Here is a 53,433-nt window from a genome sequence, read left to right on the forward strand (position 1 = left end):
GAGCCTGCCTGTCCTGGTAGAAGAGGGGTGATTTTAGTCCATTCCTGCTCGGTGATCTCATAGCGTCTCATGCCACAAAGATCGTAGGATTGGGTAAGTTTATCCTAATTGTCCACACACTCTAAAACCACCCAAAGCCAATAGGACCTATTTTCGTACTCATGCCGCGTATTGGCTTCCCCTAACCCCTTTGCCTGTGCATCGTATCTGGTCTATAGCGCTCTGGCTTCTGTTACAGCTCACCGCTGAGAGTCGAGCCCAAAACAGTCTGCGTTTTGAGCACCTGAACGTCAATCAGGGGCTGTCGAACCACATCATCTACGCGATGATTCAGGACAGCAAGGGGTATCTGTGGTTTGCTACCGACAACGGCCTGAATAAGTACGACGGCTATACGCTGACCACCTACCACAAAAACCCCAACGACACCACCTCGCTGGTGGGCAATGCCGTGGTACGGCTGATGGAAGACCGGGAGGGTACAATCTGGATCGGAATGATGGGCCAGGGCATTTGCCGGTTCGATCGGCGGACGGAACGATTCACCAACTACCCTCCGAACTCCAAAACCCTCCAACAAGGCACCATTCACACGATGGGCGAAGACCAGTACGGGTACCTGTGGGTGTCGAACGGGCGGGCCGAGTTACGCCGATTTGACAAAAAAACGGGCCAGTACTCGCGGTTCAACTACGCGACCCTGCTGGTCAACAAAACACCAACCGGCCCGGCCGTCACGCCCGTTGTGCATTCCGTTTACTGCGACCGCCGGGGCACTGTGTGGGCCTGCACCGATAATGGCCTGCACCGGCTGCAACCGAGCGCAACCGAAGGGCAGGCGCAACTGACCCACTACCGACACACCCCCACCAACCCGCGTAGCCTGAGCCATAATCGAGTTTGGGAAATTTACGAAGACCCAGGCGGTACTTTGTGGGTCAGCACCGACAACGGCCTCAACCGACTCGACCCCAACACCCAAACCTTTACCCAGTACACGTACACCCAAAAAACCGAAGCTGCGGCCAATACGGTAATCAATCAGGGCTTTCGATACCTTACAAGCGACAGGCAAGGTTACCTCTGGATGGGCACGGGCAACGACGGCCTGTTTCGGTTCGACCCGCGCGGAGGGCAGTTTACCCAATTCGTGCACGATCCGGTTGACCCAACGGGGCTTAGTAGCGATCATATCCGGGCGTTGCTCGTCGACCGGTCGGGGCTACTTTGGGTAGGCACCTACGGCGAAGGCATCGACAAAGCCAACCCCGCCCAGCTGCCGTTTCGGCACTACCGCCCCCTGCCCTATCGGCCCGAAACGCTCAGCTACAAGTTTGTGAGTGCTATTCTGGAAGACCGAACCGGCACCGTTTGGGTAGGAACCGGCCAGGGCCTCAACCGGCTCAACAAACGCACCGGCACCTTTACGCACTACTGGCACGACCCCGCCAACCCCCGCAGCCTGCCCAACCGAAACGTGGAGAGCCTCTTTGAAGACCGACAGGGACGCTTGTGGGTCGCCAGCCGGGGGGTACTGGCACTGCTCGACTCGAAAACAGGCTTGTTTACCAACCTCACCCAAGATACCCTCGGCTACCCCGGTCTGGGTGGGCAGTCGCGCATTTTCACCATTTACCAGGATCGACAAGGCAGCCTTTGGCTGGGCACCGATATGGGGGCTAAACGCTTCGACCCGGCTACCCGACAGGTGATTCACTACCCCTACGACCCGCAACGCACTGATGGCCTGAGCGACGGCTGGGTGCTGTCGATCCGGGAAGACCGGCAGGGTTATATCTGGATGGGAACCGGCAGTGTAGCCCTGAACCGACTCGACCCGAAAACAGGCGGCTTCAAACACTACCGACCCGACCGACAACGGCCCGGCAGCATCACGGCCGACGCCATTTCGGCCATTCTGGAAGATTCGCGGGGAGTGCTCTGGTTTGGCACTTCGGGCGGGGGGCTGTGCCGCTTCGATCCTAAAACCGAAACCTTCCGGGCGTTTACGCAACGCGACGGCTTGGCCGACAATTCAATTCTTGCCATTGAAGAGACCCCACAGGGTGATTTCTGGCTTGGTACCTCCAGGGGGCTCTCCCGGTTTTCGCCAACCCGCCTGACGTTTACCAACTACGACGCCAACGACGGCTTGCAACGCTACGGTTTTCGGGCAGCCCACTGCCGGGGTCGCGACGGAACCCTGTATTTCGGCGGAGACGACGGATTCACAGCCTTCGATCCGGGTGGGCTGTCCATCAACCTATACACTCCCCCGGTAGTAGTCACGCAGATTAAATTATTCGACAAAGCCATTGCGGGACAAGGCGGCACCCAAACACTCGACCTGAACTACGACGAGAATTTTCTTTCGTTCGATTTCGCGGCTCTCGATTTTCACAACCCGTCGAAAAACCGGTATGCCTATCAGCTGGTCGGGCTCGAACCCAACTGGGTGTACAGTGGTACCCGGCGGTACGTTAATTACACCAATCTAGCTCCCGGCACCTACACATTTCGGGTCAAAGGGTCGAATAACGATGGGGTCTGGAACGAAAGCGGTACGTCGATCCAGATTGTGATTCGGCCTCCCTGGTGGCAAACAACCCTTTTTCGACTGTTGGCGGGGGGCAGCCTCATCGCGTTGCTGGTCTTCGGCATCAGGCTCTACACCAAAGCCCGGCTGCGTCGGCAACAGCAAGACATCACCCGCATAATTCGCACGCAGGAAACCGAGCGTCGGCGGCTGGCGGCTGACCTCCACGACGACCTTGGCGGGACACTGGCTACCGTCCGTCGGCGGTTGTCCGACATTCGGCAGCGGCTTCGCGACGTGGAGGCCGCCCGCGAAATCGACGCCCTTGAACCCCTCATTCAGAAAAGCAGCCACGACCTCCGGCGCATCGCCCACAACCTGATGCCACCCGAGTTTGAACGCATCGGCCTGCGCTACGCCCTACAGCAACTGGTGGAGAGCCAACCGGCCCAACCAACCCGTTTTTCGTTTCTGGTGGCTGGTCAGGTTCGGAGTTTGCAACTCGAGACCGAGCTTAACATATACCGCATTGTGTCGGAACTGGTACAGAACGTACATAAGCATGCTCAGGCCCGGCAGGCGGCCGTTCAATTGCTTTATTACGATGATTATCTGAGCGTTACAGTCGAAGACGACGGTTTGGGTAGCCGAGCCGCAAAAACGGAGAACCCGCAGGTAGGAATTGGGCTAAAAAGTAGTAGTTTACGGGCTGAATACATCGGGGCTAAGCTGTGGCGCGAAGCAAGTGAACAGGGTACGCTGGTGGTTCTCGATGTACCTTACACAACCGTACCGCATGTTGCCGTCCGAGCCGACCCGAATTTTGCTGATCGACGACCATCACCTGTTTAACGATGGCCTGAAGAGTCTGCTGGATGAACAGCCGGGCCTGCACGTTTGCGGGCAGGTGTTTAACCCGGCCGAGGCTTTACCCGCTATTCAGCGGACCTCGCCCCACCTGATTTTGCTCGATGCCAATTTACAGGGCACCAATGGTATCGACCTGGCCCGTACCATTCTGAGCAGCTTCGCCCTCGTTCGGATTCTGATGCTGACGATGTACAATCAGCCCAAACTGGTTGAAGAGGCCCGGCGGGCAGGGTTGCACGGTTACCTGCTCAAAGATGCCACCACAGCCGAACTGATGCGCGGTATCCGGGCGGTACTGGAAGGGGGCACCTACTTCGATCCTAACCTGACCCCGCAGGCACCGCCTGCCAGCAGCACGTTTGACGATGACTTTGCCCGGCGGCTCAACCTTACCTTTCGCGAGGTCGAGATTATTCGATTGATCCGGCAGGGGCTAAACAACGAACAGATTGCCGAGCATCTGCACGTGAGTTACGAGACCGTCAAGACCCACCGCAAAAACATTCACTTCAAACTGGGCATCAGCAAAATAACCGACCTGATTCAGTTCGCTATTCGGCACGGGTTATGAGAATGGAAAGTCACGTATTTACTTTTTTAGCTTTCTGACTGCCCGTTTCAGCTCATCGAGTTCTGCCCGCTGCTGTCGGTTATTTTTTTCGAGTTGAATGGTGTAAAGGGTCAGTTCCTCTATCTTCTCCAGCAAGGTAGCCGTAAGTTTGGCTACATCGGCTCCCTCCCGAGCAACCTCCTGCGCTGAGGGCACCCCCGGTAAGTGACCATGCTGTTGTGTGTAAGCCTCTACCTGCGCTAATGACCGCAACCGATACCCCGGTGCAAATACCTTATCGGCCCATTGGCTGGCATCACCAATGCTGATCCGGTATCGGGCCATAACGGTCTCGCCCTGCTCGTTGACCGTCAGAAATTGGTCAGTTGCGCCATGACGCAGGTTAGGGTTACTCAGGTGGCTAAATTTGATGGTACCCCGGTTGCGGAGATTGATAATGCCCCGAACATCAAGTGGAAACTGAGGGGAGTCAGTCCCGATGCCAACAGCCATGCTCGTGTTCGTCGGATCGCCCAGTACGATGGCGTTAGAAACAGCCACACGGGCATTAGCACCGATGGCAGCTGCGTTGGTGAGACTATTGCTGACAACATCGGCAGCATAACCAATCAATGTATTTAGATTGCCTGTACTGTTGTTGATTCCGGCAGTCCATCCCACGAAAGTGTTTGAACTACCCGTACCCGTAGCACTGCCGCCATAGCCTGCTTTAAATCCCAGAAAAGTATTTCTCGCACCATTCACACCTTCCTGACCCGCTTGAGTGCCTACCATCGTATTCTCAGAGCCGGTTTGATTTTTCAAACCAGCACTTGCACCCAGAAAGATGTTTGAAGTTCCGGTAGTATTAGCCCACCCTGCATAGGAACCTAAAAATGAATTAACCCCTCCTGTATTATTACGTCCTACATAAGACCCGATAAAGGTATTATCGTTAGCAGATGTGTTACCTTCACCAGCAAATGCACCGATAAACGTGTTATTATTTCCTGTAGAAATATTCAGACCTGTATTACGGCCGATAAAGGTGTTTTGTTGACCTGCACCTACAGAGATATTATTTCCGCTGTTGATACCTAAAAATAGGTTACTACTCCCTGTTATGTGCAGTACTCGGTTACCACCAAAACTAATTTGTTGGGCCGCTAACGGCTCGTTAGTAAGCGAAAGAAAAAAGACAAGCAGATACTTTCTCATCGGTCAGTTATTATTGATGTTCAGTACTGAACTGGTGGTTGAAAGATCAAGGGTGCCGTTGATGTTAAGTGTATTCCTAACGGGGTACGTCCCACTTGGCACGGTGACAGTATGCCCGGCCTGAATAACCGGGTTCGTGTGTTGCGAGGGTGCCTGATAGGTCCAGTTACTGCCTGTCCAGGAGCCACTGGCAGTAGAGTAAACGGTTGCGGCCCAGTTTACGGCATTGAACGCATTGATACGGCCCGCGCCCAACTGCCCGATATAATTGGGGTTCTGAGCGTTGATGTTATCAGCAGTTGCTTTGATGCCAGCTTCTACCTGGGTTCGGTTCATCGTCGGATTAACCGATAGCATCAGCCCAGCCAGGCTGGCGACCAACGGAGATGCCATTGAGGTGCCACCAATAAGACCGTATGTGTTGTTAAGCAACGTACTTAGAATAGCACTACCTGGCGCGGCAATGTCAATCCAGCTACCGAAATTGGAAAAAAAGCTACGCACGTCGGCTATATCCGTGCTTGCTACTGAAATTACGTTATCGTATGCAGCCGGGTAGTTAAACGAACTTGCTGCATCATTTCCAGCAGAAGCTACCAAGACGCAACCCCGAGAAGCAGCGTAATTGATCACGTCCTGATTGCTTTGGCTAAAGGTTGGCGAACCCCAAGACATATTGATAACCCGTGCGCCATTGTCAGCGGCCCATCTTACGCCTTTATACGCCTGTATCAAACGCCCCTGATTATCGGCAATCTTAACAGGCATTACTTTTATACTGAAGCCTAGTGACGCAATGCCTCTGTTATTGTCTGTTGTGGCTGAAACGATGCCGGCCACATGAGTTCCATGATCGTCGTCAGACCGGTCGGGGTTGGGGTCGTTGTCATCATAAACCACATCACGTCCGGCAACCAGATTGGCGGCTAAATCAACGTGAGAAGTGGCAACACCATCATCCGTAACGGCCACCACTATGGCTCCACTTCCACGCGTAATATCCCACGCCCGTATGGCGTTAATAATTTCCAGATTATACTGTCCAACAAAATAACCGTTTGGAGGTGTGTAATCATTCGGGACATAGACCTTACGATCAACCGGAACCCGTTCGGCGTATTCAACGGCAGGGTCCTGAAGGAGTTTTGATATAACCTCTTGAACCTGTTCTGGTAAAAGGAATTCAATTTTGTAAATTCGCTGTAATCGCTCTGAATTAGGCGTGTAGAATGGCTTTTCAATTTTCGAAGCCGACTTGTTTCCCAACAAGGCCTGAATAAATGACAATTCACCTCGTTTATTAAGCGTTTCGCTTTTTCCAGCATCATGTATAGTGATGTTATCTCTGAGCTTAATATAGATCTGTCCTCTGGCGTAGCTTGAGTCAGCGATTTGCCCAAACCCTAAAACCGGTAAAAGGCAAAAACAGGTAAAGATTAGTCTCATAGAGCGCGGTTAAGTTCGATACAGCGAGCACCAAAAATAGACCGCCGACACCCCACATGGAATACCCCTTTCGGGGGATTTTCTGCATGAAAGAAGTATACGACACTAATTCTGTAATCAGTATTAACCTAGACCACTATTGGTGACCTCAGCCCCTTACCCAATTTTCAGCCCGGTCTGAATCAGGTTGGTACTGCACTTGGCAATAATCTTATCGGTGGAGCCCGTAATCTTACCTTCTACGTGTATGATATTGCGGCCCGCCCGCATAATCCGGGCCTCGGCCGTGATGGTGTCGCCTACGCGGGCAGGATTGAGAAAGTCGACGTTCAGATTCACCGACGTATAGCCGTATTCGCGACCGAGCGCAAATACCAGCATACCGCACAGATCATCGAGAATAGCCGAAGCCGCTCCGCCGTGTAAAACGCCCACTGGATTGGCCATATCGTCGCGAACGACGTATTCCGCCACCATACGGTCGGGCTCTACTACGCGCAGGGTGCCGCACAGCCAACGGCCTACCCCCGAAATACTCTGGGCCATAGGCTGGCCGATCTGCGACTGAAAATACGCCAGACGAGGATTTGTTTGCATGGCCAAAAATAGCACTATCCCAAGCCAAAAGGCGCTCTTGTACTCAATTTTCTGTACTTTCCTGTGTCGTTTGGCTAGGTTCTATTAGCTTTGGGCCATTATTAAGGTAGCCTACCTACTCACAACGAATGAATTACACGCTTACGCAAATCCCCGAACGCACCGCCAAGCCCCGTCATAGTGGTTTCACGATGGTGATGGATAAAGGCCTCAGCATTCGTCAGGCCGAAGATTTACTGTCAACCTCCGCCGACTACATCGATATTATCAAACTGGGCTGGGCCACTTCGTTTGTCACGCCTAATCTGCAGGAAAAACTGGACGTGTACGCAGCAGCGGGCATTCCGGTTTATTTCGGCGGTACCTTATTCGAGGCCTTTGTGGTCCGAAAGCAGTTCGACGATTACCGCCGATTGCTCGACAAGTACAAGATGACCTACGCCGAAGTCTCAGACGGTTCGATCGAAATGGACCCCGACGATAAGTGCGAGTACATCCGCCAATTGGCCACGCAGGTTACGGTACTGTCGGAAGTGGGCTCTAAAGACGAAGCCAAGATTATTCCGCCCTACAAGTGGATCAAACTCATGCAGGCCGAATTGCAGGCCGGTGCCTGGAAAGTGATCGGCGAAGCCCGCGAAGGCGGCAACGTCGGTCTGTTCCGGTCGAGTGGGGAGGTCCGGCAGGGTCTGGTCGAAGAGATTCTGACGCAGGTGCCCTTCGAAAGTATTATCTGGGAAGCCCCCCAGAAGGCACAGCAAGTTTGGTTTGTCAAGCTGCTCGGTGCCAACGTGAACCTCGGCAACATTGCCCCGCACGAAGTGATTCCGCTCGAAACCATCCGTCTCGGCCTCCGGGGCGACACGTTCACTCATTTTTTAAATCAATCCGAACTGTGATTTACGTGATTGGCGCGGTTGCGCTGTCGGAGACTTCTGACCCGCGTAATCACCCCAATCATACCGGGCCGCCGGTCGGTTCATACAACGTATGGAATTAATAAAAACGCTTCTGGATTTCCTGCTCCACCTCGACCGGTTCCTCGACATGTGGGCCAACGAGTATGGAGTGCTGCTATATGCCATCCTGTTTTTGATCGTTTTCACCGAAACGGGTCTGATTGTCATGCCGCTTTTGCCCGGCGACTCGCTGCTGTTTGCCGCGGGTGCCCTGGCTGCTCGAGACACCAACGACCTGAGCGTAGCCGTCATTATTCCCCTGCTCATTGTGGCCGCGCTATTGGGCGACAACGTCAATTATTTTGTGGGTAAAACCCTCGGCAACAAGATCAAAATGCGCGAGCGGATTCTGTTCTTCAAGCGCGAATACATCACCGAAACTGAGCAATTTTACGCCAAATACGGCGGCCAAACGGTAATCATCGCCCGGTTTATTCCGATTGTCCGTACTATTGCGCCCTTCGTGGCCGGTGCGGGTAGTATGGAATATGGCCGCTACATTCGGTTCTGCATTATCGGTGCGATCGTTTGGGTAGTAAGCATCACGCTGCTGGGTTACTTCTTCGGAAATTTCCCTATTGTGCAGAAAAACTTCGAACTGGTTGTGTTCGGAATTATTGGCCTGTCAATTATGCCCATGGTGGTTGCTTTCGCTAAGAAAAAGCTTCAGAACCGGCAGAAATAAACTATTTTTCAGGTTTGGGGTTGAAGAGACCACAAGCCGCCTACTTCATCAGAAATGGATAATGTGAACGAGCTGTAGTGGCTAATCGCATTATCCATTTTTTGTACAATACAACCTAACACCTTATGAACCGCTACGGACTCATTGGCTACCCGCTGACGCATTCGTTTTCTAAAAAATACTTCGCCGACAAGTTTGAGCGTGAGGGCATTACCAACGCCCGGTACGACCTCTACGAAATGGCCGACGTAGCTACTCATCTGCCCGATTTGCTACAAAGCCCCGGTCTGCGGGGGCTCAACGTGACCATTCCACACAAGCAGGCTGTACTCCCCTTCCTGAACCGGCTCGACAGTTCAGCCCAGAAAGTCGGGGCGGTTAATGTGATTCGGGTCGAAGCCGACGGGAGTCTTACGGGCTACAACTCCGATTACTACGGGTTCCGGCAGTCGCTCGAAGAGTGGGTAAGAAGTCAACACCCGGCCGTGCAGAGCCTCGCCGATTTTTTCGAGGGAGCACTCGTCCTGGGCACTGGTGGAGCTTCTAAAGCCGTTGTCGCGGCCCTGAGCGACCTCGGCATCCGGTACAAACTAGTGTCGCGGACGGCCGCACCCGGTGGGTTAACCTATAACGACCTGCCCGGCCAACTGGCCCAGTACCCGCTCATTATCAACTGTTCGCCGGTGGGGACTTACCCCAACGTAACGCAGGCACCCGACCTGCCCTACACCGAGCTGACGGCCAATCACTGGCTCTACGATCTGGTGTACAACCCCGCCGAAACCGTGTTTATGCGGCAGGCCCTCGACCGGGGTGCCCAAGCCCTCAACGGCTACCGAATGCTGGTTCTCCAGGCCGAAAAAGCCTGGTCGATCTGGAACGAAACCCGCTAACCATCAATCCCAAACCTCATGTCTCTTCTCGTTTTTGCCACCATTACGGCCAACCCCGGCCAGGAAGAAGCCCTCAAAGCGGCTTTCCATGAACTGATTCCGCTCGTGCGGGCCGAGGCTGCCTGTCAGTTATACGAACTCTACCACAGCACCGAAAACCCAACCCGGTTTATCATGCACGAGCGGTGGGACGATGAAGCTGGTCTTCAGGCCCACAGTAATATGCCCCACATGAAGGCGTTCGGTGAGAAAGCCCGCACCCACGGCTGGCTGGCCAAACCCGCCGAACTGATTCGGGTGCCCGAATAAGCGCGAATGCAGATGCTTTTTCGCAACGCCACCGTTTTCACCGGTACCGAACTGGTTAGCCAGGCGTCGGTACGGGTGGAAAATGGGCGTATTCTGGAAGTAAACACCACCGACGTATCGGAAGCTACTCCCAACAGCATCGACCTGGCTGGCGACTATCTGGTACCGGGCTTTGTTGACCTTCAGGTGTACGGCGGCACCCAGGTTTTCCTAAACCAGGCGCCCACCGCCAACACCGTTCGGCATATACTGAACGCCCACCGACGCTGCGGGACCACATCGGTGCTTCCGACCCTGTTTACCGCCCCTCAATCGGTGCTCATGCAGGCGGCCGAAGCCGTGCGCGAGGTTATGCATGAGCAGCCCTTCGGCGTGCTCGGTTTCCACGCCGAAGGGCCGTACATCAGTCCCGACCGCCGGGGTGTTCATCCGGCAGCGGCCATCTGCACCCCCAATCTGGATCAGCTGGCGCACCTGTTTGGGCAGTACGGCGATGTACTTTCGCTGATGACTCTGGCCCCCGAGCAATTCACACCCGAGCAATGGACGTGGTTGCTTGCCCACAAACCCGCCCGATTGCAGCTGTCCATTGGCCACAGCAACGCCACCTACGGGCAGGCTCGGCGAGCCCTCAACGAGGGGGTTACGCTGGCAACACACCTGTATAACGCCATGCGCGGTTTTGAGAGCCGCGAGCCGGGGGTAGTTGGGGCGGTTTTCGACCACCCGACGGTGCAGAGTAGCCTTGTGGCCGACGGGTTTCATTGCGACCCCGTCTCCATTCGGCTGGCCCACCGATTGCTGGGCAATCGCCTGTTCCTGATTTCCGACGCGCTATTGATTCGACCCCAGCAACATCAGTTCTGGCTCACTGCCGATATGCCCCTGCACTACGAAAATGGGCGCATTCTGAACCACCAAAATCAGTTAGCTGGCTCGGCTATTACCCTGCTCGATGCCGTCCAGCTCTGCGTGGAGCAAGTCGGTATCTCCCTCCCAAACGCATTGCAAATGGCTTCGACGGTACCCGCCCAAGTAGCGGGGTTTGGTCACACATTGGGCAAGATCGCGCCCGGCTACGTGGCCAACCTCCTCCGGCTCGATCACAGGCTGGAGCTACAGAACGTGTGGATTGAGGGTAGCCCAGTGATGTAGGCTACCGGGTGGTTTGGCTTAGCGGGCGCGGTAAATACTCAACTCGTCGGGGCCGACCATCTCCCGGCTCACCAACCGCCCACTAGGGGCTGGTGCCGGTACACCCGCCCCCAGCATTTTAGGACTCCGAAACACCCGCATCTCATCCCACAGATTCGCCTGTATAAACGAGCTGAGCAGCGCTACGCCCCCCTCTACCAGTACCGACTGGATATGCCGATGGTGCAAATCGGCTAATAACTGCGACAGGAAGTCTTTACCCGAATTGAGCGTTACACATGTGGCCTGCATATCGGCCGGTGGCTCGTTATACGTGTAGCATAAAGTTGGCTGCGACCCATCGAATACGTGCAGCGATTGCGGCAATGTCCCCATCTTGTCGATCACAATCCGGGTTGGGTTCAGCCCATGCCAGAGCCGGACGTTCAGGCTGGGATTATCGTTACGAGCCGTGTTGGTGCCTACCATAATAGCGGGTTCTTCGGCACGCCAGCGGTGCACAAGTCGTTGCGCCAGCGGGCCCGATATAGACACCGGTTGCCCACCCGGCCCACCAATGAAGCCATCAGACGTTTCGGCCCATTTGAGCAGAATGTAGGGCCGCTGTTGCTCCATTTGCGTAAAGAAGCGCCGGTTCAGCTCGCGGCCGCGCTCGGCCAACACACCCGTTTCGACAGCAATACCGGCCTCACGGAGCCGCGTTAGGCCGCGCCCGGCCACCAATGGGTTCGGGTCATCGTTGCAGACTACCACCCGGCTTACCCGCTTCTCCACCAGCAGGTCGGCGCAGGGGGGCGTTTTGCCGTAGTGCGAGCATGGCTCCAGGGTCACATAAGCCGTGGCCTGGGGCAACAGGTGCTCATCTTCGGGCCGCACCGATCGAACAGCGTTGACCTCGGCATGAGGCCCACCATAGCGTTGATGCCAGCCCTCGCCGATAATGCGCGGCCCGGTGCGGTCGTCGTACACCAGCACGCAGCCCACCATGGGGTTGGGGCTAACAAAACCGCGCCCCAGAGTCGCTAACTCCAGGGCGCGGGTCATATATAGTTCGTGGTTCATTGGGTAGGCTGTTTGCAAGCCGCCAAGTTAAAACCGATCGTCGTCATCTTCGTCCTCTTCTTCGCCAAAGTGTTTGGTCGGATCGAACATAGAGCCCACCAAATCCTGAAACGACTGCCCGGTATCCATCGCTTTCTTGCCAATAAGCGAGTATTCGGCAATGCCGTGGAGGGCAAACTCCATCATAAACAGTTTCTCGGCCTTACTCAGGCGCGGGTGCAGTTCGTCAATCAGATCGTCGAGACCATCAATGGTACGCAGGCGGCTTTCGTAATCGCGGTTGGGCAAATCACTCAGGATTTCCATCGTGTTACCATCACCAAACCAGTCGGTGATTTTCTTATAAATGTTGCCGCGCTTTTCCTTCTTAGCCTTTTCGGGGTTCGGAAAGTAGTTCAAAAATTGCGTCCTGATGGATTTCCCAATCAGGTTTTGGGCCACAATAACCGGGCCTTCTACCTCACCCTCGTACACAAGCTCCACCTTGCCGCAGATAGCCGGCACCACGCCGTACAGGTCGGCAATGCGCACGTAAGTCTCTTTCTCGCTATTGATCAAAGCCCGGCGCTCAGCCGATGATAACAGGTTTTCGTAGGCTGAAATGGTCATCCGCGCTGATACCCCCGACTTGGCGTCCACGTACTCACTTTCGCGGGCTTCCATAGCCACCTGCTCAATCAGGTCGGTAATAAGGTCGTTGGTTTTAACCAGCCCTTTCTGTTCCGTCTTAACAATGGCCTCCTGCATGGTAATTTTCTTACCCGTTGCAATCGACTTCGGATAGTGCGTCACAATCTGGCTATCAATCCGGTCTTTCAGCGGAGTTACAATGCTACCCCGGTTGGTGTAATCTTCCGGGTTGGCCGTAAACACGAACTGAATGTCGAGCGGTAACCGCAGCTTGAAACCCCGAATCTGAATATCGCCTTCCTGCAAAATATTGAAAAGCGACACCTGAATACGAGCCTGCAAGTCGGGCAACTCGTTAATCACGAAGATGCAGCGGTGCGAGCGTGGAATAAGCCCGAAGTGAATCGTCCGCTCGTCGGAGTAAGGCAGTTTGAGCGTCGCAGCCTTGATAGGGTCTACATCGCCAATCAAATCGGCTACCGACACATCGGGTGTGGCCAGTTTTTCGGTGTACCGGTCACTGCGGTGTAACCAGCCAATGGGGGTTGCATCGCCCAGTTCAGCAATGCGGTCGTGTGCATAGCGCGAGAGGGGTTGCAGCGGGTCATCGTTCAGTTCGGAGCCCTCTACAACCGGAATATATTCATCGAGCAGGTTGACCATCAGCCGGGCGATCCGGGTTTTGGCCTGCCCCCGCAAACCAAGCAGGTTGATGTGGTGCATCGACAAAATAGCCCGCTCAACGTCGGGAATAACGGTTTCTTCGTACCCCCAGATTCCGGGGAAAACCATCTCTTTTGCCTTAATTTTTTCGATCAGATTATCGCGTAACTCCTGCTTGATGGAGCGTGTCTGGTAACCAGCCGCTTTGAGTTCACCAAGCGTTTTGATAGTAAGCAACTCTTTTGCCTTCAGATTGCGGTAACTCATTCGTAGGGGAGCGTTGTTATTAGATGGTGTATTCCCGAAATCAACAGCCCGCAGGCCCGTTCAGACCGGACATACATCCTTATGCTAACAGGGTTTTCGGCCAAATGGTTTTTACAAATGTCCTCGGTTTTCCCCTGCATCCTGCATCGCTTTGGCTGCCCTATTTTTAGGGATTGAGCGTATCGGGTTTCGGTACTTCTGAGGCTCAGCTCGCTTACACCAATCCAAGAAAATCAGGCATTATTCAGTCAACAAAAAAGCCCCACCTTGCGAGCAAGGTGGGGCTTCCCATATGTGTTATGCGGTTGCCTACGTCGACGAGAGCGTCCGCTTCACTTCTTTGAACTCGAAACCTTCGATGATATCGCCAACCTGAATGTCGTTGAAGTTTTTCACGCTCAAACCACATTCGTAGCCCTGACGAACCTCGCTTACGTCGTCTTTGAAACGTTTCAGCGCGTCGATGTCGCCAGTATGGATCACGATAAAGTCGCGGATCACGCGGATCTTGTTGTTCCGTTTGATGTTGCCATCCGTCACCATACAGCCGGCTACAGTACCGATCTTGCTGATCTTGAAGACTTCGCGTACTTCGATATTGCCCGTAATAACTTCTTCCTGCGTCGGCGCCAACAGACCTTCCATGGCATCCTTCACTTCGTTGATGGCGTCATAGATGATCGAGTACAAACGAATCTCGATCTGCTCCTGCTCAGCCAGTCGGCGGGCGTTGGCCGACGGACGCACCTGGAAGCCGACGATGATAGCATCAGAAGCAGAAGCCAGCAGAATGTCTGATTCTGAAATCTGACCAACCGCTTTGTGAATAATATTCACCTGTACTTCACCTGTCGACAACTGGAGCAGCGAATCCGAGAGAGCTTCTACCGAACCGTCTACGTCACCTTTCACAATCACGTTCAGTTCTTTGAAGCTTCCGATTGCCTTCCGGCGACCGATCTCTTCCAGCGTGATGTGCTTGCGGGTCCGCAGCGACTGCTCACGGAGCAACTGCTCACGCTTGTTGGCAATCTCACGGGCTTCGCGCTCCGTTTCCATCACGTTGAACTTATCACCAGCCTGCGGAGCGCCCGGCAGACCCAGAATCTGTACCGGTGTCGACGGGCCGGCTTCTTTGATCCGCTCACCGCGGTCGTTGGTCATGGCCCGGATACGTCCGTAGTGAGCCCCTACGAGCATCACATCGCCCTGCTTAAGGGTTCCGGTTTCAACCAGTACGGTCGATACGTAACCACGGCCTTTGTCGAGCTGGGCTTCGATAACGGTACCGATGGCCCGACGGTTCGGGTTAGCTTTCAGTTCAAGGACTTCGGCTTCCAGCAATACTTTTTCGAGCAGATCATCGACACCCAGACCGGATTTCGACGAAATCTCCTGCGATTGGTATTTACCACCCCACTCTTCTACCAGAATGTTCATCTGCGAGAGGGCGTTGCGGATTTTTTCGGCATCGGCACCCGGCTTATCCACCTTCGAGAAGGCAAACACGATGGGAACACCCGCTACCTGCGCGTGGTTGATAGCCTCGCGGGTTTGGGGCATGATGCTATCGTCAGCAGCAATCACGATGATAACGACGTCGGTTACTTTCGCACCGCGAGCACGCATGGCCGTAAAGGCTTCGTGACCCGGCGTATCAAGGAACGTTACCATCCGGCCGTCGGTCGTTTTCACACTGTACGCACCAATGTGCTGTGTGATACCACCGGCTTCACCAGCAGCCACCTTGGTCCGGCGGATGTAGTCAAGCAGCGACGTTTTACCGTGGTCAACGTGACCCATGATGGTAACAATCGGAGCACGGGGTTGCAGGTCTTCGGCAGCATCCTGAATTTCTTCCAGACCCGCTTCAACTTCCTGCTCGGCCGTTACAAACTCCACATCATACCCAAATTCGTCGGCAATAACCGTGATCGCTTCAGCATCGAGACGCTGGTTGATCGACACGAACATACCGAGGCTCATACAGGTAGCAATTACCTCGTTGACCGAAACGTCCATCATCGACGCCAGATCGTTGGCCGAGACAAACTCGGTTACGCGCAGTGTCTTTGATTCTTCGTTCTCCAGTTCCATCCGTTCGCGCTCGCGTTCGCTGCGCTCCCGACGGCGATCCCGACGACGGTCGGCACCCCGGTTCTGGTTGTTACCCTGCAAACGGGCGTTGGTAGCCCGAATGTTGGCCCGTACGTCGGCTTCCGAAGGTGTCTCACGACGATCCCGTGTGCCTCCCCGGTTGTTGTTATTGCCTGTATTACCACCGCGGTTGCCACCCCGGTTGTTGTTATTGTTATTGTTGTTGTTTGGCCGACCGCCGGTGTTGTTATTGCGGTTGCCACCACCCTGACCCTGGCCTTGCTGACCCTGGGCATTGTTGTTGTTACCGTCGCGTGGGCCGCGGTCGTTGCGTTGACCACCCTGGCCTTGCTGGCCACCGGCCGTGTTGGCCTGGCCTTCGCGGGGTCCACGGTCATTGCGCGGACCTCCCTGCCCCTGACGGTTATCGTTCGGGCGATTCTGGTTATTACCGTCGCGTGGACCGCGGTCATTGCGTGGACCGCCTTGACCACCTTGTCCCTGGCCTCCGCCCTGTCCACCACCTGCATTAGGCTGTGCTGAGCTGGCCACGCTACCTTCTTTACCCCGAATCCGCTTCCGCTTACCCCGATCACGATCGCGACCACTGGGTTGACGGTTAAACTGACTCAGGTCAATGGTTCCTTTTACAGTCAGACCCTGCAGCTGAACTTTACCCTCTGCCCGAATCGTTTCGGGCTCTTTAGGTGGCTCAGGCGCGGCTGGTGGTGTGGTGGCTGGTGCAGCTGGTGGCGTAGCTGGGCGGGCCGCTTCAGGAGCGGGAGCCGGTTTCGGTTCAGCCGGGCTACGATCAGCCTGCTTCGGTTCAGCCGGGCTGCGATCAGCCGGGCCACGGTCAGCGACCGGGGCCGGGGTTGGCTCAGGGGCCTTAGCCACAGGAGCCGGAGCAGCTGGCGCTGGTTTTGCCTGCGCAACAGGAGCGGGCACAGGAGCAGCGGGCTTCGGTGCCGGTGCTGGCTCAGGGGCCTTGGCCACAGGAGCCGGAGTGGGCTCGGGTGCCTTCACTACAGGAGCAGCCGGAGCCACAGGGGGCTGGGCTGCAACCGGTGCCGCAGGCTTTGGTGCCGGAGCAGGCTCAGGTGCTTTCGCTACAGGAGCCGGAGCAACCGGGGGCTGCGGTGTAGCAGGCCGAGGTTGCGGAGCCGGTGCGCCAGGCTTAGCATTCAGATCAATTTTACCCAGTACCTTCAGGCCAGGCAGCGTTGAACCACCCGACTCAGGCTTGCGCTCACTCGGAGCGGCAGAACCAGTATCGGCCGGGCTTTGTGCCTGAGGCTGAACGGCCTCGGGTCGTTTGGCGTCCGATTCGATACGGCGCCCTGCGTCATCACGACGGTAGAGAATAACGTCATCGTCCTGCTTGCGGGGAGCTTCAGCCGGTGCCACGGGAGCGGGCTTGGAAGCGCCGTTCAGCAGATCGTTTGATTTGAATTCTTTCGCCAACACCTCCAACTGATCCATAGGGATCTTGGTGTTGGGATTACTATCGACCTTATACCCCTTGGCAGACAGCTTGCTCACCACGGTGGATAACCCCACGTGGAGAACTTTTGCCACTTGGCTTAGTCGCATTGATTTATCTTCTGCCATACGTTCGGTATATGATCGGCAAATTTAGCGGTTGTTCCTACGATATGAACAACAAGTACTTCAATTAAAATCCCGTTTACTCAAACTCTCTACGTAAAATATCGAGTATTTCCTCGATCGTAGCTTCTTCCAGATCGGTCAAACGAACCAATTCTTCTTTCGTGCGAGCCAATACGCTCTTGGCAGTATCCAGACCAACGCGCCGGAATTCTTCGATGATCCACTCATCGATTTCGTCCCGGAATTCCATCAGATCGACATCCTCGTCGTCCTCCTGTCCTTCGTTGTCGCGGAATACATCAATCTCCATATCCACCAGTCGGCCGGCCAGTTTAATGTTCTGCCCACCCCGCCCAATGGCCAGTGATACCTGGTCGGGCTTCATGAATACAGACACACGCCGGGCCTCCCGGTCAATATTCATCGAACTAACCTTTGCCGGGCTCAGAGCACGACTAATGAGCAGTTCGAGGTTTTCGGTATAATTAATAACGTCAATATTTTCGTTGTTCAGCTCCCGCACGATGGCGTGAATCCGCGAGCCTTTCATACCTACGCAGGCACCTACGGGGTCGATCCGGTCATCGTACGATTCAACGGCTACCTTGGCACGCTCGCCCGGTTCCCGTACAATCTTCCGAATAGAGATCAGACCATCATAGATTTCGGGAATCTCCTGCTCAAACAACCGCTCCAAAAATACAGGCGATGTACGCGACAGGATAATCTTGGGCGTGCCGTTGTTCATATCGACCCGGTGAATGACGGCCTTCACGGTATCGCCTTTGCGGGGCCGGTCTTTCGGAATCTGCTCGGTGCGGGGCAGGCTCAGTTCATTACTCTCGTTGTCGACCAGAATCGTCTCGTTTTTCACGAGCTGATACACTTCTGCCGTAACCAGGTCGCCTACCTGATCCTTGTATTTCTGATACAGGATTTCTTTTTCGAGATCCTTAATCTTCTGAATAAGCGTTTGCCGGGCCGTTTGTACTACCCGACGACCAAAGTCTTCGAGTTTTACTTCCTCGGCTACCTGCTCGCCTACTTCAAAGTCATCCTGAATTTTACGCGCTTCGGCCAGGGGAATCTTATCGTAGTCCCAAATGTCTTCCGAATCATCGTCAACAATCTCGCGGGTGCGCCACATTTCGAGGTCACCACTATCAGGGTTGATAATGACGTCAAAGTTTTCGTCCGTGCCGTATTTTTTACGAATCATCGTCCGAAACACCTCCTCCAGGACCGCAATCATGGTAGGCCGGTCAATATTTTTTGACCGGGCGAAGTCGGAAAACGACTCAATAAGTAAGCTGCTGGTCATTTTTATTGTTTACAGTTTCAAGTTTGCAGTTTATAGTTTCTGGTTTACAGTTCTTGGTTGGGGTTACCTGATGCGGGAAACGCTTCATGCAACGGCAAACTGTAAACAGTAAACTATTTAAACGATATTTCTACAGTAGCCTGTTTGATCTGATCGAACGAAAACGCGGTAGGGCCCTCGGGTCCGGGTGTCAGGCCAGCGGCTTTCATTTTGGTTTTCGACATCTTAACGGGCTCTACATCAAGTACAATCTGTTCGTCGGTCACGCTATCGAGCTTGCCTTTCACCTGCTTCCCGTCGGTCAGCGTCAGCAGTAATGTCCGGCCGATATTGCGCCGAAACTGCCGAATCCGGGTGAGTGGAAAATCAATACCCGGCGACGATACTTCGAGCGTAAACGGCGACTCGCCGAAGAAGTTCATCTCTTCCAGCTGATTGCCAAACTGACGGCTGATACTCGCGCACTCATCAATGGTAATCCCCTCGTCACTATCTAAAAGGAGCGTGACTTTCAATTTTCCGCCCTGACGACCCGCTACCTGTACATCGACTATATAGAAATAATCGTTATTAAGGTATGGTTGAAGCAGTTCAGTTATTTTTGCAACGTCATTCATGCCCTATGGCTAACAAAAAAGGGAGTAAAACTCCCCTTGCCGCACACCTTCATGGTTGGTTAACGGTGCAAATATAAGGCATTGAAGATGAAATATCAAGTCTCTACTCCTGCCATGCCGTTTGCATTCTCAGTACGCCAACTCATTCGTTTATTTTTCCGGTCGCTACTGTGGTCGCTCAACGTGGTGCTGGCACTTTACACCTTGTTTTTATACTGGCTTCTGGACGATGTGCCCGTTGAACACTGGTCGGCCAGTATGCTCATGATCACCCTGCCAATTGCCTGGGCCCTCAATATTGCCTGCCTGCTGATCTGGTTTTTTACCAATGCCTGGCGATGCCTGCTCTCCCTGCTGGTTCTGCTGGCGGGATACTGGCTATGGCCCCGAACCGTGGCCTGGAACGATCCCGTCTCGAACCTGTACGGTAAGCCTACCCTCACGTTGTTGAGCTACAACCTGATGAATTTCAACGCGGAGGAGTTTTTTCGGAACCCACAGGCCCGGCATGAAACCCGACTCCTGACCGACTGGGTGATCCGAAACGAGGCATCCGTGAAATGCTTTCAGGAGTTTTACAACTCGCAACGGCACCAAAGTTTGCGGATGATTGAGCGGTTCGATTCGTCGGGGTACGCTTACAGAGCCTTGCTCTACCCCGACTACAAACGCCAACCCGACATGTACATTGGGCTGGCTATTTTCTCGCGGTATCCGATTTTAAATCAGGGCCGGGAAGCGTTCGGGCCGAGCCATAACGGCATTGTCTGGGCCGACATTAAGATCGGCGCCGACACCGTCCGGGTCATTAACGTACACCTGGAGTCGATGGGAATTCGGGTTCGGCGGGTGCTCGATCAGCAGGAGATGGCGGGCGTGCGGCTGCAAACCCGGGGCATTCTGTCATCGCTGCGGGAAGGGTTCATGGCCCGTCAAGCCCAAATCCGAACGGTGGAGCGGTACGTCGACGAGAGTCCTTACCCGGTAGTTGTCACGGGCGATTTCAACGAGACCCCCTACAGCGTGGTGTACGGGCGTATGCGGGCCAAGCTCCACAATGCGTTTGAGGATGCAGGGCGCGGTTTTGGTTTCTCGCTCAACCGGGCACCGAGCGTACTACGTATCGACAATCAGTTTTATGATGCCAACGCTCTCACGGCCTTGCGTTTCAAAACGCTCCGGCACGTCCCCTACTCCGATCATTACCCGATTCTGGGGAGCTATATGTTCGAACGGGCGCGTAAGTCCCGGTTCTGATCAGGGCGTTGCATTTACCCACACTTCACCATCGGAAAACACCTCTTTTTTCCAGATGGGTACCGTTTGCTTAATGGTATCGATAATGTAGCGGGTAGCCTCAAAGGCATCGGCGCGGTGAGGGGTCGAAACACCAATCAGCACGGCCATTTCGCCAATACGCAGCAAACCTGTCCGGTGAATAACCAGGCAGCGCAGAATAGGCCACCGCCGGTGAGCTTCGTCCACTATTTTCTGCATTTCAGAGATGGCCATGCGGTCGTAGGCTTCGTATTCAAGCCGATCGACGGAGCGGGCCGAGGTATTGTCGCGCACAACGCCCAGAAACAGGTCGATAGCACCGGCCCCATCGGCCTGTAAAAACTTGTAAGCGGACCCCAGGTCGATTGGGTCTTTGGTTAATGCAATCATAAGTAGCAGTAGGCAGTGGCAGTAAGCAGTAGCAGTGGGCAGTGGGCAGTGGGCAGTGGCAGTAAGCAGTAGCAGCAGACTGACGCAAGATTACTGCCTACTGCCGATTTCGTTATCCTCCGCTAACGGGCGGAATGAGGGCCACTTCGTCGGTTGGGGTAAGTGGTGTATCGGGGTCGGCGTATTCTCCGTTAACCGCTACCAGCAACGCCCGGATTTCGCCCAGACGTGGGTATTGATTTTGCAACTGCTCCATCAGATCCGAAACGCGGGCCTGGGTCGGTAACGGCTGCTGAATGGTACTCTGACCGGTAATGTCGCGGGTGATACCGAACAGGAGAACTGTAATGGGTGTATTCATTGACCAAAGAAAAAGAGGAATTTTGTTTGTATCAACGTATAGTGTCTGGAAAAATTGAAGGCAAGCCGGCCATTTAATCGAAAAAAGGGGCGGCTCGGTTGTATCTTTGGTAATGCGCAACTGGCCGAACAATTCCGGCTGACGTGCTGTTTTGTCGGAGCATAATGCTCAGTAGTCAACAATTTCCCCATGAAAGGCTTTCAATTCTCCCAATACGTTCCGCCTGAGCAAAAAGAAGGCAGCAAGTTCGATCAGTTGCTCAACATTTTTCAGCAGTTGCTGCTGATTACGTCGGGCGATGTGGAACAGGCCATGTCCTGGATGAATCAGCTTGACCGGCAGTACAGCCTGACCGACGACAAGTACGGCATGGGCGACTTTTTTCAGGATCTGAAAGACAAAGGCTACCTGACCGAAGAAAAAGGCGAAGGTCGATTGGTGATGACGCCCAAAAGCGAGCAAACCATTCGGCGGTCGGCGCTGGACGAGATTTTCGGGAAGCTGAAACGCTCAAAATCGGGCGGGAACCACAACACGCCCTATACCGGTACCGGCGACGAACTCAGCAGCGACCTGCGTACCTACCAGTTTGGCGATACACTGGAGCAGATTTCGATGACCGAGTCGATTCGGAATGCGCAAATCAACAGCGGAGTCGAAGAGTTTACGCTCATGGAGCGCGACCTGGAGGTGACCGAAAAAGAGCAGAAAACTCAAACCTCGACGGTGCTGATGATCGACATTAGCCACTCGATGATTCTGTACGGTGAAGACCGCATTACCCCGGCCAAAAAGGTAGCCCTTGCGCTAACGGAGCTGGTGAAGCAGAAATACCCGAAAGACACCCTCGACATTGTGGTGTTTGGCAACGATGCCTGGCAGATTCAGGCTAAAGATCTTCCCTACCTGGAGGTTGGCCCTTACCATACCAATACAGTAGCCGGGCTCCAGTTGGCTATGGATTTGCTCCGCCGTCGGAAGAACAAGAACAAGCAGATTTTCATGATCACCGACGGGAAACCAACCTGCCTGAAAGAAGGTATCAAGTATTACAAAAACTCGTTTGGCCTCGACCGCAAGGTGGTGAGCAAGACCCTCACCCTGGCCGCGCAGTGCCGCCGTCTCGATATTCCGATCACGACCTTTATGATTGCCACCGACCCGTACCTGAAGCAGTTTGTGCAGGAGTTTACGAAGGTCAACAACGGCCGGGCCTATTACAGCGGCCTCCAGGGCCTCGGCAACATGATGTTTGAAGATTTTCAGCGCAACCGCCGGAAGAATATTAAATAACAGGGAGGAAAGGAGAAAGCAGGAAGGGAGAAAGGGGTGCGGGCGCGAGATTATAATCCGCCAGGCTTCCTTTCCTCCCTTTCTGCTTTCTCCTTTTCCTCCTTTCTCCCTATTTCCCGTATTTCCGCTTCCGGTTCCACTGCCACACCACGCCGATCAGGCCCACCAGCGCCACGGGGCCAATCAGGTTGAGCAGTTGCCAGCCGGTGCGCTCGTTTGGCAGCCTAACTTTGTCGAGCGGCCGCAGCGTCACCTGCCGGTTGCGGGCTTCAATAACGCCTTCGGGGTCAGCGAGGTAGTCGATAGCGTTGAGAGCAAAGTCTTTGTTGGCAAACGTCTGCCGGGTAAACCGGTCGAAGCCCAGCGGATAAGGCGTTTGATTCTGGTAGTTCACATCATTGACCACCAAATCGCCATCCGAACACACAATCACCCGCGACTCGGCCGTAGCCTCGGCCCGGAAACCGCGCGCACGCGGGTCAGTTGGTAGAATCTGATTGGCAAACAGCGACCGGAACCGCCCTTCGAGCAGGCATCCGACTATGCGGGTTCCCCCATTGTAGGTGCGCGGGTCGGGCTGTTGCCGGGCTTCGTTGTAGCCCACTACCACGGGGGCCTGCCGAATCTGGGTGTAGGGCGAGGTAAGCAACAGGGGGGTTTTGCGAATAAGACTGTTGCCCGCACCCACCGCCCGAACCGTATCAATCGAACTGACGAAACGAGTCCAGACCACATCGAGGTTGCGCACAATGGGGTGACTACCCGCGCCGGTTCCACGCCCGAAATTGTTGATAACCGGGTAAAACCGCCACGGCACCAGCTGAATATTGGGCTTGTCGCCCACGTTGCCCACGTTGAGCGGAATCACGTTGCAGCTCAGGTCTTTCACTACATCGCGGTTCACCCGAGCGCCCCAGCCAAAAAACAGCTCATCGAGGTTCAGGTTAAGCGGTTGGGCAAACGTACCCTCGGCCCCAACCGAATCGACGCGCTGCCCATCCACAAAAAACAAGGCCCGCCCGCCATTCACCACAAACTGATCCACTTTAAACAGATCGTCGTCCGAAAACGGTTGGTCGGGTTTGGGTACCAGCAGCACGTCCAGATTGGCAATGGGGCCGGGCTTACTCAGGTCAACAAAAAAGAGGTCGTAGTTTTCCTGCACCGACGCCAACAGGTCTGAAAACCGCGAGGGGGGCACGTTGGTGCGGGCCAGCAACCCCACCCGCCGACGGCTACCGGCCGGTTGGGTAAGCCGCCGAATGGCCGACGCCATCGCGTACTCTACGCCCTCATAGGATTGGTTCAGCTGCTCTTCGGGCGAGGCCGCCTTATTGCCTTTGAGCAGCGGCACGGCTACCTCCTGCCCTTTGTAGGAGACTACAGCGCCCGGAAAAATGATTTTTTCGGTACGCTTACCGCCTTCGTTGGCAAAGAGGTTGGTGGGCAGCAAGCCCTTCTGACTCAGTTGCTCAATCTGCTTGGCTTTGGCCTCAGCATTGCCAATGGCGTCGATGTCGATGAAGCGATACGTCACATTCTGCCCAGCGCGGGCGGCAAACTCATCGAGCGTTTCGCGCACGGCGTTTTCGAGCCGTTTGAAGCCGGGGGGCAGGTCGCCGGTGAGGTACACGTTGACATGCACGTCGTCGTCGAGGCCCGCCAGCAGGTTTTGTGTGGCTGTAGAGAGGGTATATCGTTTTTCGGCGGTCAGGTCGACCCGAAAGAACAGGAATGCCGACAGCACGTTGATGGCCACCACGGCCAACAAGACCAGAAAGACTTTTTTCATTATCTACTAAACGCAAAAGGCATACCCCTTCGCACATTTCGCGGTGCAAGGGGCTAGAGCCGGGCAAGTTACGGAATCAGGTGCTTTTTCGGATATTTGTCGTCCGCCACTCACCATTAGAAACCCTTTCTCTTGATTCATGTCTGATAAACAAATAGCTTACTTCGTCCACGCTTTCACCCATTTGAATACCGGCGGAGGGCGTATCAAAGAAAGTGCTCCTCATAAACCGCTGGTGCTTCTTTCGGTTATTCAAGGCTACGAAACCGGTCTCCTGACTGACAACAAAATACCTATTTCGCCAGAGTTGATTAGCCTGTTCAAAACGAACTGGAACCAGTTGGTCACTACCGGTCATACGTTGGGGTTCGCGATGCCGTTTTTCCGGTTGAAAAACGAGCCCGGAGCGTGGTGGCAGTTGGTGGCCAATCCGGGTTGCGAGCGGTGGGTACAAACCGGCGACTTATCCAACTTCAACAGCCTGAGTAATGCGGTAGCCTATGCCGAAATTGACCCAAAACTTGCCCAGCTTCTGCTGCACGATATATCCCGCACGGTTCTCCGACAAACGCTACTTGAGCGCTACTTTCCGGGTCAACAAATCAGTACTCCGGCCAATTCGGAGGTAACGATGGAGGCTATCAAACGCGAAATGTTTGACGAACCACCCGCCGATAACAGTCATAGGATGAAGGGCCTGAAGAAGCGTCTCAACGGCGAAACGTACGAGATTGAACTCTACACCCGAGAGGCCGTTTTTCGGCGCGAAGTTGTTCGGATATACAATGACACCTGCTGTGTAACAGGGGCGCGTGTTTCGGGTCCTTATTCATTCTCGATGGTCGATGCGTGTCACATCATCCCCTTTTACAAAACGTTTAACAACCATCCCACCAACGGTATTGCGCTCTGCCCAAATCTCCACCGGGCCTTTGATAAGGGAGCTATTTCAATTGACGACCATTACCGGGTTGTTGTCTCCCGCACGTTTGTAGAAAACGAAAGCAGCGTGTACAGCCTGAACGCGTTAACCGGGAAACCAATTGAACTCCCGAAAGACGAACGGTTTTTACCTGACCGCGAAGCCTTTGCCTGGCATCGGGAGCATGTATTCAGGCAGTAAAACGAACAGCGCCTAATTTTGAGCAACTCATTGTAGAAGGTATCAAAAGATTACCTCATTGGTGGCTTTCGACCAGCGGTACCCCAAAGAATAGTTCAATACACTGCCGGAGCCACATACCCCTGATGCAGTTGTGAAACGGGGAAAATCATATCCCAATCCCGGCCCCAGACCACGTTGCCCCGCTCAATGATCATGTACACGAAATGTACGCGACACCTGGGTCATGTACAAAAAAGGCGTATTATTGTACATGATAGATCTCCTACCTGAACAGCCTTATAATCAGTTGCCTCTGTTGCCTCCTCCGCGCGAGCATGTAGAGAGCGTACCTATTCTTCGGCAGGAAAGCCGTGCCATGCGGGCGTTAGCCGAGTTGAAAGGAATGACCCGGTTATTACCAAACCCCGCCATACTGGTCGATGCGCTGGTGCTTAAAGAAGCAAAAGCCAGTTCTGAGATTGAAAACATCATTACAACCAGTGATCGACTCTACCAGGCTTTAGCAGCGAAAGAGCCGAATACAGACAATGCCACAAAAGAAGTCCTTCGGTATCGTCAGGCTTTGTATACGGGCCATCGATTTATCCAGAGTCGCGGCTTTTTGAGTACAAACGGGATTGTTTCCATTCAGCAGGAACTTGAAGCCAATCAGGCGGGTATCCGGCGGCTGCCGGGAACAGCTTTGCGGAACGACCGGACGCAGGAAACCATTTATACGCCCCCCGATGACCCGCATACGCTTCAGACATTGATGCATAATCTGGAACTCTATTTGAATACAAATACAGAAGATGACGTTTCGCCCCTGATCAAATTGGCTATTCAGCATTATCAGTTTGAAAGTATTCATCCCTTTTATGACGGCAATGGTCGAACAGGACGAATTATGAATGTGTTGTATCTGATCTTACAGGAGCTGCTAACCGAGCCGGTTCTTTACCTGAGTGGATACATTATCCGCAATAAGGCTGACTATTATCGCTTATTACAGGAGGTTCGAACGCGGCAAAATTGGGCAGACTGGATTTTGTTCATGCTAAAGGCGGTTGAGGAAACAGCCCGGCAAACCATTGGACAAATTCTTCAGATTCAAGCTCTTTTTGAGCAGACAGCAGAGCATATTCGGCGGGACGCACCCAATGTGTACAGTAAAGAGTTGGTCGAGGTTTTATTTCTTTACCCGTACAGCAAGATCGAATACGTTGTTGATAGGCTGGCCGTTGACCGACGGACCGCATCGAAATACCTACGTACGATTGAAAAGATAGGCTTGCTGCGTTCGGAGCAGAAGTGGAAGGAAACGTTGTTTATCAACACACGTTTGTTTGACTTATTAAAGGAATAGAAATTGATGCCAGTTGAAGTTGGCTAAACGACGATATTTATTATGTTGTGGATGCGGGTGGTTATGCAGAAAAGGACCAAAATGGACAAGCTGCGAGGCTCCATCCGAAAAACTCAGCCGTAAACGGTGCTTTTCTACATGCTCTGCTCCTGTTACTGCCAGGGAAAGCATCCTTATCTGTTTGGGTCTATCAAGCACAAAGAACCTCAATTTTTCGTTATCTTGCTGACAGCAAAGCGAACCCAAGTATGGAAGCAACGTTTGTAGTAAAGCCTGAAGAATTAACCTCTGAATGGTTAGAGCAGTTGAAAAGCCATTTTGCAGATGATGGAACAATAACGATCACGGCAACTGGCCCAGATAAATCTTTATCTGCTGAAGAGCAGAGGGCTGTTAATCAACGGGCTATGTTTAAACGCTTACAGGAAACAAAAAAAATATACCCTACCCGTACCATAGAGGCTGACGTTGATATCAATAAGCTTATTGATAAAATGCACTGGGAAGGAAACCACTGATGATCTATTTTGACACCGATGTTCTGGTTAACTTCTTTGTTAAACAGAAAAAAGCTGAGCATTTACATCCAATTGCTATCAATGCAATGGAAGAGGCCACTACTAGCGGCCTCTTTTTTATTTCTATCCACTCGCTCAACGAACTCGGCTTTGCGCTTGCCAAATGTGGTGAAAAACGTGATGCAATAACGCAGTACGTGACAAGTCTCTATGCAGCGGACCCTGTCGGTATTACGCTCGATCACTTGAAACGAGCCACAAAAATCGCTTATAATGTAAGCTTTCACCACACCAGTGATTGTCTGCACACAGCCATTGCCGAAGAATTCTGTGATGAACTCATCACATTTAACGGGTCTGATTTCAACCTCATTAGGCATCATACCAAGTTGAAAATCACGATTTTGGCGCAGTAATCTTACACCAGCGCCCGCAGGCTCTCCACCACTTCCTTTACCGCTTTTACGGTATTTTCAATATCCGCTTCCGTCGTGAAGCGTCCCAGGCTGAAGCGCAGGCAGGAAAAAGCCTCGGTTTCGGTCAGGCCCATAGCCAGCAACACATGCGATGGGTCGATACTCGCGGCTGTACAGGCTGAGCCATTGGAAACGGCAATGCCCTCCAATCCCATAATTAGGGCATCTGAATCACAGTTTTCAAAGTAGATGTTGGTGGTGTTGTACAAACGGTGGTCACGGTTTCCATTTACGCGGGTGCCGGGGATCTGGAGTAGTTCAGTTTCCAGCTGGTCGCGCAACAACCCAACCCGTTTCATTTCCGTTAGGTCAGCCACCGGTGCCAATTCGGCCGCCTTTCCCATGCCTACAATGCCCGGCACATTCAGGGTGCCGCTGCGGAGGCCGCGCTCGTGCCCGCCCCCGTGTACCAAGGCTTCCAGTTTTACTTTGTTTGGTCGCCGTTGGCGGACAAACAGCCCGCCAATGCCCTTGGGGCCATAAAACTTGTGAGCCGAGAAAGTGAGCAAGTCAATATGGATGTTATCCACATCAATCGGCAACTTACCCACCGCCTGTGTGGCATCGGTCATGAATAGGGCACCCGCTTCGTGGGCGAGTTGGGCAATCTCGCGGATGGACTGAATGACGCCCGTTTCGTTGTTTACCCACATCACCGACACCAGTATGGTATCCGGTCGAAGGGCCGCCTTCAGGTCGTTCAAGTCTAACAGCCCCGCGCCGACGCTTCGGTCGGGTTGAACGGGCAGATACGTTACGTCGTAGCCGCGTTTTTCCAGATATTGACAAACGTCCAGCACGGCTTTGTGCTCAGTCTGCACCGTAACAATATGCTTTCCCTTGTGCTGATAATTTTCAGCGACACCTTTTATTGCCAAATTGATAGCCTCCGTAGCCCCAGACGTAAACACCAGTTCGTGGGTTTCGCAGCCCAGCAAATCGGCCAATTGCTGCCGGGCCGTTTTCACCGCTTCGTGGGCCGATACGCCAAACGGGTGCGTACTAGCCGCATTGGCGAAGTTATCGGTCAGAAACGGCATCATGGCGTCCAGTACGCGCGGGTCAATACGCGTTGTGGCGTTGTTATCCAGGTAAATCATATACGAAAATAGGGAGAAGGGAGGAAAGGAAGAAAGGAGAAGGCCCAAGTCCCCCAGGGTCGGTTGGGTAAACATACCCACCGGGGCGATGTTTGAGAAACAGCCCCTCTATAATCAGTTTTGTGACCATGAATGTAACAAACCAGGCGTCGTTGCCCCCCAATAAATGGCTTGTACTGGCCACGCTAGCCTTCGGTACGTTTATGGCGACGCTCGATAGCAGCATCGTCAACATTGCCCTGCCAACCATCCGGCGCGAACTGAATGCGGGCGATAGCGTGGAGTGGGTGGTGCTGAGCTACCTGATTACCACCACCAGTACCCTGCTCATCATGGGTAAACTCTCCGACTGGCTCGGTCGGCGGCCCATGTACATTACCGGGTTTATCATTTTTGTGCTGGGCTCGCTGCTGTGCGGGCTGTCGTGGAGCAGTGCGTCGCTCATTGGGTTTCGGGTGGTGCAGGGGTTGGGCGCATCCATGCTGTTTGCTATTGGACCGGCCATTATCTCGGATACGTTTGCACCGGCCGAGCGGGGTCAGGCCCTGGGGCTGATGGGGGCCGTGGTGGCAGCTGGTTCCAGCACCGGGCCAGTGGTAGGCGGCTTGTTGCTGGGCAAATTTGGCTGGTCGAGTATCTTTTTTGTCAATGTCCCGGTTGGGCTTATCGCCATCTGGCGAGCGTCGGTGGTGCTGCCTCCAAGTCTTAAACAGACTGGGCATAGCTTACGCCAGTTCGATTTGGTGGGGGCGGGCCTGTTTCTGGTGGGCGTTACTACCTTGCTGACGGGGCTTGATTTTGGCCCCGAACCCGACTACGGCTGGCGACATCCGCTGGTACTGGGGCTCATGGGTTCGGGAATGGTGCTGCTTACGGGCTTTTTCATCTGGGAAAACCGTACTCCCCTCCCCATGCTCCAGTTGAGCCTGTTTCGGATTCGGCCCTACACCTCGGCCATTGTGGCGGCCTGGTTGGGGTTTGTGGCCTCGGGCGGCAACCTGTTTGTTATTCCGTTCTTCCTACAACAACTCCTGGGCTTTACGCCCCAGCAGGCCGGGCTGGTACTACTGGCCGGGCCGCTCACGCTGAGCATTGTGGCCCCCATTGGCGGGTATCTCTCCAGTAGGGTCAGTACGCGGTGGCTGGCCAGTACGGGGCTGTTGATTACGGCTTCGGGCTACTTTGCTTTTTCGTTTCTGAGCACCGACTGGGACTGGCACGATGTGGTCTGGCGCAGCGCGCTAGTGAGCCTGGGCTTTGCCCTGTTCCAATCGCCCAACAGCAGTAGCGCGCTCAATGCGGCTCCGTTAGATCAACGCGGCATTGCCAGCAGTATGATTGCCTTTATGCGCAACATGGGGCTGGTGATGGGCATTGCCGTGGCCGCGGCCGTTTGGTACAGCGCCCGGAACGGGTATGCCCAACGCGCACACACCGACCCTACCCATACGGCCGCACAACTCGCCGGTATGCGCACGGTGTACTGGGTGCTGAGCGGATTGGTGCTCACGGCGGCCGGAGTCTCCTTGGGGCGGGGGTCGTTATCGCCAGACAAGCCCCGGCCCGACGGGGTTGAGGAGCAACTGAGCACGCCCGTCAGTTAAACGAACACCAAAAAGCCGCATCAGAACACATCCGACGCGGCTTTTCTATTTTAACGTGAATTATGGATAATGGCTGACGCGTATGCCTTCGACAAGCTCAACCGCACGTGGTCCGGGCTGACCACACATTTGCGAGCTGCCCGTCAGCCTGAGCCTATCGAAGGCCTATGCGTCAGCAACTATCTGTTTAACAGCTGATTGATACTCGTTTTACCCTTAACTCACGTTATTTTACAAGTTAGGCAATGAGGTAAAAATTAATGGATAACGCATGACCTGATAACCAACGGGAAACTCATTTTACATTATCCATTCTACATTGTACATTATCCATTCCACATTACCCATTCACTAACAATTACCCCCGGCGGTATGGGCCACCCGGCCGACGTCCGTACGATTGTTGAGCATCAAACAGACGGTCGCGTTGGGCGGAGGTGAGCACGGCCAGCATATCCTGACGCTTACGCAGTTGCAGGTCGCGGTAAGCACGGGGTGTCAGCCGCGAAGTATTCATCATCCGGTCGTACTGGTCTTCAATTTTGTGCAGTTGTTTTTCCTGACGGCGCGACAAGCCAACTATAGCGTCGATCCGGTCAATTTTCAGCTCTTCACGGTATTCATCGCGGGCATCGTTGTACTGAGGTTGCGGCCCCCGGCGGTCCCGATTGTCGGGGTAGCCGTAACCGCGATGTTGGGCAAACGTAGCGCCCGTGGTGAGGGCCATTAACAGAAGGGCGGCAGCAAGTGTCTTGTTCATGAGTACTGGTTGTGTTTATGTGGTATTTGTCTCTTGGAGGGCCAAACCGGGTCAGGGTTTAACAGGAGCTTAAAATAACCTTAATCGCCGTACAACCAGAGGCTATTCCGGGGCTATTTAATTTCTAACGCAGAGCCATTATATCAGGCACTTTTGTAACTCATTCTCTGGACTTTATGCGCTACTCCATTCGCTAAGAAGATAGCCGCGGGCTGTCCGTTTTGGAGACGCTTTTGTTATAAAGCAAACATACTCTCACTGGTTATGAAAACGACGTTTGACATCAATGCCAATGAATTAGACGAGCAATTCTTCGAGCGGTTCCGGTATTTTTTTGCCGGGCGACAGGTACGCATTACCGTTGAAGAAGCCACGCTGAGTCAGCCTGCGCCCACCCTGCCCGACCAACGGCAGTGGTTTGCCGAAATGGAAGATCTGCAGAAGGCTTATCCACCCCAGAAAATTCCATTGGAAGTGGAGATCAACACCCTGAGCAATAGTTTGTACGGACGCGCCATACGCTAATGATCTACTTCTCTACCGACGTTCTGGTCAACTACCACGTTGAGCAGGTTCCGGTGCAGCATCAGCAAGCCCGGCATTTATACCAGCAAGCCATTCAGCGGGGGCAGGCCTTTATATCCCTGCTCACGCTGAATGAGCTGGTGTTTGTGTTGACCCAACTCCATGTCGACGAGCACGACATTGCTCTCAAAATGAGCAAGTATCACGCGCTAACACCCGCCGGAGTCTCGGCTGAGCATTTCAAACGGGCCGTGCAACTTGCCGAGCGGGTTGGCTTTGGGCATATTACCGAGTGCCTGCATACGGCCATTGCCGAAAGCCACTGCCACGAGCTATACACCTACAATCGCCCGGTTTTTACCCGGATTCAGCCGTACAGCCCACTCAATATTGTTTGTTTTTAGGAACAGATAGAGCCAACAGAAAAATACCCCATCGGTGCGAGAACTCCCCGTATCTTTCTCCTTGTTGTTTTCTCGCCCGTATATTTGCGGCCAAATCAATTGGCTTTCATGCACGACCCGCTCGCAACCACCCTCCTTACGCTGATTCTGCTACTGCCTTTTGCGGGTTTTTTAGGCGTTCGGATGAGTTCGCGACAGGTGGCCGGTCCCTTGGCTATCGTGCTCACGGGCATTGGTTTACTCTTGTCGGGCGTGGTGCTGGTTGGTACCACCGGGCCCGCTGTCCCGATTCTGGCCGAGTGGCTCAACATGTCGGGGGTGTCTATCCCAATCGGTTTCCGGTACGACGGCCCCACGGCCATTATTCTCGTATTGGCCCACTTTGTAGCCTTGCTGGTACAGATTTACTCCCTCTCGTACCTGGATGCCGACGCCGACAAACCCCGCTACTTTGGGTATCTCCAGCTGTTTGTGGGAGCCAAAGCCGGTATTTTGCTCGCCAGCAACCTGATTGTCATGTACGCATTCTGGGAGTTGGTAGGTCTGGCCTCGTACCTGCTTATCGGCTTCTGGTACGAGAAACCACAGGCCGCCCGGGCTGCTCAGAAAGCCTTTTTGTACAACCGCGTAGGCGATGTCGGTTTCCTCATCGGGATACTACTCACCTACCGAATCTTTGGCACGGTTGAGTTTGCCCAACTCACCGCCGAGGCCCCTACTGTGGTGGGGCTCTTGCTCTTTATGGGCTGTATGGGCAAGTCGGCACAGTTTCCGCTCATTGGCTGGCTTCCCGATGCCATGGAGGGCCCCACACCCGTTTCGGCCCTGTTGCACGCGGCCACTATGGTAGCGGCCGGTATTTTTCTGCTGGCCCGCATTCACCCGCTGCTCTCGCCCGACGCCCTTGTCGTGATTGCCCTCATCGGCACCGTCACCACCCTCTGGGGCGGCTATTCGGCCTTGTTCCAAACCGACATCAAAAAAGTATTGGCCTTCTCAACCGTCAGCCAACTGGGGCTGATGGTAGCCGCTATGGGTACCGACAACCTGAACGGGGGCCTGTTTCACCTGCTCACCCACGCCTTTTTTAAGGCCGGGCTGTTTCTGGGAGCTGGTGCCGTCATTCACGCCCTGCACACGCAGGATATGCGGCAAATGGGCGGCCTGCGCCGGTCCATGCCCGTCACGTTCTGGGCGTACACCATTTGCGCGGCTGCTCTGGCGGGGGTGCCGTTTCTGTCGGGTTTTCTGTCGAAAGAAAGTATTCTGGCCGGGGCCTTCGCCTGGGCTTCGGGCCAACATAGCCCATTAGCCTACGGCATTCCGGTGGCCCTGCTGCTCTCATCGGGTCTCACGGCCCTGTACATGGCCCGGCAGGTACGGCTGGTGTTTCTGGGCGAAAGCCACGCCCCCACTCAGGCGCATCCGCACGAGCCCGACCGCCTGCTGTTAGGCCCAGTGGTGTTACTGGCGGTACTGTCAGCTTGGGTTTGGTTTGCGCTCAATCCATTGTCAGCGCACGGTAGCTGGCCCGATACCCTATTTTCGGCCGGGCAACTGGGCCAACCCGTCAACCCGGCTGCGGCTGCCCATATCGTACCCGTTTGGCTGGCTCCGCTTTCTATTGCCCTCGTATTGCTGGGGGGCTGGCTCGGCTTCCGGCTCCGCGACCCGGCCCCCGACCAACTGGTCGTGCGGGCTTCGGTGCAGTACGGATTCCTCGACGAGTTTCTGAACTGGCTCGTGGTGAAGCCCGTCGTTCGGTTGGCGCATGGCCTCTACCGGGCCGATACGCGGGTGGTCGACGGAGCGGTGAACGGTGGCGGAATCGGGGTGGTTGTGCTGGCGCACATTGCCAGCGCTGTCGACCGGTTCGGGGTCGATGGGGTGGTTAACGGCGGGGCCTGGCTCGCCAACCGATTGGGCGGCCTGACGCGCTCCGTTGGGGGCGGGCGCGTGCAATCGTACATCACGGCGGCCGTTGTGGGATTGTTATTATTGATTTGGTGGTTGGTTTAACGACGCGATATGCTGCTCTCTTTACTGATATTTCTTCCGCTGGTTGGTGCGCTGGTTATTGCACTCCTGCCCGACACCCTGCGCCCGCAGTTCCGCCTGATTGCGCTGGGCGTGACGGTGGCCGAACTCTTCATCAGCGGACTGGTTTACGCGGCCTTCGACCCGGCCAACCCCGGCTATCAGCTACTCCAGCAAACCGACTGGATTACCCTCGCGCTGGGCAGTATCGGTTCGGTTTCGATTGATTATCTGGTTGGTATCGACGGTATCAGCCTGCCGCTGGTCATTCTGTCGGCGGTGGTGATGCTGGTGGGCGTGGTCTCTTCGTGGAACATAGTTGAGCGGCAACGGGCGTATTTTTCGCTATATCTGCTCCTGACCGGCACCGTAATGGGCTGTTTTGTGGCCCTCGATTTCTTCCTGTTCTTCCTGTTTTTCGAGTTCATGCTGCTGCCCATGTACTTCCTCATCGGGTTGTGGGGCGGCCCCCGGCGCGAGTACGCCAGTATCAAGTTTTTCCTGTACACCCTGCTCGGTTCGGTACTGATTCTGCTGGTGATGATTGGCCTGTCGATGTCGGTTATGGACCCGGTAAGCACGGCCCTGGCCACAGGCCTCATCAACAGCCCCGAACTGGCCGACACCAACATCATCCGGCTCGTTCAGGCGCAACTGGCCAATGGGCAAATCGACCCCGGTCAGCTGGTGCACACGTTTGATTTCCGGTACCTGAGCGATGGCGGCAACTACCTGCCGAGCGCGTTTCTGAGCGTATCGGGCGAAACCCTGCCGCTCGGAATACCCGCCCGGATGCTCGCGTTCTGGGCCGTTTTTATCGGGTTTGCCATCAAACTACCCATTGTGCCGCTGCACACCTGGCTACCCGACGCCCACGTTGAAGCGCCCACGCCGGTGTCGGTGGTGCTGGCGGGGGTACTGCTCAAAATTGGCGGTTACGGCTTTCTGCGGATTGCCTGGGGCTTTTTCCCCGATGGCGGGGCCGAGTACGCCCGCGTACTGGCGGGGCTGGGTGTGCTGTCTATCATCTACGGCGGTCTGAATGCACTGGCGCAGAACGACGTGAAGAAAATGATTGCCTACTCGTCGGTTTCCCACATGGGTTTTGTATTGCTGGGGGTTGCCGCCCTCACGCCCGAAGGCATCAACGGAGCCATTTACCAGATGGTGAGCCACGGGGTGCTGTCGGCCATGCTGTTTTTGATTGCCGGGGTGGTGTATGACCGCACCCACGACCGGCGCATCGATTCGTACCGGGGCCTTAACAAAACCATGCCGCAATACGCCACGCTGACAACCATCGCCTTTTTCGGGTCGCTGGGTCTGCCGGGGTTTTCGGGATTTGTGGGTGAGCTGTTTACCCTGATGGGCAGTATGCAGTCGGCCTGGTTACCGGGCTGGTTTACGGCTGCGGCCACGCTGGGCATTGCGCTGGCAGCGGGTTATTTTCTCTGGACGCTTCAGCGTATGTTTTTCGGGCCGTACTGGAGTCGGCATGAGGCCTCAGCCCTCCCCGACCTGACCCCTCGCGAGCGCCTGCTACTGATACCACTCGGTTTGCTGGCGTTGGTGCTGGGCTTGTTTCCAAATCTGATTTTCGACCTGACCCATGCGTCGGTGGGCGAGTGGCTCAAGCGGTTTCTGGTTAGTTAACAATGGCCCCACCGATTCATAAAATTGGCTGGCGAACGGCCTGCTCTCTGGTGATTGCCAACATGGTGGGCACGGGCGTGTTTACGAGTCTGGGCTTTCAGCTGGCGGCCGTACAAAACACCTGGTCCATTTTGTTGCTCTGGACACTGGGCGGGGTACTGGCCCTGATTGGGGCGTTTACCTTTGCCGAGCTGGGCACCCACTACCCCGACGAAAAAGGGGGCGACTACGTTTTTATCTCCAAAGGACTCCACCCGTTGCTGGGCTACCTGTCGGCCTGGGTATCGCTGGTGGGTGGGTTTGCCGCCCCGGTTGCCATTGCGGGCAAGGCGATGGAGTCGTACCTCGAACCGTTTGAACTGGCCTACCCGCGTCTGCTTACGGTGGGGCTGATTCTGGTCATTGGCGTCATTCACTCCATTACCCTCCGTCACAGCAGCCTGTTCCAGAACGCCACTACGCTCATCAAAATGGCGTTTGTGGGCGTGGTGCTGGTCATTGGTTTTTACGTAGCTCCCCTGGCGGGCAACGCCCTCGACTGGAGCAGCAGCTACCAGCAGGAAGTATTCACGAGTCCCTTTGCCGTTTCGTTGCTGTACGTCACCTACGCCTACACCGGCTGGAACGCAGCCGCCTACATCGTTTCTGAAATTCGGGAGCCGGGCCGTAACCTACCCAAAGCGCTGTTGCTGGGTTCGCTGGTGGTTACGGTGCTGTACGTGGCGCTGCAACTGGTGTTTTTGCGGTTGTCGTCGGTTCAGCAGCTCACCGGTCAGGCCGACGTAGCCGTGGTGGCTTTTGGCGGGCGTTTCGGGGCTACGGCAGGCCGCTGGATTAGCATTGGCATCGCTTTTCAGCTGGTGGCTACCATGAGTTCGTACATCTGGATTGGGGGGCGCGTTACGAGCCGCATGGCCCGCGACTTTCCGCTTTGGTACTATTTCCGGCACGAAAACAGCCATAATATCCCCGTACGGGCCATTTGGTTACAGATTTTACTCACGTTGGTGCTACTTTTTTCGGGAACACTGGAACAGGTTCTACTGTGTACATCGTTTGTTCTGCAACTGATGGGAACACTGGCCATCGCCAGCCTGCTCCGTACCGAACGCCTACCCACCGACTTCCCGAGCCCGTTTCGCCCCTGGTTGCAGTGGGCCTACATTGCCTTCAGCCTGTGTGTGCTGGGGTTCATTGCCTACGACCGACCGGTAGAAAGCTTTACGGGGCTGGGGATTGTAGGAGTTGGTAGTCTGACGTACTGGATAAAGCGGCCTACGGCTTAGCCGAAGGGGTTGTGCGAGCCGACAGGGTTTCCGGTCAGGTATGGATCATTCTCAACCAACCGATGAAGCACGTATTCTCCGTTCTTTTATGGCTAATCTCGCTGGGAGCGTTTGCCCAGCAGCCCGAACTCCGGGGCCAGGTAATCGACGCCACCACTAATGCGCCCCTACCCGGCGCTACCATTCAGGCCACCGGCAACCGGGGCGCAGCCGCCAATGAGCAGGGTCAGTTTACACTCCGCGTGGGCGCGGGCGAAACCATCACGGTGTCGAGCGTAGGCTACACCACGCAGCGCGTAGTGGTACCGGCCGGAGGTACCCTCACCATTGCCCTGCAACCAGGCGAAAACCTCCTCGACAACGTCGTGGTGGTCGGGTCGCGGAGTAGCTCGCGCACGGTACTCAACTCGGCCGTTCCGGTCGATGTACTGCCCATGGGTACATTGCAGCGCACCCTGCCTCAGAACGACCTCAACCAGCTGATAACCTATGTGGCCCCGTCGTTCCAGTCGAACCGGCAGTCGTCGTCCGATGGTACCGAACACATCGACCCCGCTTCGTTGCGCGGTCTCGGCCCTGATCAGACGCTCGTGCTGGTCAACGGCAAACGGCGGCACACTACTTCGCTGCTCAACAATCAGGGCACGTTTGGCAACGGAACCGTGGGCACCGACCTCAACGCCATTCCGGTATCGGCCATTGAGCGTATCGAGGTTCTCCGCGACGGGGCTTCGGCGCAGTACGGCTCCGACGCCATTGCGGGGGTTATCAACATTGTGCTGAAGAAAAACACCAACGCGCTGGAGCAACAGCTCACGGGCGGCATCACTAAAGTGGGCGATGGCAAACTGCTGCGCTACAACGCCAACTACGGCACGGGCCTCGGCACCAAAGGGGGATTCCTGAACGTCTCACTCGAAGCGTACACCCGCGAGGCTACCACCCGGACCCAAAACCATAACCTGCTGCTGTTCGATCAGTCGGCGCAGGGCAACTTCTTCGCCTACGACTTTACCGACAACCCGGCGGCCTCGCGCGCCATCGACGATCAGATTCTGGCGCAACGGGGTCTCTCGCGCGACGATTTCAACTTCCACGTGGGCGATGCAGGCATCAAAAACGCCAATCTGTTTGCCAACCTGAGCCTGCCACTGGCCAACGGCAAAGGCGAGTTTTACGCCTTTGGCGGGTACAACTACCGCCGTGGGGAGGGCTACGGATTCCGGCGGCTCCCCAGCTCACCCAACCAGATGGTCTATTCTATTTTCCCGAATGGCTTTCAGCCCAACACCCTTTCCGATATTCAGGACCGGTCTATCGCGGCCGGGCTTCGGTACCGGCTGGGCGAGTGGCAAATGGACCTGAGCAACACCCTCGGCAACAACCGGTTCGATTTTGGAGTGAGCAATACTGTGAATGCGTCGTTGCAACAACGCTCACCAACGGAGTTTAAGGCTGGGGGTCATGCCTTCACCCAAAACACGGTCAACCTCGACTTCTCGCGGTATCTGAAAGGCGTAGCCAACGGCCTGAACCTCGCACTGGGGGCCGAGTTCCGGGCCGAGCAGTACCGAATCCGGGCCGGTCAGGAAGAAAGCTGGCGTAATTACGGCCTGCAAACCGCGCCCAACGGCGAAGTGACCAACCCCTCGGGGCTGGCGGGCGGAGCGCAGTCGTTTATTGGTTTCTCACCGGCCAATGCGGGAACGTTTGGCCGGCAAAACGTGGCCCTCTACGCCGACACCGAGCTCGACCTGACCCGCCGTTGGCTAGTGAGCGCAGCCGGCCGGTTCGAGAACTACACTGACTTTGGCAGTACGTTCAACTACAAACTGGCGTCGCGGTACACCGTTACAGAAGGGTTCAACCTGCGCGGGGCATTCAGCACGGGCTTCCGGGCACCCAGCCTCCACCAGCAGCATTTCAGCTACGTGAGCACCACCATTCTGAGCAATGGCCGACTGGGCAACACGGGCTTTTTCACCAACGACTCTCCACTGGCGCAGGCCCTCGGCGTGCCTAAACTCGCGCAGGAAACCTCGCGTAACCTGAGCTTAGGCTTCACATTACGACCCAGCAGCCAGTTCAGCCTGTCGGTGGATGCGTACCGGATTCGGGTCGAAAACCGGATTGTGCTGACAGGTTTGTTCGGTTTCGATCCGTTTGGCGAGCCCGTACCGGCTATCCAGAACCTGCTATTACCGTTCGAAGCCAGTGGTGCCCGGTTCTTTGCCAACGCCATTAACACCACCACGCAGGGCATTGATGTGGTGGCTACCTCCCAGAACACGCTCGGCCAGGGACGCCTGAACGCTACACTGTCGGCCAACCTGAACCGCACGTTAGCTGACGATCAGTTTAACGTACCGGCCCGGCTCGAAGGGCAGGAGGATGTTTTCTTCAGCCCCAACGAACGCGGCCTGATCGAAACCGTTAACCCACGTCAGAAAATTAACCTTTTGCTGACGTACTCACTCGGCCGATTCAGTGCCACGCTGGCCAACATCTATTTCGGCGAGGTAACCCGTAACGGTTTTCCGTTTGGTCCCGTTCAGACATTTGGCGGCAAAGTCGTTACCGACGTTTCGGTGTCGTACAACCTCCTGAAGAACCTCACCCTCACGGCGGGGGCCAACAATCTGCTCAACGTGTACCCAGACGCCCAGGCCTATGGCAACAGCTACTTTGGCGTGTTCAAGTACGCGCCGGTGCAGATGGGCATGAACGGGGCTTCGTACTTTGTTCGGATCACGTCGGTACTTGGCAAACAAAAGTAAGGTACGAGACAGGCTTGCCATTCGCTCACAAACGTCAACCTTTGCCAAATACTCTTGTTGTTTTGTGGAATAACCAAAGACAACGATCATGGCAAAGAAACACAAGCAGTCGAAAGCCAAACTGCCGGCGATGGCGCAAGTAGAGCCCATTCCGAGCGGATCGAGTAAGATTAACGTGGGCGATAGCGAACGGGTCCTGTCGGTGGCAGGGGGCGCCCTGCTGGCTACCATTGGTATCCGGCAGGGCGGTCTCGGCGGCATGTTGCTCGCCGTACTGGGCAGTACCATTGCGTACCGGGGCGTGTCGGGGTATTGCCCGGTCAACGATTTTGTGGGCCGCGACACCTCGGAAGCCAAAGCCCAAACCGACGTGATTGAAATTTCTCAGGTCGTAACCATTAACAAGCCCCGGGCCGAGGTGTACCAATACTGGCGGCACCTCGAAAACCTGCCTGAGTTCATGACGCACCTCCAGTCGGTCACGCAAATCGACGATAAGCGGTCGCACTGGGTAGCGCCGGTTCCGGGCACCGAAAAATTCGAAAACTTCGGCAACATCGAGTGGGATGCCGAGATCACGGAAGAAGTAGAAAACAGCCGCTTGGTATGGCGGTCGGTGCCTGGTGCGAGCATCGACAATGCGGGCGAGGTGCGTTTTACCGATGCCCCCCAGGGCCGGGGAACCGAACTCCACGCCGTAATCAAATACCGCCCACCGCAGGGCATTGTCGGCGAGCTAGTGTCTAAACTTCTCAACCCGGCCTTCAAAAGCATGGTCGAAGCCGAAATCCGCCGGTTCAAGCGACTCCTCGAAACGAATAGTGTACCGGTTTAAAGGGAGGAAGGAGGAAAGGAGAAGGGAGGAAAGGGAAAAAGAATGACCGCGCTTGCGTCCCTTTCCTCCTTCCTCCCTTCTCCTTTCCTCCTTTACTCCCCTATTTCATATTTTCTCCCATTCGAGCCGCCAGCCACTGGCGAGTTCGGAAACGGGGGGCAGGGTTACACCGGGTTGTTTGGGCTTTTCAACGGCCACCAGCCGCAGGTTGATAGATGCTTGCGTTTCGGCCACAACCAGCCGGTCGGTGTGCAGAAACACCCGGCCCGTGGTCGGCTCAATCATGTCGACGTAGGCATAGACCATATCGCCTACTGACACTTTCTGCCCGTTTACTTCGCTCGGGCGCACCACTTCAAACAACACCAGCTTACCTTCCGTCAGCGACTCCTCACCCAGTCGGCGGGTAAACAGGCGGGGACCAGCCGGGACTGACCCGGCTTCGGTTCCGTTGGGGGCGCCTACTTCAACCACCGGCGCGCCAGCCACAGCCTCCTCGTCGATGTCGATATCGGTAATCAGCGTCACCTCTTCAACCGGCTTTGGGACCACCGTAGCGGTCAGGTTCTCAACCACAAATGCTTCGGGAGTAGTGTACGAAGCCAGAATAGCCTCGCGCTCCTGCGTGGTTACCTCTTCGGCTTCGGTCTTGCTCAGCTGGGCCAGAATATGCTCGCTGAAATACTGCCGGTAATGCAAAGGCCGGGTGAGCAACTCCTTAATGGCCATTGCCTGATACACATACGCCTGCGTTTCGGCCGCGCGGTACGGCATCGCCATCGGGTGCTGATCGGGGTAGCGTCTCCGAAGCTGCTGAATGTAGTTAGGGCCGGCATTGTAAGCCGCAGCTACCAGCATCCAGGAGCCCAGCTGCGCGTGCAATTGCTTGATGTAGCGGCAGGCCGCGTGGGTAGCTTTCAGCAGGTCGTAGCGTTCATCGCGGCCTTTACCAACCCGCAGCCCCAATACCCGCCCCGTTTCGGGCATGATTTGCCAGAAACCCGCAGCCCCCCGGCGCGACACCGCCCGGTTCACGGCCGCACTCTCGAGCAGGGGCAGAAACTTAAAATCGGCCGGAATGCCGTAGCTGGCAATAATCGGGTCGATGACCGGAAACACCACCGAAGCCCGGCGCTTGAGGGTGGTCAGGTGGGTAGGCTGAGCAGCCTGCCGGTTCAGAATCCGGAACCACCGTTGTTTCACGGCGGGCAGATGGTCGGGTAATGATTCGCCACAAAACGCGACGTCGGCCGTCATTTGGGCAAACAGCGGGAAGGCAAGAAATACGGTGAAGAGTACGGTTGCGAGTACGTTTTTAATCATCAGAAAACGGTTTAACCGCTGGGTCTATCCTCCCGGACCTGACCCATTCGGCGAAATGGCACATTTGACATGACCACCTGTGCTGCCCAAACAGGCCTTGCACAGAGACTCCAAAACGGCCGCTTTCCCCTCTCTTTTCGGTTTATTCGCTCTCCACACCTGCTGCCCTGTTGGCCCTGTAACCCATCGTGTACCGAGGGGTCAGAGCGGAGCGGGCAGACTACTCTAACAGCCGTATAACAAAATTTTTAATGGCGTTTTTCTTAATAATCCGCGTCAGGCGTCCCCCTTCATAAATGTACTCGTCTTCCCGATCATCGAACTGCGCCCGGTAGGTACCTTTGGGGGTTTTGCTCATCAAAAAATAGTCGCCAAAATACTCCGCGAACACCCGGTTACGCCCAACCGGCTCGCTAAAGTACAGATTAGCAACCGAATAATCAATATTTGCGGTCTGCCGGGTCTGCCGTTCGTACTTGTACTGACTCGCTTTGATGTCGTAATGATCGCCATTCCAGACAGTGCTGGAGGCAAAATCGCCCCGGTTTGTTTTGGCTTCTACCACCGCTGATAAGAGCTTATTCCCCTCGTACCGACACACGGTTTTGTAATAGATTTTAACCTTGTACACCAGCAGATTCACGAGCACATCGCTGATAATGGTGTATTGAGTGGTAGCCCCCTGAGTCTGGCGAGTGGCAGTCATCGTACCCACGCGGGCACCCGCAATTTCGATAGCGTACCGGTGCGTTTCGGGCTGGGCGCTGGCCAGATTAGCCAGCAGCATAAAGGCGATAAAAAAAAGACGCATATGGGTAAAATTAGTGAAAAAGGAAGCACCAATGCTCTCGGCCACCAACTCGACCGAGGGAGCAGGTGTTACGTACCGAGTTTTTCCGTTTCTTGCAGGATAAAGCCCCTCCTTTGTTAACAAATCTACATGGCACAACCCCTACTTGCAGACGAAAAAACTGAGTTTAAGCGTTCGCTCGGCCTCACCGACTCCACGCTGATTGTATCCGGCTCCATGATTGGGTCCGGTATTTTTATTGTTTCGGCCGATATGGCCCGCAACCTCGGGTCGTCGGGCTGGTTGCTCATGCTTTGGGTCATGACGGGCGTGCTAACCGTTTCGGCCGCCCTGAGCTACGGCGAACTGGCCGGTATGATGCCCAAAGCCGGCGGGCAGTACGTGTACATTCAACGCGCATACGGTAAGCTGCTTGGCTTTGTGTACGGCTGGACGGTGTTTACCGTGATTCAGACCGGCACCATTGCTGCCGTAGCCGTAGCGTTCACGAAGTTTACGGCGGTGTTTATTCCGGCCCTCAACCCCGAGCTGGCGTTTTTCACGATGGGAAAGATCAAGATCTCGCTGGGGTCGTTGTACGCCATCGGTAGCCTTGTTTTCCTGACCTGGCTCAACAACCAGGGCGTACAAAGCGGCAAACTGATTCAGAACGTATTTACCTCGGCCAAGCTGGTGGCCCTCTTCGGGGTTATTCTGCTGGGTATCGGCATGGGCCTGAGCGACGGCACCCTGTCGGCCAATTTCGAAAATGCCTGGACCGCGAGCAGCACCAGTGCCGATGGGTCGGTGGTACCGCTGGCGGGGATGGCCCTGTTGCTGGCGTTCGGGGTGTCGATGATTGGTTCTCTGTTTTCGGCCGATGCCTGGAACAACGTGACCTTTATTGCCGGTGAAATCAAAAACCCACGCCGGAACATTCCGCTCGCTCTGTTTTTCGGTACTTTGATCGTGACGGTCATTTACGCCTTAGCCAACGTCGCGTATCTGTCGATGTTGCCCCTGAAAGGATCGCCCGAAGCCACCGACGTACTGAGCCGGGGGATTCAGTTTGCCGAGTACGACCGGGTAGCAACGGCGGCCGTGTCGACTATCTTCGGCGATGTGGCCGTGGCGATTATGGCCGTTTTGATTATGGTTTCGACGTTTGGGTGCAACAATGGCCTTATTCTGGCGGGGGCCCGCCTATATTATGCCATGGCTAAAGATGGGCTGTTTATCAAGCAGGCAGCTACGCTTAACAAGAACTCGGTGCCTTCAACGGCGCTGTGGTTACAGTGCCTGTGGGCATCGTTGCTTTGCCTTTCGGGCACCTACGGCGACCTGCTCGATTACTGCACGTTTACCTCGCTCCTGTTTTACATTGTTACCATCGGGGGGCTGTTTATCCTGCGCCGGAAAGAGCCCACAGCCGAGCGGCCTTACCGGGCATTTGGATACCCGCTGGTTCCGGCCCTGTACATCATTGCCGGCACAGCGATCTGCGTGATTCTGCTCACCCAGAAAACCTTCAACACCGGCATGGGCCTACTTATTGCCGGTCTGGGCGTACCTGTGTTTTATTTCACCCAACGCCGAAAAGACTGACCACTTACTCGAAAAACAACAGTGGACGTTGCATGACATTTTAATTCCTTTTTTATTTGTGGCACGTTCTTTGAAAAGAGAACGTGTACAATAGTACAAGTTACGGTGGGTAAAAAAGAGCTGGCGGATTGACCAGCTTATTTTTTTGTCCATCCCCCAAGGTTTTCAGACATAGACAACCCATTTAGCCCGTTTTAGGCCTAAGAATGCAAAAAGCCGCCTGTTGAAGGGCGGCTTTTTTTATAGTTACAGTGAGTAAAGAATTCTACGGATTGTGGCAGAGACTGTGTACAAATATACACGCCTGTTCCCCAATAATCCCAGTACTACCCTATTGAATTAATATACATTTAACAAAATCTGCATCCTGCCTGTGTTTTGGGGCAAACTTTTAGCGGAGTTTAATGGGAAGGGTTTGCGGGGCATCCCCTCCTACTGCCGCAAATGATTAATAAGCACTTTGCGGATGTCGGTTCGGGGGTCGTTGGGGTCGGGTTTTACAACGGCCTTCACACCAGCATTGGCGGGCGTTAGGTAATTCAGCCCGAACTCCTTACCAGTCATCAGAAAGTCGCTGATGGCAACCTCGTAATCGCGGTCGGTTTGGAGGGGCTTGTCGTTGATAAACCACGTGCTTGTGGGTTCATCGTAGCGGGCACCAGCCATTTGCAGAAACCCGCCCCGCCCTTTGTTGAGCCGCCCCGTATGGAGTAAACTATTCAAAAGTCGGCCGGTCATGGCAACGCGCTGAATTCCTCCGCCGAACGGTAGCATCCGAACAATATCATACTGGGTGATATTGCCCCGCACCACATCGTCGATTCGGATAGAGCCCCCGTTGAACAGGGCCACGTCGGCGGTTGGGTACGCGGCCCGCATGGCCTGGGCAATGGCGTCGGTCATGGCCGTTGCCTGCCGACGAACGGCGGCTTCGCGACCATCCCACGGCTCTTTGGCCACCGTGACCACTTGTGTAGGGTCGAATCTGAGCGCCTTAAAACTTTGATCGGCTATCTTCTGCCACCGGTTTACCACCACTTGCGTCAGGCTATCGTCGGGTGTAGAGGGGTCAATCGCTTTCAGCTCCGACTCTACCTGCAATTGCTTGTTGGTATCGAACCGGAGCCGGTGAATATAGGCCGTTTTGGCGTTGGCATCGGCTTTGGCAATCACCACATTACCCACCCGTTCGAGCATATGATCGTGGTCGTGGCCACCCATAATGAGTGCGAGGCCCGGCAGTGCCTGCGCCAGCCGCCGGTCGTCGACCATGTCGATATGCGTCAGGGCCACCACCGCATCGCACTGCGGTTTGAGCCGCTCGTATTCAGCGCGGGCGGCCTCAATGGGATCGGTAATCTGTACGTAGGGTTTATTAACGGGAATAGTTACGGCCATAACGCCGATTTTGCCGCCGGGTGTTTGCAGAATCACCGAAGCCGGAAATGGGCGAGCCTGCCCCCCTGCCTGCTTGGTAAAGGGCACAAAGTCGCCCCCCTGTTTCTGGCGGGCATTGGCCACAATCCAGTCGAAGGTCGACTCGTTGATACGCTCCTGTAGATTAGTGGGCTGCTCGTCGTCGAGGTCGAACTCATGATTCCCAAAGGTGACGTACTGGACCCCAGCCGCGTTCATGACATCGACCATTTGTCGCCCCCGAATGGTTTTACCCTCGCTTTTGAGCGTACCAATCACCGACGGGCTCACAAAATCACCGGCATGAAAAAAGTAGGTGTTTGGGTTATCCTTTTTCAGGCCCCGAAACACGGTGGCCACGCGGGCCATACCGCCCACTTTCCCGTTGTCGAGGGGGGTAATTTCGTACACATCGTTGATGTGCAGAAACGTAATGGGTTTGCCCGAAGCCGACGGGGCCAACTGCGAAACCGGCTGGGTTGTGCGGCAGCCCGCTATGGACAACCCTACAAGACAAGTATACAAAAACCGCTTCATGGGCGAAATAGTCGTTTGGTGGTAAGGCGAAAGTAGGTAATCCCTGATTAAAGTCATCTGAAAGAGCCGTTGAAACCGCCGAAAAATCACATCCGATCTGTTAATTTTGTAAGTCAGTAGCTCATGAGTGCCCTGTGTCCGGGAACCGGTTTACAGGTATCTGATTTTGATGTGCGTGCCTATTGTATGCACTTCTGAGCTGCCCACACAAACCACTGGAACTTATGCAAAAAACGTTTCTGTATAGCTGGATACTCGCCCTGTTTCTGATCGGCCTGGCTGGTTGCCAGAAAGCCGGTAACCCATCCGAATACAACGCCAAAGCGGCCGACCCTACCCGCTACGACGCGGCCGTCAACAAACTCACGCAGGTGGTGGTGCACGATATTTTTTCGCCCCCGGTTGCCAGCCGGATTTACGGGTACGCCAACCTGGCCGGGTACGAAGCTCTGGTGCCTTTTGACCCTAATTATGAGTCGTTGGGGGGTAAAATGAAGCGCTTTTCGGCGGGGCCACAGCCCGAAGCTGGTGCTGAATACTGTTTCCCGCTGGCTTCGGCCAAGGCGTTTATGACGGTGGCCCGCGCCCTGACGTTCTCGACCAATTTCTACGACGAGTTTGAGCCCGCCTTTTTTGAGCAATATAAGAAGGACGGCGTTCCCGACGACGTATACGACCGGTCGGTGGCCTACGGAGAAGCTGTTGCGAAGCATATTCTCGATTATGCCGCCAAAGACTCGTACAAGCAGACGCGGGGTTTTAAGCACACCGTGACAAACGAAGAAGGTACGTGGGTACCTACACCCCCGGCGTACATGGACGCGGCCGAGCCTCAGTGGAACAAGATCCGCTGCTGGGTGATGGACACCTGCAATCAGTTTCAGCCGCCCAAGCCCTTTGCTTACAGCCTCGCCAAAGGCAGCCCCTACGAGAAAGAGGTAATGGAAGTGTATAACGTAGGTAAGAACCTTACGAAAGAACAACGTGACATTGCTTATTTCTGGGACGACAACGCGTTTGTGATGAATGTAGCCGGACACGTATCGTATGCGTCGAAGAAAATGACACCCGGCGGCCACTGGATGCACATTGCGCAGACCGTAGCCCGCCAGCAAAAACTCAACCTGATGCAGAGCGTAGAGGCTTATACCCTCACCTCATTTGCCGTTGCCGACGGGTTTATTGCCTGCTGGGATGAGAAATACCGCAGTAAAACGGTACGCCCCGAAACGGTGATCAACAAGTCGATGGACCCGAAATGGACGCCTTTCCTGCAAACACCCCCCTTCCCCGAATACCCAAGCGGGCACAGCACCATTACGGCCGCAGCCGCTACCGTACTGACAGGGCTCATGGGCGACAACATTGCCTTCACCGACTCCACTGAGTTTAAATACGGGCATGGCGTTCGGAAATTCACGTCGTTTAAACATGCCGCGCAGGAGGCTTCGGTTAGCCGGTTGTACGGCGGTATTCACTACCGGTCGGCGCTCGACAATGGCGCGGCTATGGGCGAGAAAGTAGGCCAATGGGTACTGCAAAAAGCCCGCACCCGTAAGGGCGCCGTGGCGCAGAAGTAACACAGATTTGCCATTAAGCAGCTTGACTGACGCGTGGGGTTTTGGTAGACCCCACGCGTCTTTTTTTATCTGTGAAAGTCCAAATTGACTTTAATATTTCTCTGTCAGCTTTCCTGATACAGACAAATTGTTTACTTCGCATTTTGTAGCTAACCCGTACACAATTGGCTCTCACACCTATCTTCCATGACATTGACGACACCATCCGTCAGCAAATAAAGACAGCCACCACCGAAATTATAGTCAACGTACCTTGGTTTACAGATGAGTCATTGTTCAATGAATTAGTTGCGAAAGCCCGCGTTGGAGTTGCTGTATCTATTGGCATAGAAGATGACCAAATCAACAGAGGGGCCGCTATAAACCATAATCAACTGGCACAGATCGGCGGTTGGGTTTATTGGCACAATGCCGGTAATAAAGGAGGCCTGAACCACGAAAAGTACTGCATCATTGACCGCTGTAGGGTGCTGTTTGGTAGCTACAATTGGACGTATCGGGCTGCCACTCATAACCGCGAAAGCATCCTCATGATGGAGGATGCCCAAATGGCCGAACAATACTTCCTGCGTTTTCTGGAAATGACTCAACTACCTACGGTTCGTTGTGTTGGGCCAACACCACCCATTGCTGAGGCTAAGAGCAGGTCGGTGATCGATGTCTCTTTTTTCCTCAAAGCCGAAATCCTAGTGTTGGAAGCAGAAGTTACCCAACTCGAAACTGAAAAGGCAGACCTCGAACAACGGCTGGAGTACACAGCCAATCAGATTCAGATGGCGTTACATACGCTGCTAGTAGAGAAACTGAACCTTGAAACCCAACTAGCGGCAAAACGTGCCAAAGAAACGGATAAAGCCGCTGACCGCCAGAAAGCAGACAAGCAACAACAACGACTTGAGGAAGCAGAGGAAACTTTTCGACGGGTAGCAGAGCGGCAGCAAATACTTGATATGCCCGTGGACGAAGCTTTACTGAAAAAACTCTATCGTGAAGCCTGCATGCTAGCCCATCCCGATAAGTTTATGGATACGCCCGAAAAACAAGAGAGAGCCAACAACCTAATGGCACAGATAGCCGATGCGTACCGTAACAAAGATCTCGACACGGTACGGGCTATCTGGCAGCGGTTGCAAGATGGGACAGCCTTTGGGTTTGACTGGAACACCCCCCGCAACGCTTCCGTCTTGAACCAGATACGAGGAACGCTACAAGCCCGAAAAGATGAACTAACGGCTACTATCCATCGACTTCAACAGTCATTTATATACACCATCATTACCCAATATCCCGATTTGAGCGAATATATTGCCTCCCAACGACAACAGCTACAACAAGACATCGCTATACTTCGCCAATCGCTATCTGCCCAGCCATGAGTGACTTAATTTACACCGGCAATCGGCTGCCCTCCAACCACTTACTTCAGTTCGCCGATATGCTGGCGAAAGCGTCCAGCCCAACCGTTAAACCCCGTCCATACACAGCCCGCGTGTCGCGCACCACGCCCACGGCATTTATGTTTCTGCTCGACCAATCGGGTAGTATGGACAAGGAAGTGACCGTGAAGGGGCAAACCGTGAGCAAAGCGACCTTGTTGGCCAATTCGGTCAACGACTTGCTCAATCAACTCATTTCGGAATGCCGACGCGAAGGCGAATACCGCAATTATATCGACGTATGTGTGATTGGCTACGGAGCCGATAACGATGCAACCGCCAAATATGCCTGGCAAGGAAATCTGGAAGGGCAAAGCATGGTCACGATTCAGGCCCTGAAAGATAATGCTGTAGAACGGCAGGGAACCAAAGGTAAGTGGATTTCGCCTAAAGCTGGTGGCCTTACCCCCATGAGGCAGGCCCTCGACCTGGCTCACGATACGCTGGTGCAGTGGCTGGCGAGCCATGCTGGCAAAGACATCTACCCGCCCGTTGTCATCAACATCACCGACGGAGTAGCTACCGATGCCGATGCGGCCGGACTGATTGCAGCCGCCCGTAAACTAAGAAACCTCCGCACTGTCGACGGCAACGTACTGTTATACAACGTTCATCTGACCGCCGGGCATGAAGAGCCATTCCTATTCCCCTGCCAAAAAGAGGAACTACCCGAGGACGAGTACGCATACCTGCTGTTTGACATGAGTAGCGATTTGCCTGCTCTGTACAATGCGCCGATTGCGAAAATTACGAACCGTGATGCCAATCCGTCCTATACCGCCATGGCCCTGAACGCCAACCCCATTCAGCTTGTTCAACTGCTCAACATTGGTACCAGTGTATCTCGACGCCAACACGTCTGACCCCGGCTGGCAATCTGTTTGGCAGAGTGTAGCAAAACCTGATGGCGATTATGTCCCCCACAATCAGGATGCGGCTCACCCAGTGCGTTGGTTTCTGAGTGATGGGGCTGGCGGCACAGGCTTTTTTGCCGCCGACTGGGCCCGGCACCTTTGTGAGCACCTGCCCGCCAAACCATTTCAGACCAAAGAGGCTGTTACGGAATGGTTTGAGAAATTGCGTGTGCCATTTTTCAACGCCAAACGCTCAGAAGCCGCACAATCTTTTTCCGATATTCTGGATGACTACGATCGCGAAGGCTCCTCGGCAACTTTACTCGCTGTATGGCCAATTGCCAATAAGCAGATACAGGTACTACACTATGGCGACAGTGCGGCTTTTCTGCTCGACAGACAAGGCCACCTGAAACAACGTACTACGGCCCTAATAGACTTTACCGAGCCTCCTTGGCTGTTGCACTCCAACGAGAGCCTTTTGCCCGAACACCTGCATCTGAACATCTGGCCCGTGGCCGAAGGCGATACGCTGCTGCTGGCCTCAGATGCACTGGCTCAATGGCTTCTAATCCAGTTTACTTTGCGCGAACCGGCTCTGCAACCCGAACTGGATGCCGTGTTGGCTACACCCTACGGGCTGGGTAATCAGATTATCTATTGCCAGCAACAGCACGAACCGGCCCTTACATTACCCGACCTGCTGCATCACTTGGCTGAGATGTGCGCAACCGAAGCCGCCTTCTGCACCTTTACCACCAATCTATACCAACGCGGCCAATTGGCCCTCGACGACTATACCCTACGCCTATGTTTGCGAACACCGACCTCATAGAAGCCGTAGCCAACCGGCATTTCTCCTCCCTGACACACATGGAGCCGGTTTGGGATGAACAGTACGACGAGCCCTGGTACAGCACAGGCAAAATGGGCATTGTTTTTAAACTTGCGGACCCTGAAACAGGCCAACGCTTTGCCTTAAAGGTGTTTAAAGAGCGCGACACCGAGCGCGAAGAGCGCCTACGGCAACTTGCCGAACAGTTAGCGGCTTATCCTTCTCCTTACTGGGTATCGTACCGGTTTCTGCCCGACGAGTTACGAATTGAGTCGACATTTGGGGAAGCCGAAAGGGCCTGTGTACTGCTCATGGATTGGATTGAAGGCCAAACGCTGGGGCAGTTTGTGCGCGATGCCTGCCAACAGCACGACCGGGCTACCCTCTACAAACTAACCTATGCATTTGACCAAATGGCCCTGTGGCTGCTGGCCAACCCCTTTGCCCACGGCGACCTTAAACACGACAATATTCTGATCCGGCCCAATGGCGTACCGGCACTGGTGGATTATGATGGGATGTTCTTTCCCGTTTTCACCAACCTGAAAGCCCTGGAACTGGGCACCCCCGACTACCAGCACCCTAAACGAAACCTCAACCACTACGGCCCGTATCTGGACGATTTTAGCCTACTCGTTATCTCGTTGAGCCTGTATGCCCTGGCCCACCACCCGTCTCTCTACGCCGAGTACAACACGGGCGAAAACCTAATTCTGACCCAGACTAACTTTGAGCAACCTCGCCAAAGCGCCTTGCTCAGTACCTTACAGGAACTGGATGTTCCCGGTCTGCGGCAGCGCCTTGCCCTCCTCGACTATGCCCTCGCTCTCCCTCCTCAATCCGTGCCGGGGCTCGACGTACTGCTGAAAGATAAATTCACCCACTACGCCACCCTGCAAACGTTAACTTACCCACCAACCCCTGATCTGATTCCGTACCGAAAGGGAAACAAATGGGGCTTCTGCGACCGGAATAAGAAAATTGTGATTGAGTGTGTTTATGATGATGCAGGACCATTCGAGGAGGTACTGGCAAGGGTGAAACAAGGTGGGAAATATGGCTTTATTGATCAAACTGGTAAGCAAGTGGTTCCGTTTCAATATGAGTATGCGTCACATTTCTCTGAAGGGCTGGCAAAGGTGAAGCAGTATAGGCAATGGGGATTTGTTGATAAAATGGGGCGACTAGTCATTCGTGACCGGTTTGATGATGCTTGTGATTTCTCCGAGGGGATGGCGAAGGTAAAACAGTATGGAAAATGGGGTTTTATTGATAGAACGGGCCAACTTGTAATTCCATATCAGTTTGAGGATGTTTCGAGTTTCTCTGACAGTTTGGCGAGGATGCAACAGTATAGATATGGGGGATATGGCTACATTAATAAAACAGGTCAACTGGTTATTCCCTGTCAGTTTGTGCTTGCTTGGAGGTTCTCCGAAGGGATGGCAAGTGTGCGTCTGCATGAGAAGCTAGACTTAAAGTGGGGATTTATTGATAAAACGGGTCAACTGGTTATTCCCTGTCAGTTCAATAATGCTGGTTATTTCTCAGAAGGGTTGGCCAGGGTAGAAGAATATAGAAAGTATGGCTTTGATACGAAGTATGGCTTTATAAATAATACGGGAGAACTGGTTATTCCCTATCAGTTTAGCCATGCTGGCGATTTCTCAGAAGGGTTAGCATGGGTACAAAAAGAAGGGCAGTATGGTTTTATTAACAAGGTTGGACAATTGATTATCCCATATAAATTTGGGGGTGCTTCAAATTATTCCAATGGTCTGGCTAGAGTCGGACGGCATTTAAAAGTTGGTTATATAGACCGAGAAGGCAACCAATACTGGGAGGAAGAGGAAAGTCAAGAAGCTGAACCAAGTTCGTTCGGTATGTCTTTGCCCCCTTTCGTGAGCCAGTTTGCACTGGAGTTTAAGCCGCCTGTCGGTACTCGACAGGTGTCATGAACCTCAAGGCCTGGTGAGGGCGTTCCGTGTTGTATTCGACCAACCATTCATCC

44 protein-coding genes are annotated in these 53,433 nt (G+C 54.5%); 27 read left to right on the forward strand and 17 right to left on the reverse strand.

Annotated elements, in window-relative coordinates; all coding sequences use genetic code 11:
• The first annotated feature begins 196 nt into the window (after positions 1 to 196).
• Positions 197 to 3,388 (forward strand): sensor histidine kinase, encoded by a 3,192-nt coding sequence (locus F5984_RS25185; protein WP_246169377.1) that lies wholly within the window; start codon positions 197 to 199, stop codon positions 3,386 to 3,388.
• Entirely contained in the window at positions 3,333 to 3,977 is a 645-nt protein-coding gene (locus tag F5984_RS25190; protein WP_152126978.1) for a response regulator, read from the forward strand. Before F5984_RS25185 ends, F5984_RS25190 begins: the two co-directional genes overlap by 56 nt.
• An 18-nt stretch (positions 3,978 to 3,995) precedes the next feature.
• Here the strand turns inward: F5984_RS25190 and F5984_RS25195 are convergent, their stop codons facing one another.
• From F5984_RS25195 to F5984_RS25205, 3 genes are all read right to left on the reverse strand, one after another.
• Positions 3,996 to 5,174 carry a hypothetical protein gene (locus F5984_RS25195; protein ID WP_152126980.1) on the reverse strand — a complete coding sequence of 393 codons (1,179 nt, stop codon included), beginning with the start codon at positions 5,172 to 5,174 and terminating at the stop codon, positions 3,996 to 3,998.
• A 3-nt stretch (positions 5,175 to 5,177) separates the two neighbouring features.
• A complete protein-coding gene (locus F5984_RS25200) occupies positions 5,178 to 6,620 on the reverse strand; it encodes a S8 family serine peptidase (RefSeq protein ID WP_152126982.1) in 1,443 nt (480 codons plus the stop codon).
• Between the two features lie 156 nt (positions 6,621 to 6,776).
• The gene (locus F5984_RS25205) at positions 6,777 to 7,217 is read right to left on the reverse strand and encodes a PaaI family thioesterase (RefSeq protein WP_185155644.1); all 441 of its coding nucleotides are present in this window, start codon (positions 7,215 to 7,217) and stop codon (positions 6,777 to 6,779) included.
• A gap of 128 nt (positions 7,218 to 7,345) precedes the next feature.
• Between F5984_RS25205 and F5984_RS25210 the strand changes: the two genes are divergently transcribed.
• From F5984_RS25210 to nagA, 5 genes are all read left to right on the forward strand, one after another.
• On the forward strand, positions 7,346 to 8,116 hold the full coding sequence (locus F5984_RS25210; protein WP_152126986.1) for a phosphosulfolactate synthase: 771 nt from the start codon (positions 7,346 to 7,348) through the stop codon (positions 8,114 to 8,116).
• Between the two features lie 91 nt (positions 8,117 to 8,207).
• Positions 8,208 to 8,861, forward strand: coding sequence for a DedA family protein (locus tag F5984_RS25215; protein ID WP_152126988.1), 654 nt, complete (start codon positions 8,208 to 8,210; stop codon positions 8,859 to 8,861).
• Positions 8,862 to 8,986: 125 nt separating this feature from the next.
• Positions 8,987 to 9,754: a shikimate dehydrogenase family protein gene (locus F5984_RS25220; protein WP_152126990.1), complete on the forward strand. Its 768-nt coding sequence runs from the start codon at positions 8,987 to 8,989 to the stop codon at positions 9,752 to 9,754.
• Between the two features lie 18 nt (positions 9,755 to 9,772).
• Positions 9,773 to 10,063, forward strand: coding sequence for a putative quinol monooxygenase (locus F5984_RS25225; RefSeq protein WP_152126992.1), 291 nt, complete (start codon positions 9,773 to 9,775; stop codon positions 10,061 to 10,063).
• Positions 10,064 to 10,075: 12 nt separating this feature from the next.
• Positions 10,076 to 11,218, forward strand: coding sequence for an N-acetylglucosamine-6-phosphate deacetylase (gene nagA / locus F5984_RS25230; protein WP_152126994.1), 1,143 nt, complete (start codon positions 10,076 to 10,078; stop codon positions 11,216 to 11,218).
• An 18-nt stretch (positions 11,219 to 11,236) separates the two neighbouring features.
• Here the strand turns inward: nagA and ribD are convergent, their stop codons facing one another.
• From ribD to F5984_RS25255, 5 genes are all read right to left on the reverse strand, one after another.
• Positions 11,237 to 12,280 (reverse strand): bifunctional diaminohydroxyphosphoribosylaminopyrimidine deaminase/5-amino-6-(5-phosphoribosylamino)uracil reductase RibD, encoded by a 1,044-nt coding sequence (ribD, locus tag F5984_RS25235; protein ID WP_152126996.1) that lies wholly within the window; start codon positions 12,278 to 12,280, stop codon positions 11,237 to 11,239.
• A gap of 27 nt (positions 12,281 to 12,307) precedes the next feature.
• Positions 12,308 to 13,840, reverse strand: coding sequence for a P-loop NTPase family protein (locus F5984_RS25240; protein WP_152126997.1), 1,533 nt, complete (start codon positions 13,838 to 13,840; stop codon positions 12,308 to 12,310).
• 309 nt (positions 13,841 to 14,149) lie between these two features.
• Positions 14,150 to 17,548, reverse strand: coding sequence for a translation initiation factor IF-2 (gene infB, locus F5984_RS25245; RefSeq protein WP_152126999.1), 3,399 nt, complete (start codon positions 17,546 to 17,548; stop codon positions 14,150 to 14,152).
• A 76-nt stretch (positions 17,549 to 17,624) separates the two neighbouring features.
• A complete protein-coding gene (nusA, locus tag F5984_RS25250; RefSeq protein ID WP_152127001.1) occupies positions 17,625 to 18,869 on the reverse strand; it encodes a transcription termination factor NusA in 1,245 nt (414 codons plus the stop codon).
• 113 nt (positions 18,870 to 18,982) lie between these two features.
• Positions 18,983 to 19,486, reverse strand: a complete 504-nt coding sequence (locus F5984_RS25255; protein ID WP_152127003.1) for a ribosome maturation factor RimP — start codon at positions 19,484 to 19,486, stop codon at positions 18,983 to 18,985.
• A gap of 114 nt (positions 19,487 to 19,600) precedes the next feature.
• Here F5984_RS25255 and F5984_RS25260 point away from each other — a divergent pair, with 114 nt between their 5' ends.
• On the forward strand, positions 19,601 to 20,743 hold the full coding sequence (locus F5984_RS25260) for an endonuclease/exonuclease/phosphatase family protein (protein WP_152127005.1): 1,143 nt from the start codon (positions 19,601 to 19,603) through the stop codon (positions 20,741 to 20,743).
• Here F5984_RS25260 and F5984_RS25265 read toward each other — a convergent pair whose 3' ends face one another.
• Both F5984_RS25265 and moaD read right to left on the reverse strand, forming a co-directional pair.
• Positions 20,744 to 21,154, reverse strand: a complete 411-nt coding sequence (locus tag F5984_RS25265; protein ID WP_152127007.1) for a molybdenum cofactor biosynthesis protein MoaE — start codon at positions 21,152 to 21,154, stop codon at positions 20,744 to 20,746.
• 112 nt (positions 21,155 to 21,266) lie between these two features.
• Complete coding sequence (gene moaD, locus F5984_RS25270) at positions 21,267 to 21,515, reverse strand: molybdopterin converting factor subunit 1 (protein WP_152127008.1); 249 nt, start codon at positions 21,513 to 21,515, stop codon at positions 21,267 to 21,269.
• 189 nt (positions 21,516 to 21,704) lie between these two features.
• Here moaD and F5984_RS25275 point away from each other — a divergent pair, with 189 nt between their 5' ends.
• Entirely contained in the window at positions 21,705 to 22,808 is a 1,104-nt protein-coding gene (locus F5984_RS25275) for a vWA domain-containing protein (protein ID WP_019989704.1), read from the forward strand.
• Between the two features lie 109 nt (positions 22,809 to 22,917).
• Here the strand turns inward: F5984_RS25275 and gldG are convergent, their stop codons facing one another.
• A complete protein-coding gene (gldG, locus tag F5984_RS25280; RefSeq protein WP_152127011.1) occupies positions 22,918 to 24,600 on the reverse strand; it encodes a gliding motility-associated ABC transporter substrate-binding protein GldG in 1,683 nt (560 codons plus the stop codon).
• Between the two features lie 139 nt (positions 24,601 to 24,739).
• Here gldG and F5984_RS25285 point away from each other — a divergent pair, with 139 nt between their 5' ends.
• From F5984_RS25285 to F5984_RS25305, 4 genes are all read left to right on the forward strand, one after another.
• The gene (locus tag F5984_RS25285; protein WP_152127013.1) at positions 24,740 to 25,723 is read left to right on the forward strand and encodes an HNH endonuclease; all 984 of its coding nucleotides are present in this window, start codon (positions 24,740 to 24,742) and stop codon (positions 25,721 to 25,723) included.
• Positions 25,724 to 25,976: 253 nt separating this feature from the next.
• Positions 25,977 to 27,071, forward strand: coding sequence for a Fic family protein (locus tag F5984_RS25290; protein WP_152127015.1), 1,095 nt, complete (start codon positions 25,977 to 25,979; stop codon positions 27,069 to 27,071).
• A 47-nt stretch (positions 27,072 to 27,118) separates the two neighbouring features.
• Complete coding sequence (locus F5984_RS26645; RefSeq protein ID WP_185155645.1) at positions 27,119 to 27,589, forward strand: hypothetical protein; 471 nt, start codon at positions 27,119 to 27,121, stop codon at positions 27,587 to 27,589.
• Positions 27,589 to 28,005 (forward strand): type II toxin-antitoxin system VapC family toxin, encoded by a 417-nt coding sequence (locus tag F5984_RS25305; protein WP_152127021.1) that lies wholly within the window; start codon positions 27,589 to 27,591, stop codon positions 28,003 to 28,005. Before F5984_RS26645 ends, F5984_RS25305 begins: the two co-directional genes overlap by 1 nt.
• 2 nt (positions 28,006 to 28,007) lie before the next feature.
• Here F5984_RS25305 and F5984_RS25310 read toward each other — a convergent pair whose 3' ends face one another.
• On the reverse strand, positions 28,008 to 29,165 hold the full coding sequence (locus F5984_RS25310; protein WP_152127023.1) for a cysteine desulfurase family protein: 1,158 nt from the start codon (positions 29,163 to 29,165) through the stop codon (positions 28,008 to 28,010).
• A 128-nt stretch (positions 29,166 to 29,293) separates the two neighbouring features.
• On the opposite strand from F5984_RS25310, the gene F5984_RS25315 reads away from it, so the two are divergent.
• Positions 29,294 to 30,769, forward strand: a complete 1,476-nt coding sequence (locus F5984_RS25315; RefSeq protein WP_152127025.1) for an MFS transporter — start codon at positions 29,294 to 29,296, stop codon at positions 30,767 to 30,769.
• Between the two features lie 358 nt (positions 30,770 to 31,127).
• Here the strand turns inward: F5984_RS25315 and F5984_RS25320 are convergent, their stop codons facing one another.
• The gene (locus F5984_RS25320) at positions 31,128 to 31,529 is read right to left on the reverse strand and encodes a hypothetical protein (RefSeq protein WP_152127026.1); all 402 of its coding nucleotides are present in this window, start codon (positions 31,527 to 31,529) and stop codon (positions 31,128 to 31,130) included.
• 264 nt (positions 31,530 to 31,793) lie between these two features.
• On the opposite strand from F5984_RS25320, the gene F5984_RS25325 reads away from it, so the two are divergent.
• The 7 genes from F5984_RS25325 to F5984_RS25355 all read left to right on the forward strand — a co-directional run bounded on the left by F5984_RS25325 (position 31,794) and on the right by F5984_RS25355 (position 41,046).
• Positions 31,794 to 32,054, forward strand: coding sequence for a hypothetical protein (locus F5984_RS25325; protein WP_152127028.1), 261 nt, complete (start codon positions 31,794 to 31,796; stop codon positions 32,052 to 32,054).
• Positions 32,054 to 32,458: a type II toxin-antitoxin system VapC family toxin gene (locus tag F5984_RS25330; RefSeq protein WP_152127031.1), complete on the forward strand. Its 405-nt coding sequence runs from the start codon at positions 32,054 to 32,056 to the stop codon at positions 32,456 to 32,458. Before F5984_RS25325 ends, F5984_RS25330 begins: the two co-directional genes overlap by 1 nt.
• A gap of 108 nt (positions 32,459 to 32,566) precedes the next feature.
• Positions 32,567 to 34,477, forward strand: coding sequence for an NADH-quinone oxidoreductase subunit 5 family protein (locus tag F5984_RS25335; RefSeq protein WP_152127033.1), 1,911 nt, complete (start codon positions 32,567 to 32,569; stop codon positions 34,475 to 34,477).
• Between the two features lie 9 nt (positions 34,478 to 34,486).
• On the forward strand, positions 34,487 to 36,148 hold the full coding sequence (locus F5984_RS25340; RefSeq protein ID WP_152127035.1) for a complex I subunit 4 family protein: 1,662 nt from the start codon (positions 34,487 to 34,489) through the stop codon (positions 36,146 to 36,148).
• Between the two features lie 2 nt (positions 36,149 to 36,150).
• The gene (locus F5984_RS25345; protein WP_152127036.1) at positions 36,151 to 37,434 is read left to right on the forward strand and encodes an APC family permease; all 1,284 of its coding nucleotides are present in this window, start codon (positions 36,151 to 36,153) and stop codon (positions 37,432 to 37,434) included.
• Between the two features lie 62 nt (positions 37,435 to 37,496).
• A complete protein-coding gene (locus tag F5984_RS25350) occupies positions 37,497 to 40,211 on the forward strand; it encodes a TonB-dependent receptor (protein WP_152127038.1) in 2,715 nt (904 codons plus the stop codon).
• 88 nt (positions 40,212 to 40,299) lie between these two features.
• A complete protein-coding gene (locus F5984_RS25355; RefSeq protein WP_152127040.1) occupies positions 40,300 to 41,046 on the forward strand; it encodes an SRPBCC family protein in 747 nt (248 codons plus the stop codon).
• 105 nt (positions 41,047 to 41,151) lie between these two features.
• Here F5984_RS25355 and F5984_RS25360 read toward each other — a convergent pair whose 3' ends face one another.
• Together F5984_RS25360 and F5984_RS25365 are read right to left on the reverse strand one after the other, a co-directional pair.
• Positions 41,152 to 42,369, reverse strand: coding sequence for a lytic transglycosylase domain-containing protein (locus F5984_RS25360; RefSeq protein ID WP_152127042.1), 1,218 nt, complete (start codon positions 42,367 to 42,369; stop codon positions 41,152 to 41,154).
• 220 nt (positions 42,370 to 42,589) lie between these two features.
• Positions 42,590 to 43,180 carry a DUF6134 family protein gene (locus F5984_RS25365; RefSeq protein ID WP_246169379.1) on the reverse strand — a complete coding sequence of 197 codons (591 nt, stop codon included), beginning with the start codon at positions 43,178 to 43,180 and terminating at the stop codon, positions 42,590 to 42,592.
• Between the two features lie 129 nt (positions 43,181 to 43,309).
• On the opposite strand from F5984_RS25365, the gene F5984_RS25370 reads away from it, so the two are divergent.
• Complete coding sequence (locus tag F5984_RS25370) at positions 43,310 to 44,764, forward strand: APC family permease (protein WP_152127044.1); 1,455 nt, start codon at positions 43,310 to 43,312, stop codon at positions 44,762 to 44,764.
• Positions 44,765 to 45,196: 432 nt separating this feature from the next.
• On the opposite strand, the gene F5984_RS25375 is transcribed toward F5984_RS25370, so the two are convergent.
• On the reverse strand, positions 45,197 to 46,774 hold the full coding sequence (locus tag F5984_RS25375; protein ID WP_152127046.1) for a bifunctional metallophosphatase/5'-nucleotidase: 1,578 nt from the start codon (positions 46,772 to 46,774) through the stop codon (positions 45,197 to 45,199).
• 167 nt (positions 46,775 to 46,941) lie between these two features.
• Here F5984_RS25375 and F5984_RS25380 point away from each other — a divergent pair, with 167 nt between their 5' ends.
• The 5 genes from F5984_RS25380 to F5984_RS25400 all read left to right on the forward strand — a co-directional run bounded on the left by F5984_RS25380 (position 46,942) and on the right by F5984_RS25400 (position 53,380).
• Positions 46,942 to 48,297, forward strand: coding sequence for a vanadium-dependent haloperoxidase (locus F5984_RS25380; RefSeq protein WP_152127048.1), 1,356 nt, complete (start codon positions 46,942 to 46,944; stop codon positions 48,295 to 48,297).
• A 164-nt stretch (positions 48,298 to 48,461) separates the two neighbouring features.
• Positions 48,462 to 49,673, forward strand: coding sequence for a phospholipase D-like domain-containing protein (locus tag F5984_RS25385; RefSeq protein WP_152127050.1), 1,212 nt, complete (start codon positions 48,462 to 48,464; stop codon positions 49,671 to 49,673).
• Entirely contained in the window at positions 49,670 to 50,596 is a 927-nt protein-coding gene (locus tag F5984_RS25390) for a vWA domain-containing protein (RefSeq protein ID WP_152127052.1), read from the forward strand. Before F5984_RS25385 ends, F5984_RS25390 begins: the two co-directional genes overlap by 4 nt.
• Positions 50,562 to 51,422 carry a hypothetical protein gene (locus F5984_RS25395; RefSeq protein ID WP_152127054.1) on the forward strand — a complete coding sequence of 287 codons (861 nt, stop codon included), beginning with the start codon at positions 50,562 to 50,564 and terminating at the stop codon, positions 51,420 to 51,422. The genes F5984_RS25390 and F5984_RS25395 overlap by 35 nt, the downstream gene beginning before the upstream one ends.
• Positions 51,398 to 53,380 carry a WG repeat-containing protein gene (locus F5984_RS25400; protein WP_152127056.1) on the forward strand — a complete coding sequence of 661 codons (1,983 nt, stop codon included), beginning with the start codon at positions 51,398 to 51,400 and terminating at the stop codon, positions 53,378 to 53,380. Before F5984_RS25395 ends, F5984_RS25400 begins: the two co-directional genes overlap by 25 nt.
• Here the strand turns inward: F5984_RS25400 and F5984_RS27065 are convergent.
• On the reverse strand, positions 53,346 to 53,423 hold the full coding sequence (locus F5984_RS27065) for an IS3 family transposase (protein WP_394367403.1): 78 nt from the start codon (positions 53,421 to 53,423) through the stop codon (positions 53,346 to 53,348). The genes F5984_RS25400 and F5984_RS27065 overlap by 35 nt on opposite strands.
• Positions 53,424 to 53,433 lie beyond the last annotated feature (10 nt).

Origin of the sequence: Rudanella paleaurantiibacter, from assembly GCF_009184635.1 — a bacterium.
GTDB classification, from domain to species: Bacteria; Bacteroidota; Bacteroidia; order Cytophagales; family Spirosomataceae; genus Rudanella; species Rudanella paleaurantiibacter.

Excerpts from the sequence above, each read along its gene's own strand:
- F5984_RS25190 (WP_152126978.1), top strand. The coding sequence starts at position 3,333 with ATGTTGCCGTCCGAGCCGACCCGAATTTTGCTGATCGACGACCATCAC.
- F5984_RS25195 (WP_152126980.1), bottom strand. The coding sequence starts at position 5,174 with ATGAGAAAGTATCTGCTTGTCTTTTTTCTTTCGCTTACTAACGAGCCG.
- F5984_RS25200 (WP_152126982.1), bottom strand. The coding sequence starts at position 6,620 with ATGAGACTAATCTTTACCTGTTTTTGCCTTTTACCGGTTTTAGGGTTT.
- F5984_RS25205 (WP_185155644.1), bottom strand. The coding sequence starts at position 7,217 with ATGCAAACAAATCCTCGTCTGGCGTATTTTCAGTCGCAGATCGGCCAG.
- F5984_RS25210 (WP_152126986.1), top strand. The coding sequence starts at position 7,346 with ATGAATTACACGCTTACGCAAATCCCCGAACGCACCGCCAAGCCCCGT.
- F5984_RS25215 (WP_152126988.1), top strand. The coding sequence starts at position 8,208 with ATGGAATTAATAAAAACGCTTCTGGATTTCCTGCTCCACCTCGACCGG.
- F5984_RS25220 (WP_152126990.1), top strand. The coding sequence starts at position 8,987 with ATGAACCGCTACGGACTCATTGGCTACCCGCTGACGCATTCGTTTTCT.
- F5984_RS25225 (WP_152126992.1), top strand. The coding sequence starts at position 9,773 with ATGTCTCTTCTCGTTTTTGCCACCATTACGGCCAACCCCGGCCAGGAA.
- nagA (WP_152126994.1), top strand. The coding sequence starts at position 10,076 with ATGCTTTTTCGCAACGCCACCGTTTTCACCGGTACCGAACTGGTTAGC.
- ribD (WP_152126996.1), bottom strand. The coding sequence starts at position 12,280 with ATGAACCACGAACTATATATGACCCGCGCCCTGGAGTTAGCGACTCTG.
- F5984_RS25240 (WP_152126997.1), bottom strand. The coding sequence starts at position 13,840 with ATGAGTTACCGCAATCTGAAGGCAAAAGAGTTGCTTACTATCAAAACG.
- infB (WP_152126999.1), bottom strand. The coding sequence starts at position 17,548 with ATGGCAGAAGATAAATCAATGCGACTAAGCCAAGTGGCAAAAGTTCTC.
- nusA (WP_152127001.1), bottom strand. The coding sequence starts at position 18,869 with ATGACCAGCAGCTTACTTATTGAGTCGTTTTCCGACTTCGCCCGGTCA.
- F5984_RS25255 (WP_152127003.1), bottom strand. The coding sequence starts at position 19,486 with ATGAATGACGTTGCAAAAATAACTGAACTGCTTCAACCATACCTTAAT.
- F5984_RS25260 (WP_152127005.1), top strand. The coding sequence starts at position 19,601 with ATGCCGTTTGCATTCTCAGTACGCCAACTCATTCGTTTATTTTTCCGG.
- F5984_RS25265 (WP_152127007.1), bottom strand. The coding sequence starts at position 21,154 with ATGATTGCATTAACCAAAGACCCAATCGACCTGGGGTCCGCTTACAAG.
- moaD (WP_152127008.1), bottom strand. The coding sequence starts at position 21,515 with ATGAATACACCCATTACAGTTCTCCTGTTCGGTATCACCCGCGACATT.
- F5984_RS25275 (WP_019989704.1), top strand. The coding sequence starts at position 21,705 with ATGAAAGGCTTTCAATTCTCCCAATACGTTCCGCCTGAGCAAAAAGAA.
- gldG (WP_152127011.1), bottom strand. The coding sequence starts at position 24,600 with ATGAAAAAAGTCTTTCTGGTCTTGTTGGCCGTGGTGGCCATCAACGTG.
- F5984_RS25285 (WP_152127013.1), top strand. The coding sequence starts at position 24,740 with ATGTCTGATAAACAAATAGCTTACTTCGTCCACGCTTTCACCCATTTG.
- F5984_RS25290 (WP_152127015.1), top strand. The coding sequence starts at position 25,977 with ATGATAGATCTCCTACCTGAACAGCCTTATAATCAGTTGCCTCTGTTG.
- F5984_RS25305 (WP_152127021.1), top strand. The coding sequence starts at position 27,589 with ATGATCTATTTTGACACCGATGTTCTGGTTAACTTCTTTGTTAAACAG.
- F5984_RS25310 (WP_152127023.1), bottom strand. The coding sequence starts at position 29,165 with ATGATTTACCTGGATAACAACGCCACAACGCGTATTGACCCGCGCGTA.
- F5984_RS25315 (WP_152127025.1), top strand. The coding sequence starts at position 29,294 with ATGAATGTAACAAACCAGGCGTCGTTGCCCCCCAATAAATGGCTTGTA.
- F5984_RS25320 (WP_152127026.1), bottom strand. The coding sequence starts at position 31,529 with ATGAACAAGACACTTGCTGCCGCCCTTCTGTTAATGGCCCTCACCACG.
- F5984_RS25325 (WP_152127028.1), top strand. The coding sequence starts at position 31,794 with ATGAAAACGACGTTTGACATCAATGCCAATGAATTAGACGAGCAATTC.
- F5984_RS25330 (WP_152127031.1), top strand. The coding sequence starts at position 32,054 with ATGATCTACTTCTCTACCGACGTTCTGGTCAACTACCACGTTGAGCAG.
- F5984_RS25335 (WP_152127033.1), top strand. The coding sequence starts at position 32,567 with ATGCACGACCCGCTCGCAACCACCCTCCTTACGCTGATTCTGCTACTG.
- F5984_RS25340 (WP_152127035.1), top strand. The coding sequence starts at position 34,487 with ATGCTGCTCTCTTTACTGATATTTCTTCCGCTGGTTGGTGCGCTGGTT.
- F5984_RS25345 (WP_152127036.1), top strand. The coding sequence starts at position 36,151 with ATGGCCCCACCGATTCATAAAATTGGCTGGCGAACGGCCTGCTCTCTG.
- F5984_RS25350 (WP_152127038.1), top strand. The coding sequence starts at position 37,497 with ATGAAGCACGTATTCTCCGTTCTTTTATGGCTAATCTCGCTGGGAGCG.
- F5984_RS25355 (WP_152127040.1), top strand. The coding sequence starts at position 40,300 with ATGGCAAAGAAACACAAGCAGTCGAAAGCCAAACTGCCGGCGATGGCG.
- F5984_RS25360 (WP_152127042.1), bottom strand. The coding sequence starts at position 42,369 with ATGATTAAAAACGTACTCGCAACCGTACTCTTCACCGTATTTCTTGCC.
- F5984_RS25365 (WP_246169379.1), bottom strand. The coding sequence starts at position 43,180 with ATGCGTCTTTTTTTTATCGCCTTTATGCTGCTGGCTAATCTGGCCAGC.
- F5984_RS25370 (WP_152127044.1), top strand. The coding sequence starts at position 43,310 with ATGGCACAACCCCTACTTGCAGACGAAAAAACTGAGTTTAAGCGTTCG.
- F5984_RS25375 (WP_152127046.1), bottom strand. The coding sequence starts at position 46,774 with ATGACTTTAATCAGGGATTACCTACTTTCGCCTTACCACCAAACGACT.
- F5984_RS25380 (WP_152127048.1), top strand. The coding sequence starts at position 46,942 with ATGCAAAAAACGTTTCTGTATAGCTGGATACTCGCCCTGTTTCTGATC.
- F5984_RS25390 (WP_152127052.1), top strand. The coding sequence starts at position 49,670 with ATGAGTGACTTAATTTACACCGGCAATCGGCTGCCCTCCAACCACTTA.
- F5984_RS25400 (WP_152127056.1), top strand. The coding sequence starts at position 51,398 with ATGTTTGCGAACACCGACCTCATAGAAGCCGTAGCCAACCGGCATTTC.